46 protein-coding genes and 2 pseudogenes (1 of these 48 running past the window's edge) are annotated in these 57671 nt (G+C 71.6%); 29 read left to right on the forward strand and 19 right to left on the reverse strand.

Annotated features, from left to right (window positions below; all coding sequences use genetic code 11):
* Nucleotides 1-132: 132 nt before the first annotated feature.
* The gene (locus ACZ4M3_RS30280; protein WP_467738020.1) at nt 133-939 is read right to left on the reverse strand and encodes a GNAT family N-acetyltransferase; all 807 of its coding nucleotides are present in this window, start codon (nt 937-939) and stop codon (nt 133-135) included.
* Between the two features lie 135 nt (nt 940-1074).
* Here ACZ4M3_RS30280 and ACZ4M3_RS30285 point away from each other — a divergent pair, with 135 nt between their 5' ends.
* The 6 genes and pseudogenes from ACZ4M3_RS30285 to ACZ4M3_RS30310 all read left to right on the forward strand — a co-directional run bounded on the left by ACZ4M3_RS30285 (nt 1075) and on the right by ACZ4M3_RS30310 (nt 7212).
* Nucleotides 1075-1464 carry a cupin domain-containing protein gene (locus ACZ4M3_RS30285; protein ID WP_467738318.1) on the forward strand — a complete coding sequence of 130 codons (390 nt, stop codon included), beginning with the start codon at nt 1075-1077 and terminating at the stop codon, nt 1462-1464.
* Between the two features lie 50 nt (nt 1465-1514).
* A pseudogene (locus ACZ4M3_RS30290) lies at nt 1515-2072 on the forward strand (MMPL family transporter); the annotation flags it as partial.
* Between the two features lie 272 nt (nt 2073-2344).
* On the forward strand, nt 2345-2899 hold the full coding sequence (locus ACZ4M3_RS30295; protein ID WP_467738022.1) for a GNAT family N-acetyltransferase: 555 nt from the start codon (nt 2345-2347) through the stop codon (nt 2897-2899).
* Nucleotides 2900-2999: 100 nt separating this feature from the next.
* On the forward strand, nt 3000-3707 hold the full coding sequence (locus ACZ4M3_RS30300; protein ID WP_467738024.1) for a hypothetical protein: 708 nt from the start codon (nt 3000-3002) through the stop codon (nt 3705-3707).
* 188 nt (nt 3708-3895) lie between these two features.
* Entirely contained in the window at nt 3896-4069 is a 174-nt protein-coding gene (locus ACZ4M3_RS30305) for a hypothetical protein (RefSeq protein ID WP_467738026.1), read from the forward strand.
* Nucleotides 4070-4149: 80 nt separating this feature from the next.
* Nucleotides 4150-7212 carry a helix-turn-helix transcriptional regulator gene (locus ACZ4M3_RS30310; RefSeq protein WP_467738028.1) on the forward strand — a complete coding sequence of 1021 codons (3063 nt, stop codon included), beginning with the start codon at nt 4150-4152 and terminating at the stop codon, nt 7210-7212.
* 199 nt (nt 7213-7411) lie between these two features.
* On the opposite strand, the gene ACZ4M3_RS30315 is transcribed toward ACZ4M3_RS30310, so the two are convergent.
* Nucleotides 7412-8752, reverse strand: a complete 1341-nt coding sequence (locus ACZ4M3_RS30315) for a PQQ-dependent sugar dehydrogenase (RefSeq protein WP_467738030.1) — start codon at nt 8750-8752, stop codon at nt 7412-7414.
* 139 nt (nt 8753-8891) lie between these two features.
* Complete coding sequence (locus ACZ4M3_RS30320; RefSeq protein ID WP_467738032.1) at nt 8892-9899, reverse strand: aldo/keto reductase; 1008 nt, start codon at nt 9897-9899, stop codon at nt 8892-8894.
* 73 nt (nt 9900-9972) lie between these two features.
* Here ACZ4M3_RS30320 and ACZ4M3_RS30325 point away from each other — a divergent pair, with 73 nt between their 5' ends.
* The 6 genes from ACZ4M3_RS30325 (at nt 9973) to serA (ending at nt 19792) form a co-directional block, all read left to right on the forward strand.
* The gene (locus tag ACZ4M3_RS30325) at nt 9973-10920 is read left to right on the forward strand and encodes a 2-hydroxyacid dehydrogenase (protein WP_467738034.1); all 948 of its coding nucleotides are present in this window, start codon (nt 9973-9975) and stop codon (nt 10918-10920) included.
* A gap of 273 nt (nt 10921-11193) precedes the next feature.
* Complete coding sequence (locus ACZ4M3_RS30330) at nt 11194-14097, forward strand: putative bifunctional diguanylate cyclase/phosphodiesterase (RefSeq protein WP_467738036.1); 2904 nt, start codon at nt 11194-11196, stop codon at nt 14095-14097.
* A 228-nt stretch (nt 14098-14325) separates the two neighbouring features.
* Entirely contained in the window at nt 14326-16212 is a 1887-nt protein-coding gene (locus ACZ4M3_RS30335) for an acetolactate synthase large subunit (protein ID WP_467738038.1), read from the forward strand.
* A 32-nt stretch (nt 16213-16244) separates the two neighbouring features.
* Entirely contained in the window at nt 16245-16769 is a 525-nt protein-coding gene (gene ilvN, locus ACZ4M3_RS30340; protein WP_030027475.1) for an acetolactate synthase small subunit, read from the forward strand.
* Between the two features lie 148 nt (nt 16770-16917).
* The gene (ilvC, locus tag ACZ4M3_RS30345) at nt 16918-17919 is read left to right on the forward strand and encodes a ketol-acid reductoisomerase (RefSeq protein ID WP_136214557.1); all 1002 of its coding nucleotides are present in this window, start codon (nt 16918-16920) and stop codon (nt 17917-17919) included.
* A gap of 283 nt (nt 17920-18202) precedes the next feature.
* A complete protein-coding gene (gene serA, locus ACZ4M3_RS30350) occupies nt 18203-19792 on the forward strand; it encodes a phosphoglycerate dehydrogenase (protein WP_467738041.1) in 1590 nt (529 codons plus the stop codon).
* An 83-nt stretch (nt 19793-19875) separates the two neighbouring features.
* Here the strand turns inward: serA and ACZ4M3_RS30355 are convergent, their stop codons facing one another.
* Nucleotides 19876-21417 carry an MFS transporter gene (locus ACZ4M3_RS30355; RefSeq protein WP_467738042.1) on the reverse strand — a complete coding sequence of 514 codons (1542 nt, stop codon included), beginning with the start codon at nt 21415-21417 and terminating at the stop codon, nt 19876-19878.
* A gap of 102 nt (nt 21418-21519) precedes the next feature.
* Here ACZ4M3_RS30355 and ACZ4M3_RS30360 point away from each other — a divergent pair, with 102 nt between their 5' ends.
* Nucleotides 21520-22119, forward strand: coding sequence for a TetR/AcrR family transcriptional regulator (locus tag ACZ4M3_RS30360; protein ID WP_467738044.1), 600 nt, complete (start codon nt 21520-21522; stop codon nt 22117-22119).
* A gap of 43 nt (nt 22120-22162) precedes the next feature.
* Nucleotides 22163-22924 (forward strand): annotated as a pseudogene (locus tag ACZ4M3_RS30365) (SGNH/GDSL hydrolase family protein); the annotation flags it as partial.
* A 753-nt stretch (nt 22925-23677) separates the two neighbouring features.
* Here the strand turns inward: ACZ4M3_RS30365 and ACZ4M3_RS30370 are convergent.
* The 3 genes from ACZ4M3_RS30370 to ACZ4M3_RS30380 form a co-directional block, all read right to left on the reverse strand.
* The gene (locus tag ACZ4M3_RS30370; RefSeq protein WP_467738046.1) at nt 23678-24700 is read right to left on the reverse strand and encodes an alcohol dehydrogenase; all 1023 of its coding nucleotides are present in this window, start codon (nt 24698-24700) and stop codon (nt 23678-23680) included.
* A 329-nt stretch (nt 24701-25029) separates the two neighbouring features.
* Nucleotides 25030-25569 (reverse strand): TnsA-like heteromeric transposase endonuclease subunit, encoded by a 540-nt coding sequence (locus ACZ4M3_RS30375; RefSeq protein WP_467738048.1) that lies wholly within the window; start codon nt 25567-25569, stop codon nt 25030-25032.
* Between the two features lie 177 nt (nt 25570-25746).
* Nucleotides 25747-26988, reverse strand: coding sequence for a PucR family transcriptional regulator (locus ACZ4M3_RS30380; protein ID WP_467738050.1), 1242 nt, complete (start codon nt 26986-26988; stop codon nt 25747-25749).
* A gap of 199 nt (nt 26989-27187) precedes the next feature.
* On the opposite strand from ACZ4M3_RS30380, the gene ACZ4M3_RS30385 reads away from it, so the two are divergent.
* On the forward strand, nt 27188-28114 hold the full coding sequence (locus tag ACZ4M3_RS30385) for a proline dehydrogenase family protein (protein ID WP_467738052.1): 927 nt from the start codon (nt 27188-27190) through the stop codon (nt 28112-28114).
* 33 nt (nt 28115-28147) lie between these two features.
* Nucleotides 28148-29779, forward strand: a complete 1632-nt coding sequence (gene pruA, locus ACZ4M3_RS30390) for an L-glutamate gamma-semialdehyde dehydrogenase (protein WP_467738054.1) — start codon at nt 28148-28150, stop codon at nt 29777-29779.
* A 66-nt stretch (nt 29780-29845) separates the two neighbouring features.
* Here the strand turns inward: pruA and ACZ4M3_RS30395 are convergent, their stop codons facing one another.
* Nucleotides 29846-30769, reverse strand: a complete 924-nt coding sequence (locus tag ACZ4M3_RS30395) for a quinone oxidoreductase family protein (RefSeq protein WP_467738056.1) — start codon at nt 30767-30769, stop codon at nt 29846-29848.
* A gap of 86 nt (nt 30770-30855) precedes the next feature.
* Here ACZ4M3_RS30395 and ACZ4M3_RS30400 point away from each other — a divergent pair, with 86 nt between their 5' ends.
* Nucleotides 30856-31290: a MarR family winged helix-turn-helix transcriptional regulator gene (locus ACZ4M3_RS30400; RefSeq protein WP_467738058.1), complete on the forward strand. Its 435-nt coding sequence runs from the start codon at nt 30856-30858 to the stop codon at nt 31288-31290.
* A gap of 6 nt (nt 31291-31296) precedes the next feature.
* Here ACZ4M3_RS30400 and ACZ4M3_RS30405 read toward each other — a convergent pair whose 3' ends face one another.
* The 3 genes from ACZ4M3_RS30405 to ACZ4M3_RS30415 form a co-directional block, all read right to left on the reverse strand.
* Complete coding sequence (locus ACZ4M3_RS30405) at nt 31297-31998, reverse strand: nitroreductase family protein (RefSeq protein ID WP_467738060.1); 702 nt, start codon at nt 31996-31998, stop codon at nt 31297-31299.
* A gap of 512 nt (nt 31999-32510) precedes the next feature.
* Nucleotides 32511-34541: a phosphocholine-specific phospholipase C gene (locus tag ACZ4M3_RS30410; RefSeq protein ID WP_467738061.1), complete on the reverse strand. Its 2031-nt coding sequence runs from the start codon at nt 34539-34541 to the stop codon at nt 32511-32513.
* Nucleotides 34542-34660: 119 nt separating this feature from the next.
* On the reverse strand, nt 34661-35674 hold the full coding sequence (locus ACZ4M3_RS30415) for an NADP-dependent oxidoreductase (protein WP_467738062.1): 1014 nt from the start codon (nt 35672-35674) through the stop codon (nt 34661-34663).
* 101 nt (nt 35675-35775) lie between these two features.
* On the opposite strand from ACZ4M3_RS30415, the gene ACZ4M3_RS30420 reads away from it, so the two are divergent.
* From ACZ4M3_RS30420 to ACZ4M3_RS30435, 4 genes are all read left to right on the forward strand, one after another.
* On the forward strand, nt 35776-36654 hold the full coding sequence (locus tag ACZ4M3_RS30420; RefSeq protein WP_467738063.1) for a LysR family transcriptional regulator: 879 nt from the start codon (nt 35776-35778) through the stop codon (nt 36652-36654).
* Between the two features lie 272 nt (nt 36655-36926).
* Nucleotides 36927-37055, forward strand: coding sequence for a hypothetical protein (locus tag ACZ4M3_RS30425; RefSeq protein ID WP_467738064.1), 129 nt, complete (start codon nt 36927-36929; stop codon nt 37053-37055).
* Between the two features lie 131 nt (nt 37056-37186).
* Nucleotides 37187-38227 carry a 3-isopropylmalate dehydrogenase gene (locus ACZ4M3_RS30430; RefSeq protein ID WP_467738066.1) on the forward strand — a complete coding sequence of 347 codons (1041 nt, stop codon included), beginning with the start codon at nt 37187-37189 and terminating at the stop codon, nt 38225-38227.
* A gap of 231 nt (nt 38228-38458) precedes the next feature.
* Nucleotides 38459-39559, forward strand: a complete 1101-nt coding sequence (locus tag ACZ4M3_RS30435) for a branched-chain amino acid aminotransferase (protein ID WP_467738068.1) — start codon at nt 38459-38461, stop codon at nt 39557-39559.
* 65 nt (nt 39560-39624) lie between these two features.
* On the opposite strand, the gene ACZ4M3_RS30440 is transcribed toward ACZ4M3_RS30435, so the two are convergent.
* Nucleotides 39625-41058 (reverse strand): cytosine permease, encoded by a 1434-nt coding sequence (locus ACZ4M3_RS30440; protein WP_467738070.1) that lies wholly within the window; start codon nt 41056-41058, stop codon nt 39625-39627.
* Between the two features lie 155 nt (nt 41059-41213).
* Here ACZ4M3_RS30440 and ureA point away from each other — a divergent pair, with 155 nt between their 5' ends.
* From ureA to ACZ4M3_RS30470, 6 genes are all read left to right on the forward strand, one after another.
* The gene (gene ureA / locus ACZ4M3_RS30445; RefSeq protein ID WP_467738072.1) at nt 41214-41957 is read left to right on the forward strand and encodes an urease subunit gamma; all 744 of its coding nucleotides are present in this window, start codon (nt 41214-41216) and stop codon (nt 41955-41957) included.
* Nucleotides 41958-42007: 50 nt separating this feature from the next.
* The gene (locus tag ACZ4M3_RS30450; protein ID WP_467738320.1) at nt 42008-43690 is read left to right on the forward strand and encodes an urease subunit alpha; all 1683 of its coding nucleotides are present in this window, start codon (nt 42008-42010) and stop codon (nt 43688-43690) included.
* A gap of 24 nt (nt 43691-43714) precedes the next feature.
* Nucleotides 43715-44749 (forward strand): agmatine deiminase family protein, encoded by a 1035-nt coding sequence (locus ACZ4M3_RS30455; protein WP_467738074.1) that lies wholly within the window; start codon nt 43715-43717, stop codon nt 44747-44749.
* Nucleotides 44750-44783: 34 nt separating this feature from the next.
* On the forward strand, nt 44784-45401 hold the full coding sequence (locus tag ACZ4M3_RS30460; protein WP_467738076.1) for a TetR/AcrR family transcriptional regulator: 618 nt from the start codon (nt 44784-44786) through the stop codon (nt 45399-45401).
* A 307-nt stretch (nt 45402-45708) separates the two neighbouring features.
* Nucleotides 45709-47331, forward strand: a complete 1623-nt coding sequence (cimA, locus tag ACZ4M3_RS30465) for a citramalate synthase (RefSeq protein WP_467738078.1) — start codon at nt 45709-45711, stop codon at nt 47329-47331.
* A gap of 80 nt (nt 47332-47411) precedes the next feature.
* The gene (locus ACZ4M3_RS30470) at nt 47412-48758 is read left to right on the forward strand and encodes a hypothetical protein (RefSeq protein WP_467738080.1); all 1347 of its coding nucleotides are present in this window, start codon (nt 47412-47414) and stop codon (nt 48756-48758) included.
* Nucleotides 48759-48786: 28 nt separating this feature from the next.
* Here the strand turns inward: ACZ4M3_RS30470 and ACZ4M3_RS30475 are convergent, their stop codons facing one another.
* Nucleotides 48787-49404 carry a YceI family protein gene (locus ACZ4M3_RS30475; protein ID WP_467738081.1) on the reverse strand — a complete coding sequence of 206 codons (618 nt, stop codon included), beginning with the start codon at nt 49402-49404 and terminating at the stop codon, nt 48787-48789.
* A gap of 253 nt (nt 49405-49657) precedes the next feature.
* Between ACZ4M3_RS30475 and ACZ4M3_RS30480 the strand changes: the two genes are divergently transcribed.
* Both ACZ4M3_RS30480 and ACZ4M3_RS30485 read left to right on the forward strand, forming a co-directional pair.
* Nucleotides 49658-51241: an acyl-CoA carboxylase subunit beta gene (locus ACZ4M3_RS30480; protein ID WP_467738083.1), complete on the forward strand. Its 1584-nt coding sequence runs from the start codon at nt 49658-49660 to the stop codon at nt 51239-51241.
* Nucleotides 51242-51263: 22 nt separating this feature from the next.
* A complete protein-coding gene (locus ACZ4M3_RS30485) occupies nt 51264-51464 on the forward strand; it encodes an acyl-CoA carboxylase subunit epsilon (RefSeq protein ID WP_453357174.1) in 201 nt (66 codons plus the stop codon).
* Nucleotides 51465-51555: 91 nt separating this feature from the next.
* On the opposite strand, the gene ACZ4M3_RS30490 is transcribed toward ACZ4M3_RS30485, so the two are convergent.
* The 6 genes from ACZ4M3_RS30490 to ACZ4M3_RS30515 form a co-directional block, all read right to left on the reverse strand.
* The gene (locus tag ACZ4M3_RS30490; RefSeq protein ID WP_079429940.1) at nt 51556-52137 is read right to left on the reverse strand and encodes a GTP-binding protein; all 582 of its coding nucleotides are present in this window, start codon (nt 52135-52137) and stop codon (nt 51556-51558) included.
* The gene (locus ACZ4M3_RS30495; RefSeq protein ID WP_467738085.1) at nt 52118-52696 is read right to left on the reverse strand and encodes a DUF742 domain-containing protein; all 579 of its coding nucleotides are present in this window, start codon (nt 52694-52696) and stop codon (nt 52118-52120) included. Before ACZ4M3_RS30495 ends, ACZ4M3_RS30490 begins: the two co-directional genes overlap by 20 nt.
* A 93-nt stretch (nt 52697-52789) precedes the next feature.
* Nucleotides 52790-53203: a roadblock/LC7 domain-containing protein gene (locus ACZ4M3_RS30500; protein WP_008739857.1), complete on the reverse strand. Its 414-nt coding sequence runs from the start codon at nt 53201-53203 to the stop codon at nt 52790-52792.
* Between the two features lie 10 nt (nt 53204-53213).
* Nucleotides 53214-56423 carry a nitrate- and nitrite sensing domain-containing protein gene (locus tag ACZ4M3_RS30505; RefSeq protein ID WP_467738087.1) on the reverse strand — a complete coding sequence of 1070 codons (3210 nt, stop codon included), beginning with the start codon at nt 56421-56423 and terminating at the stop codon, nt 53214-53216.
* Nucleotides 56424-56717: 294 nt separating this feature from the next.
* Complete coding sequence (locus ACZ4M3_RS30510) at nt 56718-57302, reverse strand: GTP-binding protein (RefSeq protein WP_136214586.1); 585 nt, start codon at nt 57300-57302, stop codon at nt 56718-56720.
* Nucleotides 57283-57671: the 3' portion of a DUF742 domain-containing protein gene (locus ACZ4M3_RS30515; RefSeq protein ID WP_467738089.1), read on the reverse strand. Its footprint extends 4 nt past the window's final position; 389 of the gene's 393 nt are visible here — the last part of the coding sequence; its start codon lies off the right edge, out of view; its stop codon occupies nt 57283-57285. The genes ACZ4M3_RS30510 and ACZ4M3_RS30515 overlap by 20 nt, the downstream gene beginning before the upstream one ends.

The raw sequence follows: 57671 nt of genomic DNA on the forward strand, positions 1-57671 counted from the left end.
GAGGAACGAGGAGGAGCGCCCTTGACGGGCCGGCACGACACGAAAGGACAGTGGACTGACGGGAAACCCCCAGCACCTCCCTCATGCCGGGCAAGGGGACCCCGGCCCCCCCGAAGCCCCCGCCTCGCCCCCTCACCCCTCCCACACGTACGGCACCGTCACCCCCAGCACCTGGAACCCCAGCCGCTCCAGAATGGGCCGGCTGTCGGACGAGGCGTCCACCTGGAGGTACGGGATGCCGCGTTCCGCCGCCAGGCGGGCGCGGTGGGCGACCAGGAGGCGGTAGATGCCGCGGCCGCGCCACTCCGGGGCCGTGCCGCCGCCCCACAGGCCCGCGAAGGAGCAGCCCGGGGGCATCTCCATCCGGGCCGCGCTGACCGGGGTTTCGCCCGCCAGCGCGAGTACGGCTTCGATGGTCTCCGGTCGCTCCCGCAGCAGGCTGAGGATCTGCTCACGTACGCGGGGGCGCTCGGTGCCGAAGGCCCGGGCATGGGCCTCCATCATCAGATCCACCCCCGCCTCGTCCCGCACCACCCGCAGGGTGATCCCCTCCGGGGGTTCCACCGGCAGCGCTGCGAGCTCGGCCGTCCGGGCCACCAGCAGGGTCTCGGGCGGTTCCGGCACGAAGCCCGCCGCGCGCAGTCGCTCCGCCAGATCCGCCGGGCGGTCATGGCCGTACAGCTTCCACTCGAATTCCGTCGGCCCACCGGCCTGCCCCTGCCGCCCGAAGTACGCGATCTGCGCCGCGATCTCGGCGTCCGCGTTCTCCTCATCCAGCTCCGACCAGAGGACGCCGTTCCAGCCCCGCAGCCCGGGCGCCGTATGCCGGACGACCGCACCCACCCGCTCCACCCGGGCCCCGGCCGAGTCGGGCCGTGCGTCACGGCGCATCTCCGCGTCGTAGAGGGCGCGTACCTTTACCAGTTCGTCAAGATCCATCGCTGTAGCCATCCGTGCAGCTGACCACCCGGCCCCTCGCCCGCACAACTGCATTACCCTCACCCCGTGACCGACCACTCCACGACGACCACGCCCACTGCCACTGCCACTGCCACTGCTACGGCCACCCCTGCCATCTACACCGGCAAGGCCGCCCCCGATGCCGCCGCCGACCGCGGCTGGCTGCTCGGGCACTTCAAGGCCGCCGGCGATCCCCGTCACAGCGAGGACGTGGAGATCAAGTGGGGCGTCCACCCCAAGGGCGACGAGCGGACGCAGTGGGTCACCGGAGAAGAGCGCACGGCGCTCCAGGTGCTGATCAGCGGGCGTTTCCGGCTGGAGTTCCCCGGCCGCACCGTCGTCCTCGCCGAGCAGGGCGACTACGTCGTCTGGGGTCGCGGCGTCGACCACTCCTGGTACGCGGAAGAGGACACGGTGGTCCTCACGGTCCGCTGGCCCTCGGTCCCCGGATACCGTGCGGACGCGCCTTCTGACGCAGCACCCGCAGCACCCGCAGCACAGTAGCGGCGGGCCTTCACACGTTCAGGCGTTCCCCGCGACGGGCCGTCTCCCGTGCAGATCGGAACCGCGCGGGCTTCCACGGCCAGGGCGGCGATACCGACACGATCGTCTGGCGGACCCCGGCCCACCAGACGGCCCGTACCCCCGCCGTCGAGCAGCGGATGACGGCAGCGCTGCAGGCGGTGTCCCGGCTGCCCGGCGTCGGCTCGGTGAGCAGCCCGTACGGTTCCCACCCCGGCCAGGCCACGCAGATCAGCCCCGACGGCCGCACCGCCTACGCCACCGTCACCTTCGACGGGCAGGCCGACTCCGTACCCACGGCCCAGGCCCGGGAGGTCGTCGCGGGGGCCAAGAACCCGGCCACCGAGACGGACAGCCTCCAGGTGGAGCTCGGCGGCCGTGCGATCGGGCTGACCGAGACACCCCGTGGCCACTACGCCGAGGTCGTCGGCCTGGTCATCGCGGCCGTCGTCCTCTTTCTCGCCTTCGGCTCGCCCGCCGCGAGCCTGCTGCCCATCGCCACCGCCCTGGTCGCCGTGGGCACCGCTTGGCCCGGCCTCACCCTCCTCGGGCACGCCATGCCCGTCGCCGACTTCGCCCCGATGCAGGGCCCTCGACGCCTTCGTACTGCGGACGCTGCTGGTCCCCGCGATCATGTACATGCTCGGCGGCGCCAACTGGTGGCTCCCCGCGTGGCTGGACCGCCGGCTGCCGCGGATCAGCATCGAGCCGCCCGAGTGCCACGGCCGTGCGACACTGCCCGCGCAGTGGGCCGGCGCCGAACCCGCCACGGCGTCCCGCTGACCCGGCGCCCCGGCGACCAGCCGACCCCGCCGTGAAACACCAGGCCACCCACCCACCCACCCACCGAAGGAACAGCCGCATGTTCTCGATAGACCTCGCCGACGACGCCCAGCTGTTCCCGCTGGAGGTCTGGCACGCCGAGGAGTTCCTGGCCCACATGGACCGCGGCCGCGAGTACATCGGCGAACACATCCAGCTGCCCGACTTCGTCACCGACCTCGACTCGGCCCGCGCCTTCCTCTCCGGCTACGCGCAGAAGACGGCCGCCGACGGCGGCCGGCTCTACGGGATCCGGGTCGACGGGACGCTCGTCGGCGGTGTCCTCTTCCGGATCTTCGAGGCGGAGACCGGCAACTGCGAGGTCGGCTGCTGGCTGGAGCCGGCCGCGGCCGGCCGGGGCCTGGTCACGGCGGCCTGCCGGATCCTCATCGACTGGGCCTTCCGGGTGCGCGGCATGCACCGCGCGGAATGGCGCGCCTCCTCCGCCAACGGCAAGAGCCTCGCGGTCGCCGAGCGGCTCGGCATGAGGCGGGAGGCCGTGCTGCGGGAGAGCTACCCGCACCGGGGCGTCCGCCAGGACACCGAAGTCTGGGCGGTGCTGGCCTCCGAGTGGCCGGAACGCGCCGCGCGCTAGCCGAGACCGGCGGCGGCGTCCTCCCTCCCCTGCGGCCCACCTGGGCGAACGGGCGGAGGTTCTCAGGAACCTCTCAGAAACGCCGCCTACGGTGCCCCGCATGGAGACCACCAAGACCCCCGCCCCCGCCGACGCCAATGCCGACACCCCCGAGGACGTGACGGCGGCAGACACCACGGCCGGCTCGGCGGAGGCCGCACCGGCCGGCCGGTCCGCCGACCTCACCAAGGACGCCGCGGCCGAGACGGAAGCGGTCACCGAGGCCGACGCGACGGACGAGGCCGATGCGACGGACGCAACCGCCGAGGCCGACGAGCTGGACGAGCACGACGCGACCGACGAGCTCAACGAATTCAACGAGCTCGACGAGGCCGACGAGCTCCGCGGGACCGACGAGCGCGCCAGTGGCGTCGGGGCCGCCGCCTGCGCGATCGTCGCCGCCGCGCTCGGCACCGTGGCCCTCAGCGGCAGCTGGGTCTCCCGCGTCGCCGCCGAGCGCGAGAACCTCGCGAACCAGCTCGACCTGAGCGCCACCGCCGACAACAACGAGAAGATCGCCGCGCTCTACAGCGCGCCGTGGCACGCGACCGCGCTCGTCAACGGCGTCCTCGCCACCATCGCGCTCCTGATCGCCGTCTTCGTCCTGGCCCGTCCGGCGTTCGGTACCCCCGGCCGCACCCTTCCCACCTGGATCCGGTCCGTCGCCTGGGCTGCCGTCGCCCTCGCGGTCGTGGGGATCCTGCTCTTCGGGCTCATGTACTTCGACGTCCTCCTCCCCGTCCCGACCGCCCCCGCCCAGCCCGCCTAAGCCCCCCGGCTAAGCCCCCCTCACCCCGCCTAAGCCCCCCTCACCCCGCCTCAGGCGGCCACAGCCCCCGCCTAAGGCCCCCGGCACGCGTAGATGCGGCATGCGCCCGATGTGGCGGTACCCCCTGGGACGCGAATCTTGGACCACACCGAACGAGGTGCCCGAGAAACGCAACCAGGGAGTACGAGATGTTCGCTTACGAGATCACCACCGCCCGCCACGCCGACCTGATCCGCCGCGCCGACCGGTACCGGCTGGTCCAGGAGGCCAAGAAGGCGCGCCGCGCCGCCTCAGTACGGAGCCAGGAAACCGAAGGGGCACCGGTGAGGGGCCAACGCGGCCGCTTCACCCGGGCGGCGTGAACCGCCCGGCACCGCGGCCCACCTGACACGTGATGGGAAGCGCACCGATAACGAGTGCCGCCGGGCAGGGTCCCTGTGCGATGCTCGACGCCGTGGAGACCAGATCTGTCAGCCCGGTGTTCATCGGCCGAGCCGACGAACTGGCCGTACTCGTCGACGCTTTGACGCGCGCCGCCGGACAGGAGCCGCAAGCCCTCCTCATCGGCGGTGAGGCGGGGGTCGGCAAGACCCGGCTCACGGAGGAGTTCCTGGAGGCGGCGCACCGCCGGGGCGCGGTCGTGGCCGTCGGAGGCTGTGTGGAGATCGGGGCGGAGGGGCTGCCCTTCGCCCCCTTCTCGACCGCCCTGCGCAGCCTGCACCGCCGGCTCCCCGACGAGCTGGCGGCCGCGGCCGCCGGCCAGGAGGACGAACTGGCCCGGATCCTCCCCGAACTCGGCGACACCCCCCGCGGGCCGCACGACGAGGAGAGCACCGCCAGGCTGTTCGAGCTGACGGCCCGGATGCTGGAGCGGCTCGCCGCCGAGCGCACCATCGTGCTCGTCCTGGAGGACCTGCACTGGGCCGACGCCTCCACCCGGCACCTCCTCGCCTACCTCTTCCGGACACTGGCCAGCGGCCGGCTCGTCGTCGTCGCCACCTACCGGGCGGACGACGTCCACCGGCGCCACCCGCTGCGGCCCCTCCTCGCCGAACTGGACCGGCTCCGCACCGTCCAGCGGATCGAGCTGCCCCGCTTCAACCGGGCGGAAGTACGCCGCCAGCTCGCCGGGATCCTCGCCGCCCGGCCCGACGAGGACTTCGTCGACTCCGTCTTCGAGCGCTCGGACGGCAACGCCTTCTTCGTCGAGGAACTCGTCGCCTCCCGGGCGAGCGGCTGCCGCACCGGCCTCACCGAATCGCTGCGCGACCTGCTGCTGGTGCGGGTCGAAGTGCTGCCCGACGCGGCCCAGCGCGTGGTGCGCATCGTCGCCGAGGGCGGCTCCACCGTCGAGTACCCGCTGCTGCGGGCGGTCGCCGGACTCACCGAGGACGAGCTGATCGAGGCGCTGCGGGCCGCCGTCGGAGCCAACATCCTGCTCGCCAGCGCGGACGGGGACGGCTACCGGTTCCGCCACTCGCTGGTGCGCGAGGCCGTCAGCGACGACCTGCTGCCGGGGGAGCGGGCCCGCGTCAACCGGCGCTACGCCGAGGCGATGGAGGCCGACGACTCGTTGGTCCGCGCCGAGGAGCGGGTCATCCGGATGGCCGCCTACTGGTACCACGCCAACGATCCCGCGAAGGCGCTGCCCGCCGTGCTCGCCGCCTCGGTGGCCGCCCGGCGCAGGCACGCCTACTCCGAACAGCTCCGGCTGCTGGAGCGGGCCCTGGACCTGTGGGAGAGCGCCCCCGCCGAGGTCCGCGAGGCCCTGCGCCCGGTGGACTACACCGACGTGTACCCCCCGTGCGGCTGTGACCCGGCCACCACCCCGCTGGCCCGCCTCGACCTGCTCGCGGAGGCGACCGTCGCGGCCCGCTTCGGCGGCGAACGGGAGCGCGCCCTGAAGCTCACCAAAACGGCGCTGCGGATCCTCGAAGAGGACCCGGATCCCCTGCGGGCCGCCTGGTTCTGGACCGAGCGCTCCTCCCTGGTCGCCAGCCTCGGCCGGGGCGACGGGTGGGAGGAACTGGCGAAGGCGCAGGAACTCGTCCAGGGGCTGCCGCCGTCGCAGGTCCACGCGCAGGTCCTGGTCCGGGCCGCGGGCTGGGGCATGCTCCACGACCCCGGCCCCGGCAACCTGGCGGCCGCCGAACGGGCCGTCGAATACGCGCACATGGTCGGCGCCGAGGAGATCGAGCTCAACGCCCGGATCACGATGGGCTCCCTGCTCGCCGATGCCGGGGAGCGCGAGCGGGGCCTGGCAGTGATGACCGAGGTGAAGGACCGGGCCACCGCGCTCGGGTACGTCATGCTCGCGGGCCGCGCCCACATCAACCTCAGCTCCCAGCTGGAAAGTCTGGGAAAGTCCCGGGAGGCCGTGGAACTCGCCCAGCAGGGCGTGGAACTCGTCGGCAAGGCCCGGCTCCTGGACATCCAGGCCTGGATCTGGGGCAACATGGCGGAAAGCCTGTACAGCCTGGGCCGCTGGGACGAGGCCGCCGAGGCGGCCCGGCGCACGCTGCGGGTCGGCCAGGGCGCCGCCCCGCGCGGCTCCGGCTCGGCGCGGCTGGCCTACCTGGCGCTGGCGCGCGGGGAGCTGACGGAGGCCGCGACGCAGCTCGCCGCCGCCCACGCCCACTTCGGCACGCACGACACCCAGCCGCAGCACCGGATACCGCTGTACCGCCTGGCAGTCGGGCTGGCCGCGGCGGAGGGCCGGATCGCGGACGTCCGCGCCGAGGTCGCCGACGCGACGGCCGTCGGCTTCCCGCTCGGCCACCACCGCTACGCCTGGCCGCTGCTCCTCGCCGCCGCCACCGCGGAAGCCGACGCCCGCGGCCTGCCGGTCGCGGAGGCCGGCCGCGAAGCCGCCGTGGCCCTCCTGCGCGACGCCGCCCGGAACCTGGCGACCCCGGTGCCGGTGTGGGCCGCGCACGCCGAGTACCTCCGGGCCGAGCTGCGCCGGGCCGAGGGCCGGGACACCGTCCGCGACTGGACCGCGGTGGTGGAGGCGGTCTCCCCGCTGGACCGCCCGTACCTGCTGGCCCGCGCCCGCCACCGGCTCGCCGAGGCCGGCCTGGCGGCCGGCTGCGACCGGGAGCGGGCCGCGGCCCTGCTCCGCGACGCCTACGCCACCGCCGACCGGCTGGGCGCCCGCCGGCTCCGCGAGGACCTGGCCCTCCTGGCACAGCGGGCCCGGCTGCCCCTCACCGCCGCCGAACCCGCCCACCGGCCGGCCGCTCCGCAGGCGGACCCGGTCGAGGCGCTCGGCCTGACCAGCCGCGAGCGGGACGTGCTCCGCCTGGTCGCGACGGGCAGCACCAACCGGCAGATCGCCGAGGAGCTGTTCATCTCCCCGAAGACGGCGAGCGTGCACGTCTCGAACATCCTGGCCAAGCTGGGCGTCTCCGGCCGCGGTGAGGCGGCCGCGCTCGCCCACCGGCTGCGGCTGTTCGGCCCGGTCGTCCACCTGCCCCCACCCGCCCCGGCGGCCCAGGGCCGCTAGCGCGGGCAGACCGCCGGGGCGGTGGGGCATTGGACGCCCGCCGGGCCCCGTCCGGCCCCGCCCGTACGAGCCGAACCGTGTCGCGCCGGCCCGCGGCGTCGTCGGCGGCGAGACCTTCGGGACGAGGGCTTCGGGGCGAGGCCTTCGGTGACAGCGAGCCGCACACTCCCGGGCGAGGTCGCCTCCCGGGGCATGCCGGTCACCGCACGGTCAGGGTCAGGATCCTGTCGTCCCCGGGCTTCGGCGACCCCCGGCCGTCCGTCTCGCTGGTGACCAGTAGCAATCTGTCTCCGCCCAGCGCCACCACCGTCCGCAGCCGGCCGTACGTGCCCTGGAGGAACGCCTCCGGCTGCGCCACCGGGCTCGCCCCCGACAAGGGGATCCGCCACAGTCGCTCGCCCTTCAAGGCCGCCATCCAGATCGAGCCCTGCGCCCACGCGATCCCGCTCGGCGAGGCTTCGTCGGTCTTCCACACCGCCACCGGGTCCCGAAGGCCGGGCTTGCCCGCCTTCCCCTCGGCCTCGGGCCAGCCGTAGTTCCCGCCCGGCTCGATGAGGTTGAGCTCGTCCCAGGTGTGCTGGCCGAACTCGGACGCCCACAGCCGTTTGTCCTTGTCCCAGGCCAGACCCTGCACGTTGCGGTGGCCGTAGGAGTAGACGACGGAATCGGGCTCCGGATTGCCGTGCACCGGCTGCCCGTCGGGGGTCATCCGAAGGATCTTGCCGCCGAGCGATTTCTTGTCCTGAGCCAGCCCCGTGTCACCCGTCTCCCCGGTCCCGGCGTAGAGCATCTTGTCCGGACCGAAGGCGATCCGGCCGCCGTTGTGTATCAGGCCCTTGGGGATGCCCCGGAGAATGGTGTCGGGAGCGCCCAGTTGCTGCCCCTGCGGCCGGTCGGGGTCATAACGCATCCGGGCGATGCGGTTGTCCGACTCGGTCGTGAAGTACGCGTACACCAGGTGGTCCGAAGCGAAGGCGGGGGAGAGGGCCAGGCCCAGCAGCCCGCCCTCACCGCCCGGCGCCACCCCCGGAACCTTGCCGATCTGGGTCACCGTGCCCCCGCCCGACCCCGATCCCACCTGCACCCTGCTGATGGTCCCCTTGTCCCGCGAGGCGACCAGCAGATCGCCCTCCGGCAGCGGTGCCACGCCCCACGGCGACTCCAGGTCCGTGGCGACCTCGCCCGTCACGGTCACCGACCCCTTGGCGGGCGGCGCCGAAGCCTCCGGGGAGCCGGACGGCCCGCCCGAGGCGGCGGTCGCCGTCGCGGCGGCCGCCGCGTCCGGTGGTGAGCCGCCCGGCCCGGGGGACGCGCCGCCCGGCGGTGAACATCCCGCCGCCAGCAAAGCCCCGCACCCCGCCAGGGCGAAAGCCGCCAGCACTCCCCGGGGCCGGGCGTGCGGGCCCTCGTACGACAGGTGTGGTTCCCGGCCGCCTCCGGATCCCCGCGCGCCACCCCGCGCCCGAGCCTGCCCCTGCCCCTGCCCCTGCCTCTGCGCCCGCCCCTGCGCCGCGGCCGCCGGTCCCCGTCCGTATCGCATCGCCCTGCTCCCCTCCGGTCCTCCGACTGTGCCCTTCCATCTGACTCAACAGCCACGGCCGCACCCGAAGTTCCACCGCTCGTACACTCGATCGAGTGGTGTGCGAGCGGCCCCGGAACAGGCCCGGGAACAGGCCCGCTCAGTCCCAGGCTCCCACCGCCGCCGGCAGCCCCGCGATCTCCGCCAGATCGGCGGCCGTCAGCCGGACCTCCGCCGCCCGCGCGTTCTCCGCCGCCCAGTGCGGGCGGTCCGCACCCGGCACCGGCACCACGTGCGGCCCCTGCGCCAGTACCCACGCCAGCGCCACCTGCGCCGCCGTCACCTCCGGCCCGTGCCGCGCGGCCACCCGGCGCAGCCCCGCCACCAGCACCTGGTTCGACGCCATCGCGTCCGCCGTGAACATCGGGTGCCGGGCCCGCACGTCCTCCGGCTCGAAGCCCGCCCCCGGCCGCAGCGTCCCCGTCAGGAACCCGCTGCCCAGCGGCATCGCCGCCAGCACCCCCACCCCCCGCGCCGCGCACCACGGCAGCAGCTGCCACGCCGCCTCAGGCGACCACACCGACAGCTCCGCCTGCACCGCGCTCACCGGGAACACCTGCTGCGCCCGCTCCAGGTGGCGCACGGTCGCCCGGTACCCCCGGTCCCCGCGCCGCCCCGCCCCCGGACCGGCCGCCGCCCCCAGCGCGCAGAATCCGAGCGCCCGCACCTTCCCCGCCCCCACCAGCTCGGCCATGGCGCCCCACGTCTCCTCCACCGGGACGTCCGGATCCACCCGGTGCAACTGGTACAGGTCTATGACGTCGGTCCGCAGCCGCCGCAGCGATGCGTCACAGGCCCGCCGCACGTACCCCGGCCGGCCGTCGGCCACCACGTGCTGCTCGCCCGCCCGCAACCCCACCTTGGCGGACACGAAGGCGTCGGAGCGCCGCTCGCGCAGCACCCGCCCCAGCACGAGCTCATTGGTGAACGGCCCGTACACATCGGCCGTGTCCAGTAGGTTCGCCCCCAGGTCCAGCGCCGTGTGCAGGGTCCGCAGCGACTCCTCGCCGCGGCGGTGCGAGGGCGCGTACCCCCAGCTCATCGGCATGCAGCCGAGCCCGATGGCGCCCACCGTCAGCGGTCCCGCCCCGATCGACCTGCGCTCCACCCCTGAGTCCCCCTCCCGGTCCGGCCCTCAAACTAACGGCTTGATCCTCTTGCCTTCACATAGCCTCGTGATCATGACTGCAACGACCGGGGACGTGTGGCTCCCCTTCCCCGCCGAAGAGGTCGACGGCCTCCCCGACTGCTTCCGCTACCGGCGCTGGGACGGTGAGGAGCGGTTCCCGGCGGACCCCGGGGCGTGCGTCTTCTACGTCACGCCCTACATGAAGTCCTCGGCGGTGACCCTGCGCCCGCTGGCCGCCATGCCCGCCATCCGGGTCGTCCAGACCCTGACGGCCGGCATCGACCACGTCCTGCCCGGCCTCGTCGACCTGCCCGCGGGCGTACGGCTGTGCAACGCGCGCGGCGTCCACGAGGCGAGCACCGCCGAACTGGCCCTCACCCTGGTCCTCGCCTCCCTGCGCGGCATCCCGGGCATGGTGCGCGGCCAGGACCGCGAGGAGTGGCGCTCCGGCTTCTACGAGGCGCTGGCCGACAAGTCGGTCCTGATCGTGGGCTACGGCTCCATCGGCGCGGCCGTGGAGGACCGGCTGGAGCCGTTCGAATGCGGGCGGATCACCCGCGTCGCCCGCTCGGCCCGCTCCGTACCGCGCGGTGCGGTGCACGCCCTCGCCGAACTGCCCCGGCTCCTGCCGGACGCGGACGTGGTGCTCCTCTGCACGCCGCTGACCGAGGAGAGCCGGGGCCTGGCGGACGCCGGGTTCCTCGGCCGCATGAAGGACGGCGCCCTGCTGGTGAACGTCGCCCGCGGCCCCGTGGTCGATACCGGCGCCCTGCTGGCGGAACTGCGGACGGGGCGGCTGCGGGCGGCGCTCGACGTCACCGACCCGGAACCACTGCCGGCCGGGCACCCGCTCTGGCACGCCCCGAACCTGCTGATCACCCCTCATGTGGGGGGCAGCAGCAGCGCGTTCGAGCCACGGGCGAAGCGCCTGGTCGCCCGCCAGCTCACCCGGTTCGCCGCCGGGGAACCCGTGGAGAACACGGTGTTGATCACGGACTGAGGGCAGGATGGTCACCATGTGCATTCGTGCGGGTGCATGCAGTTTCCACCCACCTTCGCCGGTCACTGAGCGTAGAGACTCTATGTCCCTGAGTAACGAAAGTGGTGTATCGTCCGGAAGAAGGGGCTGCGCCACGAACGTCTGGCGCTGGGGAGTGATCGGACCATTTGGGGGGCGACGGGCGATGCACGGCCAATGGACGAAGGATCCGGTGCGGCACAGCCGCCGGAAGCGACGACGGGGTGCCCCCGAACCAGCCGGCGAGGGGGAGCGGTGAGCGCCCCGGGGGCGGCGCTCCTGACCCGGCCGCCGAGCCGCGGCGGGGGCCGGAGCCTGGCGATGCAGCTGCTCCTCGCCGCCATCTGCGCCGGGTACGCCGTCGGTTCGGCCCTCGGCTGGGGCTCCAAGCCGGTAGCCGCCTTCATGGGCGACTTCGGGCTCAGCGGGGCCGCACTGCTCGCCGCCGTCTCCTGCTACGGCTACGCGCGCACCATCGACCGGCGCGAGCGCCCCGCATGGCTGCTGTTCGCCTTCTCCTCCCTGATGGGCGCCTGCGGCAACGCCATCTGGGGCTGGTACGAGGTGATCCTCGGCGGGGAAGTGCCCAAGCACTCACTCGCCGACTTCGCCTTCCTCTGCTTCGCGCCGCCGGCGATCGTGGGCCTGCTGGTGCTCGCCAAACGCCCCGTGACCCGGGCCGGATGGGTGTGCCTCGGGCTCGACTCCTGGCTCATCGGCGGCTCCCTGCTGACCCTGTCCTGGAGCCTGGCCCTCGCCAACGCGGCGCGCACCGCCCAGTCCGGAGCACCCAGCAGCGTGCTGAGCGCCGCGCTGACCCTCGCCTACCCGATCCTGGACATCGCGCTCGTCTCGATAGTCCTGGTCCTGCACTTCCGGCGCTCCGAGACCAACCGGTCCGCCGTCAACACCGCCATCGCGGCGCTGGCCCTGACCGTGCTCAGCGACGCCCTGTTCACCTCGCCGCTGCTCAGCGCCGAGTACAAGTCCGGGCAGCTGCTGGATGCCGGCTGGTTCGCCGGCTCGCTGCTCCTGGCCTACGCGCCCTGGGGCGCCCGGCGCAGCCTCCCGAGCCCCGTCGTCGCGCGGCACCCCCGGGGTGACCGCCCGGTCAGCCGCCCGATCACCGGGTCGCTGACCGCCCTCACCCCGTACCTGGCGGCCGCCGTCTGCACGCTGGGCATCCTGTACAACGTGGTGGACGGCCGCAAGGTCGACCGCGTGGTCGTCTTCACCGGCTGCACGGTCGTGCTCGCCCTCGTCATCCGCCAGGGCATCATGCTCCTCGACAACATCGCGCTCACCCAGGAACTGGCCCAGAAGGAGAACCACTTCCGCTCCCTGGTCCAGGGTTCGAGCGACGTCATCATGATCGCCGCGCCCACGGGGACCCTGCGCTACGTCAGCCCCGCCGCGGCCGGGGTGTACGGCCGCGAGGCGGAGGAGCTGGTCGGGACCGAACTCGCGACGCTGATCCACCCCGACGACCTGGGCCGGGTGGTCCACGAGGTGCGCCGCTTCCTCGCCGCGCCGCCCACCGAGGAACCCACCACCCGGATCGAGTGCCGGTTCAAGTCGGGCGGCGGCGAATGGCTCAACGTCGAGTCCACCGTCAACCGCCACCAGGGCGGCCTCATCCTCAACAGCCGGGACGTCACCGAGCGGGTCCGGCTCCAGGCCCAGCTCCAGCACAGCGCCGAGCACGACGCCCTGACCGACCTGCCCAACCGCGCCCTGTTCACCCGCCGCGTCCGCCAGGCCCTGACCGGCCGCCGGGCCGGCGACCACAGCACCGCCGTCCTCTTCATCGACCTCGACGGCTTCAAGGCGGTCAACGACACCATCGGGCACCAGGCCGGTGACGAACTGCTGGTCGAGGCCGCGCGCCGGCTCCAGGACTCCGTCCGGGCCGGGGACACGGCGGCCCGCCTCGGCGGGGACGAGTTCGCCGCGCTGATCCTCGGTGACGGCAGCCGCGACCGCAGCGCCCGCGAGTACCAGGTGCGCGAGATCGCCGACCGGCTGCGCGCCACGCTCTCCCAGCCGTACCGGATCTCCGGGAGCGAGGTACGCGTCGCCGCCAGCATCGGGGTGGCCTTCGCGGACCCCGGCATCACCCCCTCGGACCTGATGCGCAACGCGGATCTGGCCATGTACCGGGCCAAGGCGGCCGGCAAGGACCGTGTCGAGCTGTACGCGCCGCAGATGCAGGCGGAAGTCGTACGCAAGGCGGAGCTGGCGGGCCGGCTGCGCACCGCCCTGCACGAGGGGGAGTTCGCCCTGCTGCACCAGCCCGTGGTGTCGCTGGCCGACGGGGAGGTCACCGCGGTGGCCGCGCAGGCCCGCTGGCGGTCCGCCCAGGGCATCCTCTTCACCCCGGCCGAGTTCCTGCGCGTCGCCGAGTCCGGCGAGGGCGGGCGCGCCGCTTCGCCGGGCGCCCCGGCGGCCTTCGCCGCGGCCGCGTCCGGGCGCGCCGCCGAGCTGGGGCGCTGGCTGCTGGAGTCGGCCGTGGAGCAGGCCGCGGAGCGGCACCGGGCCGGGCACGGCGTCCCGGTGGCCGTACGGATGACCGCCGAGCGGCTGCTGGACCGGGCGGCGCCCGCGGCTTCGGTGGAGGCCCTGCTGACCCGGCACGGGCTGCCGTCCGGGGCGCTGGTGATCGAGCTCGCCGACAACGACCCCAGAGTGCCCTTCGACGAGCTGGAGCGGCGCCTGGCGGCCTTGCGCCGGCTCGGCGTCCTGATCGCGCTCGACGGCTTCGGCAGCGGCTACGCGGCCATCAGCGCCCTGCGCCGCCTCCCGGTGGACATGCTCAAGCTGGACCGCGGCCTGGTGGAGGGCGTGGTCGAGTCCGCCCGCCTGCACAAGATCACCGCAGGGCTCTTGCGGATCGCAAATGACCTCGGCATGCAGTCCGTGGCCGACGGGGTGGACCTGCCCGAGCAGGTCATGGCGCTGCGCTCGATGGGATGCACCCACGGCCAGGGCATGGCCTTCTCCGGACCACTCGACGAATACAGGCTGCGGCGCGCCCTGGTGCGCGGTACGTTCCCAGTACCGGGCGCGATGGCCCAGCCCGCCTTGGCCGGAGGCGCGCCCAGTGGCTCGATGGTCACCCGTAGAGGCTCACATAATGAGACGCCCGTCCCACCTACTTGACATCGGCCTCCCGCCAGAGGGAGGGTCAATGCCATGCGCACCCGAATTCTCGTACTTGGAAAGCGCGTCGGCTGAAGCTGGGGCCAGTATGTCCCCGCTCCACAACGCCCGACGCGCTCCCCTCGCTTGCCTCCCGGCACGAGGGGTTTTTTGTTGCACTGGCACACGCCCCCGGCCACGGTCCGGGGGATCCCCGCTCCTCGTTAAACCCTCAGCTTCGAGAAGAGAATGCCGATGACCGACCAGGCCACCGGGGCCCACCATCCGCAGCCGCGGCCCCGTACGGGTGGACAGCAGTCCGCCGCAGTTGAGCACGTCACGGGTGCGCAGTCCCTCATCCGCTCTCTCGAAGAGGTGGGGTGCGACACCGTCTTCGGCATCCCGGGCGGCGCCATCCTCCCCGCCTACGACCCGATGATGGACAGCAAGAAGGTCCGTCACATCCTGGTCCGCCACGAGCAGGGGGCCGGCCACGCCGCCACCGGCTACGCCCAGGCGACCGGCAAGGTCGGCGTCTGCATGGCCACCTCCGGCCCCGGCGCCACCAACCTGGTCACCCCGATCGCCGACGCCCACATGGACTCCGTCCCGCTCGTCGCGATCACCGGCCAGGTCTCCTCCAAGGCGATCGGCACCGACGCCTTCCAGGAGGCGGACATCGTCGGCATCACCATGCCGATCACCAAGCACAACTTCCTGGTCACCAAGGCCGAGGACATCCCGCGGACGATCTCCGAGGCCTTCCACATCGCCTCCACCGGCCGTCCGGGCCCGGTCCTGGTCGACATCGCCAAGGACGCGCTGCAGGCGAAGACGACCTTCTCCTGGCCGCCCACCCACGACCTCCCCGGCTACCGGCCGGTCACCAAGCCGCACGCCAAGCAGATCCGCGAGGCCGCCAAGCTGATCTGCCAGGCCAAGCGCCCGGTCCTGTACGTCGGCGGCGGCATCATGAAGTCCGGCGCGACCGCCGAGCTGAAGGTCCTCGCCGAGCTGACCGGCGCCCCGGTCGCCACCACGCTGATGGCGCTCGGCTCGTTCCCCGACAGCCACCCCCTGCACGTCGGCATGCCCGGCATGCACGGCTCGGTCACCGGCGTCACGGCACTGCAGAAGTCGGACCTGCTGATCGCGCTCGGCACCCGCTTCGACGACCGCGTCACCGGCAAGCTGGACAGCTTCGCCCCCTTCGCCAAGGTCATCCACGCGGACATCGACCCCGCGGAGATCGGCAAGAACCGCGAGGTGGACGTCCCGATCGTCGGCGACGCCCGCGAGGTCATCGCCGACCTGATCCAGGCGGTCCAGGCCGAGCACACCGAGGGCAACGCCGGCGACTACAGCGCCTGGTGGAAGGACCTCAACCGCTGGCGCGAGACGTACCCGCTGGGCTACGACCTGCCGCAGGACGGCATGCTCTCGCCGCAGCAGGTCATCCAGCGCATCGGCGAACTCGCCCCCGAGCACACGATCTACGCGGCCGGCGTCGGCCAGCACCAGATGTGGGCCTCGCACTTCGTCAACTACGAGGAGCCCCGGACCTGGCTGAACTCCGGCGGCGCCGGAACCATGGGCTACGCGGTCCCGGCCGCCATGGGCGCCAAGGTCGGCATGCCCGAGCGCACCGTCTGGGCGATCGACGGCGACGGCTGCTTCCAGATGACCAACCAGGAACTGGTCACCTGCGCGCTGAACAACATCCCGATCAAGGTCGCGATCATCAACAACGGCGCGCTGGGCATGGTCCGCCAGTGGCAGACCCTGTTCTACAACCAGCGGTACTCCAACACCGTCCTGCACGCGGACGAGACCGGCCACGACACCGTCGGCTCCCAGCTCGGCGAGTCCGTCGCCCCCCGCAAGGGCACCCGCGTCCCGGACTTCGTCAAGCTGTCCGAGGCCATGGGCTGCGTCGCCCTGCGCTGCGAGGACCCGGCCGACCTGGACCGCGTCATCGCCGAGGCCAACGCGATCAACGACCGTACGGTGGTCGTCGACTTCATCGTCCACGAGGACGCCATGGTGTGGCCGATGGTCGCCGCCGGCACCTCGAACGACGAGGTCATGGCAGCCCGGGGCGTCCGTCCCGACTTCGGCGACAACGAAGACGACTGAGCCGAGAGAGCCTGAGAGAGAGAACGCCTCACATGTCCAAGCACACGCTCTCCGTCCTGGTCGAGAACACGCCCGGCATCCTCGCCCGGATCGCCGCGCTGTTCTCCCGCCGCGGGTTCAACATCGACTCCCTCGCGGTCGGCGTCACCGAGCACCCCGACATCTCCCGCATCACCATCGTCGTGAACGTCGAGGACCTCCCGCTGGAGCAGGTGACCAAGCAGCTGAACAAGCTGGTCAACGTGCTCAAGATCGTCGAGCTGGAGCCGCACAACGCCATCGAGCGCGAACTCGTTCTGGTGAAGGTCCGCGCCGACAACGAGACCCGCTCCCAGATCGTCGAGATCGTCCAGCTGTTCCGCGCCAAGACGGTCGACGTCTCCCCGGAGGCCGTCACCATCGAGGCCACCGGCGGCAGCGACAAGCTCGGTGCCATGCTCAAGATGCTGGAGCCCTTCGGCATCAAGGAACTGGTGCAGTCCGGCACGATCGCCATAGGGCGTGGCGGTCGGTCCATCACCGACCGCAGCCTGCGCGCCCTCGACCGCAGCGCCTGACCGAACGCCCCGCGGAGCGGCCTTGCGCGGGACTCGCCGGAGACCCGGCGACGACACGCAAGCCGCCCGCATGGCGAGACCGACAAACTCACATTCCGTTCCCCGCCGTACGGTGGGAGCAACACCTGCGCACCAAGGAGATATCCCAGTGGCCGAGCTGTTCTACGAGAACGACGCCGACCTGTCCATCATCGCGGGCCGCAAGGTCGCGGTCATCGGCTACGGCAGCCAGGGCCACGCCCACGCGCTGTCGCTGCGTGACTCCGGCGTCCCTGTCGTGGTCGGTCTGAAGGAAGGCTCCAAGTCCAAGGCCAAGGCCGAGGAGCAGGGCCTGAAGGTCCTCCCCGTCGCCGAGGCCGCCGAGTGGGCCGACGTCATCATGATCCTGACCCCGGACCCGCTCCAGGCCGAGATCTACGAGGAGTCCGTCAAGGACCACCTCAAGGACGGCGACGCGCTCTTCTTCGGTCACGGTTTCAACGTCCGCTACGGCTTCATCAAGCCCCCGGCCAACGTGGACGTCGCGCTCGTCGCCCCGAAGGGCCCGGGCCACCTGGTCCGCCGCCAGTACGAGGAAGGCCGCGGCGTGCCCTGCATCGCCGCCGTCGAGCAGGACTACACCGGCAACGCCTTCGCGCTCGCGCTCTCCTACGCGGCCGGTATCGGCGGCACCCGCGCCGGCGTCATCAAGACGACCTTCACCGAGGAGACCGAGACCGACCTGTTCGGTGAGCAGGCCGTCCTCTGCGGTGGCGCGTCCGCGCTGGTCAAGGCCGGTTTCGAGACCCTGACCGAGGCCGGCTACCAGCCGGAGATCGCGTACTTCGAGTGCCTGCACGAGCTGAAGCTCATCGTGGACCTCATGTACGAGGGCGGCCTGGAGAAGATGCGCTGGTCGGTCTCCGAGACCGCCGAGTGGGGCGACTACATCACCGGCCCCCGCATCATCACCGACGCCACCAAGGCCGAGATGAAGAAGGTCCTCGCGGAGATCCAGAGCGGCGAGTTCGCCAACACCTGGATGGCCGAGTACAAGGCCGGTCTGCCGAAGTACAACGAGTACAAGAAGGCCGACGAGGCGCACCTGCTGGAGACCACCGGCAAGAAGCTGCGCAAGCTGATGAGCTGGGTCGACAACGACGAGAGCTGATCTCGGGCAGCGGCGGGGCCGGGGCCGTGTCCCGGCCCCGCCGCACACCACCGGCCGGGTCCGATCCGGCCGGATCGGCACCCTCCGGAACCGCCGATTGTCCACCCCGGCCAATCACGGACGGGTGATCCTTCCGCACAGGCGGAGTTCCGGCCCGGAACCGCTACTACACTGCTCAACACAACGCGTCAGGCCCACAGTGTCGTGCGTCTTCCACGCGGCTACCCCCTCCACGCCTGCGGCCGTCGGGACGGCCGTCCGCACTGGACTTGTGAGGACCCACGTGAGCTCGAAACCTGTCGTACTCATCGCCGAAGAGCTGTCGCCCGCCACCGTGGACGCGCTCGGCCCGGACTTCGAGATCCGGCACGTCAACGGAGCCGACCGCGCGGAGCTGCTGCCCGCGATCGTCGACGTCGACGCGATCCTGGTCCGCTCGGCCACCAAGGTCGACGCCGAGGCGATCGCCGCCGCCAAGAAGCTCAAGGTCGTCGCCCGCGCCGGTGTCGGCCTCGACAACGTCGACGTCTCCGCCGCCACCAAGGCCGGCGTGATGGTCGTCAACGCCCCGACCTCCAACATCGTCACCGCCGCCGAGCTGGCCTGCGGCCTGCTCGTCGCCACCGCCCGCAACATCCCGCAGGCCAACGCCGCGCTCAAGAACGGCGAGTGGAAGCGGAACAAGTACACCGGCGTCGAGCTGAGCGAGAAGACCCTCGGTGTCGTCGGCCTCGGCCGCATCGGCGTCCTCGTCGCCCAGCGCATGTCGGCCTTCGGCATGAAGGTCGTCGCGTACGACCCCTACGTACAGCCCGCGCGCGCCGCCCAGATGGGCGTCAAGATGCTGACCCTGGACGAGCTGCTGGAGGTCGCCGACTTCATCACCGTGCACCTGCCCAAGACCCCCGAGACCCTCGGTCTCATCGGGAACGAGGCCCTGCACAAGGTGAAGCCGTCCGTCCGGATCGTCAACGCCGCGCGCGGCGGGATCGTCGACGAGGCCGCGCTGTACTCGGCGATCAAGGAAGGCCGGGTCGCCGGCGCCGGCCTCGACGTGTACGCGAAGGAACCCTGCACGGATTCCCCGCTGTTCGAGCTCGACCAGGTCGTCTGCACCCCGCACCTCGGCGCGTCCACGGACGAGGCCCAGGAGAAGGCCGGTGTCTCGGTCGCCAAGTCGGTGCGCCTCGCCCTCGCCGGTGAGCTCGTGCCCGACGCGGTCAACGTCCAGGGCGGGGTCATCGCCGAGGACGTGCGTCCCGGCCTGCCGCTCGCCGAGAAGCTCGGCCGCATCTTCACCGCCCTCGCGGGCGAGGTCGCGGTCCGCCTCGACGTCGAGGTCTGCGGCGAGATCACCCAGCACGACGTCAAGGTGCTGGAACTCTCCGCCCTCAAGGGCGTGTTCGAGGACGTCGTCGACGAGACGGTCTCATACGTCAACGCGCCGCTGTTCGCGCAGGAACGCGGTGTCGAGGTCCGGCTGACCACCAGCTCGGAGTCCCCGGACCACCGCAACGTGGTGACCGTGCGCGGCACCCTGTCGGACGGTCAGGAGGTCTCGGTCTCCGGCACGCTCGCGGGCCCCAAGCACCTCCAGAAGATCGTCGGCATCGGCGAGTACGACCTCGACCTCGCGCTCGCCGACCAGATGATCGTCCTGCGCTACGCCGACCGCCCGGGCGTCGTCGGCACCGTCGGCCGCATCCTCGGCGAGGCCGGCCTGAACATCGCGGGCATGCAGGTCGCCCGCGCCGAGGTGGGCGGCGAGGCGCTCGGCGTCCTCACGGTCGACGCCGAGGTCCCGGTCAACGTCCTGGCGGACATCGCCGCCGAGATCGGCGCGGTCTCGGCGCGGACGGTCAGCCTCACCTGATCGCCGCTGCCGCTTGAACAACAGCACGGCGGAAGGGCCCGGGGAATCCCCGGGCCCTTCCGCTTTTTCCGGTCGTACGAGGCTCAGTGCACGAGGGCTCCGGGAGCCTCGGCCCCCTCCGCCGCGGCCGGGGCGGGAGCTCCGATGCCCCGCATCGAGACCACCGCGAGCACCGCCGCCGCGAGCAGCAGCGCCGTGCCGCCCCAGGCCGCGTACCGCATCCCGTGCACGAAGGCCTCCCGGGCCAGCGTCAGGACCTGCCCGCCCGCCTCCCCGCCGAGCCGCTGGGCCACCGCGACCGCGCCGCCCAGGGTCTCCCGTACGGCGGGGTCCGCACCGGCCAGGTCACCGCGGTAGACGGCGGTGCCGAGGCTGCCGAGGAGCGCCATTCCGAGGGCCCCGCCGAACTCCTGGCCCGTCTCCAGCAGGGAGGCGGCGGACCCGGCCTTCTCGGCGGGCGCCGAGCCCAGCGCCATGTCGGAGACGAGGGACATCACCGTCACGATGCCGGAGGCGAGGACGCCCGCCCCGACCAGCAGCAGCCACAGCGAGTCGGTGCCGACCAGCCCCATCAGGGCGAAACCGGCGGCGGCGAGGGCGAACCCGCCGGCGATGACGTACGCCCGGTCGGTCTTCTGGGCGACGGCCGCACCGACGGGGGCGGCGGCGCCGATGGCCAGCGAGGGGGCGAGGCTCCACAGGGCCGCTTCGAGGGTGCCCATGCCCAGGACGGACTGGAGGTACTGGGTGGTGAAGTAGGCCGAACCCATCATGGCGAAGGCTGCGATGGTGTTGAGGCCGATGCCGGCCCCGAAGCCGCGGCCCTGGAACAGCGCCCGGCTGATCATGGCGTCCTGCCGGGTGCGCTGGCGGCGGAGGAAGACGTAGCCGAAGACCAGGCCGACGGCCAAGCAGCCGAGGTAGAGCGGTTCGAAGCCCTCGGCGGCGATCTCCTTGAGGCCGTAGACCAGCGGCAGGACGGCGGCCATCGACAGCGGGACGCTCAGCAGGTCGAAGCGGCCGGGGGCCGGGTCCTTGAACTCCGGGACCAGTACGGGGACCAGGAGCAGCAGGAGCAGCATCGCGGGGACGTTGATCAGGAAGACGGAGCCCCACCAGAAGTGGTTCAGCATCAGGCCGCTCATGACGGACCCGAGGGCGATGCCGCCGGTCATGGCGCCGGACCAGATCGCGATGGCCTGGCCGCGCTGCTTGGCGTCCTGGAAGAGGTTGCGGACGAGCGCCAGCGTGGACGGCATCAGGGTCGCGCCGCCGATGCCGAGCAGTACGCGGGCGGCGATGAGCATCTCGGGGCTGGTGGCGTAGGCGGCGCCGACGGAGGCGAGGCCGAAGGCCGTCGCGCCCATCAGCAGCAGCTTGCGGCGGCCGATCCGGTCGCCCAGCGAACCCATGGTGATGAGCAGTCCGGAGAGGGCGAAGGCGTAGCTGTCGAAGATCCACAGCTGCTGGGTCGCGCTCGGGTCCAGCTGCCGGGTGATGGCGGGGATGGCGAAGTAGAGGACGGAGACGTCCATCGAGACCAGGAGCAGGGGCAGCACGAGGACGGTGAAGGCGATCCATTCACGGCGGCCGGCGAGGCGTGCTGTAGCAGCGGGGTTCGTCATGAGGAGCAATGTACAGACGTCATAAACGCTTGTCTAGTACGGCCGTGTTGAACATTCGTCAGAGACGTACGTGTAGGACAGCTGTCTTGTTATGCTGCGGCCATGGGACATCGTGAAGATCTGCTCGTGGGCGCCAAGAAGTGCCTGATGGAGAAGGGTTTCGTGCGGACCACGGCGCGCGACATCGTCAACGCGTCGGGCACCAACCTGGCCTCCATCGGCTACCACTACGGCTCCAAGGACGCGCTGCTGACCCAGGCCTACATCGAGCTCATCCAGGAGTGGGGCGACACCTGGACGGCCGACCGGGTCGGCGAGGACGGCTCGCTGGAACGGTTCCGCTCGGTGTGGGAGGGCGTCGTGGCCGGACACGAGCAGACCGGCCCGCTGTGGGCGGCGAGCATGGAGGTCGCGCTGGGCGGCGAACGGCTGCCCCAGCTGCGTCAACTCCTCGCCGCCTCGCAGGGGGAGGGTCGCAAGGGCATGATCGCGCTGATGACCGGCCGGCCCGAGGAGGAGCTGACGGACCGGGACGTGCGCACGCTCGGGTCCTTCTACCAGGCCCTCCTGAACGGCCTGATGATCCAGTGGCTCTTCGACCCCGAATCCGCGGCCACCGCCGAGGAGTTTACCGAGGGCATGCGCATGGCGGCCGAGGGCATCTTCCGGGCGTCGGGAGGACAGCCGAAGAGCGACGCCTAGGGACGGTCCGGGCGCCCCGGGGGAAAACGCGCGGCACCCGGTCATGCCGTGTGCCTATCGTCACTGGTCACCCCCTAAGGAGGCCAACGTGACGGACTGGACCACCACCCCTGTCGGGCCCCACATCCTGCGCGGTGCGCTCGAACTGGAACGCACCGCGCACGGCCTGCTCCCGCACCGGCTGCCCGGCCGGGCGCGACGGCAGTGCCCCGACCCCTACCTCGCGATGGTCGAGTCCCAGCCGTCCGGCGTCCGGTTCGCCTTCCGCACCCGCGCCACCGCCGTCGAACTGGACGTCCTGCCCACGAAGGTGGTCTACCGGGGCGCCCCGACGCCGCCGGACGGCCTGTACGAGCTGGTCGTCGACGGTGTGGTGACGGCCCGGGCCGTGGCCGCCGGCGGCAACGTGCACACCGTCGACATGACGGACGGGTCCGCGGTGACCGAGCCCGGCCCGGTCGCCACCGTCCGGTTCACCGGCCTGGCCGTCGGGGAGAAGGACGTCGAGATCTGGCTGCCCCAGGCGGAGATCACCGAGCTGGTGGCGCTGCGCACCGACGCCCCCGTCACGGCGGCGGCCGACCGCGGCCGCCGGGTGTGGCTGCACCACGGCAGCTCGATCAGCCACGGTTCGCGGGACTCCGGCCCGACGGGGACGTGGCCCGCCGTCGCCGCCCGCGCGGGCGGGGTGGAGCTGGTCAACCTCGGGTTCGGCGGCAACGCCCTGCTCGACCCGTTCACGGCCCGGGCCATGCGGGACACCCCGGCGGACCTGATCAGCGTCAAGATCGGCATCAACCTGGTCGCCGTCGAAAACTGATCGGGAGCCCTGGCCGCAGCGCCGTCGTCCACGCGCTCACGCGCACCTCCGCAGCACCGAATCTCCCGATAACGGCCGGGTGAGGTCCGTGGTCAGCCGCCCAGACCAGAGCAGTGCCATCAACGCCGGCCGAGCCTCGTGGACGGGACGGCCTGCAGCGAGCCGCCGCTCGGCGATGGCCATCGGGTCGCCGTCCACGATGTACTGCCAGGCTCGCTCGACCTCAGCCCCGGGCACGATGCCAGGTCTCCGATAGGCGGCCAGGAACCGTACGTTCTCCAGCAGCACCCGATCCGTCCTGTAGGGTCCGCGATTCGGTAAGCACTGGTTCCTGCGGAAACGTGCAATCCGGCTCGGTGCGCACTCGTCCTGTCGGCTCGTCGTGAGCAATCGGAGGGACCTTAAGGGTTCTGTTGGTCGCGCTGCGCAGGCAGCGCCGTCGCTTGGCCTGGTCGCTGGCGGGTCGGCTGAAGGCCGCAGGACCCCGGCCGTGTGGGCATCGGCGCAATGGCAACGACCCGTGACGCGCCCCGCACGGACCCGGCCTACGCGCTGTACCCCGATCACGACCTGGTACGCGCGTTCGCCGAGGGGAAACGGCCGACCGACGTCGCGGCCGAACCCCGCGTAGGTGTACGCACACAGGCGCATCCACTCGGCCGACGCTTTGAACACGTGAGACGGGCCGGGTGCTCCGGGCCACACGACTCCGCGGTGAACAGCCGAGGGCCGAGTGCGTCAGCGGGTGGTGAGCACCATCCGGAAGCGGGCGGCGCCGGAGAGCATCTTTTGGTACGCCTCATCGGTCTGCTCCAGCGGCACGACCTCGACCGTCGGGCGGATCCCGTGCAGGGCGCTGAACGCCAGGGTGTCCTGCACGTCCTGCGCGGTGCCGGACGGGTGGCCCCGGACGATCTTGCCGCTCATGATCAGCTGGATCGGGCTGATTCCCAGCGGTTCGGGGCTCGCGCCGATGACCACCAGCTCGCCGCGGGGGGCGAGCCCTTCCACGGTTGCCGTGATGGCGTCGGAGTTGGCGGCGGTGGCCAGGACGACCTTGGCGCCGCCGAGGGATTGCAGCGCGCCTGCGACGGGGGTGTCCGCCGTGCTGTCGATGTAGTGGTGCGCGCCGAGCTGCTTGGCGAAGTCGGCCTTGGTGGCTCCTCGGGCGATGGCCACGGTCTCGAAGCCCATCGCCGCTGCGTACTGGACCCCCAGGTGGCCGAGGCCGCCGATGCCGAGTACGGCGACCAGGTCGCCCGGTCGGGCGGAGCTGCGCCGCAGCCCGTTGTACGTGGTCACGCCCGCGCAGGCCATGGGCGCCGCATCGGTCGCCGCCAGCGCGTCGGGGATCCGGGCCAGGGCGTCTGCCGGCGCGATCACCGCATCGGCGTAACCCCCGTCGTACGCCCATCCGGGGACCTTCAGGTTCTCGCACACGATGAAGTCGCCCTGTCTGCAGGGCGTGCAATGGCCGCAGCTGCCACCGAACCAGCCCACCGCCACCCGGTCGCCCACCTGCCAGCCGCTTTGCGTCCCCTCCCCAAGCTCCTCGATGCGCCCGGCGATCTCATGCCCGGGGACCAGCGGAAACCGTACGCCCGGCAACCCGGCGTTCACGAAATAGGCGTCGCTGTGGCAGATCCCGCAGGCGTCCACGGCTACCCGTACGTGGCCGGGGCCCGGCTGCAGCACCTCACGCTCGACGATCTCGAACGGACCGCCGGCGGCGGCGACCTGCGCGGCTCGATAGGTGCTCATCTGGATCTCTCCCGGGTACTGGCACGACGCCCCCGGAACCAGCAGACCAGCTCCGACCCGATCGCGCACGCCGAAAGAAGCAGGTGAGCCCCCTCGGCATCAGACGCCGGGTGCAGGCCCGTGTGGGCGACGCCGAGGACGACGCCACGGACGATGCCGCGCGGGCGGGCATCCCCGGCGCGTAATCGGGCTCGCCCTCCAAGGCCAGTTCTGACCAGCCGAGCTGATAACCGGTTCGAACTTCCTGGACGTGGCGGAACTTCACCGTCAGCGCGTCGTTCTCGTCCTCCTCCAGGCCGCCCAGCATCGCCGCAGCCTCTCGCTCAGAGTTACGGTCCGGAGTTATTGCGCACCGAAGCCCGGATTTGCGCATTCACTGCGCATCGAGCGCAGACAGTGCGCATCGAAACGCGGACCCTACACGTCCCGGACCAGATCTCGTATCCCCAGCCGTGGCGCTCGATCAGCTCACCTGGCCAGGCGAGAGCCTCCGCGATCTTCGGATCCTGGAGGCGGTCCGCTGGCTTGACGTTGACCACCCGCACCGTGCCCGACCTCATCACCAGCAAGAAATCGGGCACATGGCTGCGTACGTTGCCACTGATCTGGGCCGCCAGTCGGCAAGGCTGGGCGAAGATCCCGCATACAGTCGGATCGAAGTCCGCGAGCAGCAGGCGGGCCAGCTCCAGACGGCTTTCGTAAACTACGTGCCCGCCAGTCGTCGCCGACGCGTAACTGACCGAGTAGTGGGCCTGCCCGTGTACCGACCGGACCCGCCGCCACGGCTTCGACTCAGTGAAGTCGGCCAACCGCAGCCCAGCAAGAGGAACTTCGGGTACCGAGGCGTCCTCGTAACGGATCCACGCCATAGGCGCTCTTTGCGTACCACGGCTCTTGGCCTTGCCTCGTACCGTCATGCGTTGGACCGTACGGAACGGTCTTTACGCCCGCCCCGAAAGATCACAAGAGGTCAATATCGGTGGTTACGGTCCGGAGTCATTGCGCAATTACTCCCGGAATTGCGCATCCATTCGCGGATCCTAGAGTCAGGTCAGGCGGGCCGTCTTGAGGGCCATGTGCAGCAGCAGCCGGTCCTCGCCCTCGTCCAGGTCCAGCCCGGTCAGCTGCTCCACCCGGCCCAGCCGGTAGTACAGGGTCTGGCGGTGGATCCCGAGGGCCGCCGCCGCCCGGCCCGCCTGGCCCGCGCAATCCAGGAACACCTCGGCGGTACGGGCGAGTTCCCGGTGCGCCGGGCCGAGCAGGGTCCGGGTCGCCGGGTCGGCCACGGGGGCCGTCGCCAGTGCGGCCAGCATCCGGTACGGGCCGATCGTCGACCACCGGGCCACCGCTCCGAGCCGGGGCTGGGCGGTCGCCGCCCGGGCCGCCGCCCAGGCCTGCGACCAGGCGTCCGCGAGCCCCGCGGGCCCGCGCCGCGGCTCCGCGATCCCGGCCGTGACCGCACCGGCCGTGACCGCACCGGCTGTGACCGCCCCGGCCGCCGACGCGGGACCGGCGTGCGGGTCCGGCTGCCGGGACGCCGCCCGGGCGGCGTCCCGGGGCAGCAGCCGGGCCGCCACTGTCTCGGCCGGGGTCAGGATGTCCGCCGAGCGGAGCCTGACCAGCAGCGCCAGGCCCTGCGCGGGCCCCCCGGCCGGCCCCGGGCAGGGCGCCACGCACACCGCCGCCGCCCCCGGCACCGAGCCCGGCGCCTCCCCGGCCCAGGGGGTCAGGCAGACCACGGCGTGCAGGCCGTCACCGTCCGATCCCAGGGCGGAGCGCAGCGCGGCCTCCGCCATGTCCCGCTCCCACCCCCGCCCCGCGGTGAGCGCCGTGCGGAACTCCCGCGACAGGTCCGCCCCCGCCCTGGCCTCCTGCGCCAGCAGGACCCCGATCCGCTCGGCGACCTCCATGGCCGAGGCCAGCGCCTGCGGGCCGGGTCCCGCGCCGGACCCGGGTTCCGGATCGAGGAGCCACACGTAGCCCTGCACGACGCCCCGGTAGCGCACCGGGAGGCAGATCCGGCCCCGGAACACCCCGGCGTCCGGCGCGGCGGGGATCCGCACCGGTCCGGTGGCGCGGGCGATGCCGAAGGCCTCGAACCAGGCGCGGACGGCCGCCGTCGACTGCCGGGTGAGGATCGACCGGGTCCGTACCGGGTCCATGGCGAGGTCGTCGTCGCTGTCGTGCGCGCCGAAGGCGATGAGGCGGAAGTCCCGGTTCTCCAGCGTCGCCGGGGCGCCGAGCAGCGCCGAGATCTCGTCCACCAGGTCCTGGTAATCGCCCTTCACCCGGACATTCTCCCACCCTCGGAACCAGCCCTCAGACATGTGTATGAGATAGCTGCCACGGATGCGTGACAGCTGTCGATAGCAGAGGATCGTGGAGATCCTTAGGTTTCACGGTGGTTTTACTTGCGTTTTTCTTACGTCCTCCGCCCATCCGGCGACGGATCGTATGTCCGCTTCTGCCACCCGTTGGAGGTGCCCCGTGCTGGGTCCCGCGATCCTCGCCGCGTCGCGCAGCGACAAGATGCGCCGAATCGTTTCCGCCGCCCCCGTGACCAAGCCCGTGGTGAACCGGTTCATCCCCGGTGAGACGGTCGACCAGGTCATCCCGATCGTCGAGGACCTCACGCGCAAGGGCCTGGAGGTCACCCTCGACGTCGTCGGCGAGGACATCACCACCGTGGCGCAGTCCCACGCCGCGCGGGACGCCTACCTGGAGCTGATCGAGCGGCTCGGCGCCCTGGGCCTGGGCGAGAAGGCCGAGATGTCGGTCAAGCTGTCCATGTTCGGCCAGGCGCTGGAGAACGGCCACGAGCTGGCACTCGCCAACGTCCGCCCCGTCGTCGAGGCCGCGGCCGCCATCGGCACCACGGTCACCCTGGACGCCGAGGACCACACCACCCTCGATTCGATGTTCGCCATCCACGAGGAGCTGCGCCGGGACTTCCCGCAGACCGGCTGCGTGATCCAGGCGTACCTCTTCCGCACCGAGGCCGACGCCCGCCGGCTGGCCGCCGCCGGCAGCCGCGTGCGGATCGTGAAGGGCGCCTACAAGGAGCCCGCCGAGGTCGCGTACCAGGACAAGGCCGAGATCGACAAGGCGTACGTCCGGATCATGAAGACCCTGATGGAGGGCGAGGGGTACCCGATGATCGGGTCCCACGACCCGCGGCTGATCGCCATCGCACAGGAGCTCGCGCGGGCGGCGGGGCGCAAACTGGACGAGTACGAATTCCAGATGCTGTACGGCATCCGCGGCGAGGAGCACCTGCGGCTGGCCGCCGAGGGCCACCGGATGCGCGTCTACACCGCCTACGGGACGGACTGGTACGGCTACTTCATGCGCCGCCTGGCGGAGAAGCCGGCCAACCTCCTCTTCTTCCTCCGCTCGATGATCACCAAGAACTAGGTCCAGAAACTAGCTCAAGGAGTTACCAGCCCCATGGATGCTGTGACCCAGGTCCCCGCGCCGGTCAACGAGCCGGTCCACTCGTACGCCCCCGGCAGCCCGGAGCGCGCACGTCTCGAAATCCAGCTCAAGCAGCTGTCCGAGAACCCGATCGACCTCCCGATGACGATCAACGGCGTCAAGCGGATGGGCGGCGGCGAGCGCTTCGACGTCGTGCAGCCGCACGACCACAAGTCGGTGCTCGGCAGCTACGCCAACGCCACCGAGGCCGACGCCCAGGAGGCCGTCGACGCCGCCCTGGCCGCCGCCCCCGCCTGGCGCGCGATGTCCTTCGACGACCGCGCCGCGATCATCCTGCGCGCCGCGGACCTGCTGGCCGGCCCCTGGCGCGAGAAGCTGGCCGCGTCCACCATGCTCGGCCAGTCGAAGACCGCCCAGCAGGCCGAGATCGACACCCCCTGCGAGCTCGTCGACTTCTGGCGCTTCAACGTCCATTTCGCCCGCCAGATCCTCGCCGAGCAGCCGGCCGCCAACAGCGCCGGCGTGTGGAACCGCAGTGACCACCGCCCGCTCGAAGGCTTCGTCTACGCGATCACCCCGTTCAACTTCACGGCCATCGCCGGCAACCTGCCGACCGCCCCGGCCCTGATGGGCAACGTCGTCGTGTGGAAGCCGTCCCCGACGCAGACGCACTCCGCGGTGCTGCTGATGGAGCTCCTGGAGGCGGCCGGGCTGCCCAAGGGCGTCATCAACCTGGTGACGGGCGACGGCATCGCCGTCTCCGAGGTGGCCCTGAACCACCCCGAGCTGGCGGGCATCCACTTCACCGGCTCGACCAAGACCTTCCAGTACCTGTGGAAGACGGTCGGCAACAACATCGAGAAGTACCGGTCCTACCCGCGACTGGTCGGCGAGACCGGCGGCAAGGACTTCGTCGTCGCGCACCCGTCCGCGGACCGCGACATCCTCAAGACGGCTCTGACCCGCGGCTCGTTCGAGTTCCAGGGCCAGAAGTGCTCGGCCTCCTCCCGCGCCTACGTCCCGGCGTCGATCTGGAACGACGGCTTCAAGGAGGCCTTCGCGGCCGAGGTCGACGGCATCGCCATGGGTGACGTCCGCGATCTGACGAACTTCATCGGCGCCGTCATCGACGAGCGCTCGTTCGCCAAGAACAAGGCCGCCATCGACCGGGCCAAGGCCGACCCGACCTGCACGATCGTCGCGGGCGGCACGTACGACGACTCGGAGGGCTACTTCGTCCGCCCGACCGTCATCGAGTGCACGGATCCGGAGAACGAGGTCTTCACGACCGAGTACTTCGGCCCGATCCTGGCCGTCCACGTCTACGAGGACGAGCAGTTCGACGCGATGCTGGAGCAGATGGAGTCGGTGTCGGCGTACGCCCTGACCGGTGCCGTCATCGCCCAGGACCGCTACGCGGTGGCCGACGCGATGGACAAGCTCCGCTTCGCGGCGGGCAACTTCTACATCAACGACAAGTCGACCGGCGCCGTCGTCGGCCAGCAGCCCTTCGGCGGCGGCCGTGCCTCGGGTACGAACGACAAGGCGGGCGCGGCGTCCAACCTGCTGCGCTGGACCTCGACCCGCTCCATCAAGGAGACGCTGGTCCCGCCCACGGACTACACGTACCCCCACATGGGCTGACCGCCCGCCGCTGAACCCCGCCCCCGTTCCGGTACCCCCAAGCCCGGAGCGGGGGCGGTCTCCATTTCACGGCACCAGCACCACCTTGCCGAGGTTGCGGCGCTGCTCGATCACGGTGTGCGCGCGGGCCGCCTCGGCCAGCGGGATCTCCTCGTGGACGCGGGCGCGCAGGGTGCCCGCGTCCCGCATCTGCCACACCTCGCGCAGCCAGCGGGCGTACAGCGCGGGTTTGCCGAAGGCGATGGTCCGCATCTGGAAGCCGATCACCGACGCGCCGCGCACCAACAGCTCGTACGCCTCCACCGTGCCGCCCCCGGAGCCGAAGGCCACCAGACGGCCGCCGGGCGCGAGGGCGCGTACGGCGGGGGTGAGCAGGTCGCCCCCGACGCCGTCGAGGACGATGTCGTACGGGTCTCCCCAGGTCTCGTCGCCGTACAGGACGACATCGTCGGCGCCGAGGGCGCGGACGAAGTCCGCCTTGCCGGGGTCGCTGACGGCGGCCACCAAGCGGCCGGCACCACCGGCCCTGGCGTACTGGAGCGCGAGGCTGCCCACGGCGCCGGCCGCCGCGGTCACCAGGACCGATTCGCCGGGCTCCGGGCGCGCGGCCTCGTACGCGCCGCGCGCCACCAGGCCGCTGCGCACGAGGGCGATCGCCTCGACGGCGCTCGCACCGTCGGGGACGCGGGAGGCCAGGGCGCCGGCCACGACGGCGAACTCGGCGTAGGCCTCGGCGAAGCAGAGCCCGGTGACGCGGTCGCCGACCGCGAAGCCGGTCACGCCGGCGCCGAGCGCCGCCACGGTGCCGGCGACCTCTCCGCCCAGCGGCATCGGCTCGCTGTTCTCGCGCACCTTGCGGACGGTGGGCAGCGTGACGCCGATCGCCTCCACGCGCACCAGCAGCTCGCCGGCCGCCGGGCGCGGAACCCGTGCCTCCTCGACGAACAGCACGTCGGGACCGCCGTTGAGCTGGTACCGGACACGTCGCAAGGGGCCTCCTCGGTCGAATTCATTGGGTTCCCCAACGATAATCGAGATCGTGGGGATGTCCAACGGTTTTCCGATAGGCTGGGCCCATGACCTCAGCGCTCGCCCACATCCAGACCCTGCCGAGCTGGCTCGTCGGCCGGGTGGCGGCCCGCGGGCGCGCGCTGGTCGCCGACGCGCTCGCCGCGGAGGGGCTCAAGCCCGCGCACCACGCGGTGCTCGCGGCGACCGACGAGTACGGCCCCCTCGCCCAGGCCGATCTGGGCCGGCAGCTGGCCGTCGACCCCAAGGACCTGGTCGGCCTGCTGAATCAGCTCCAGGACGCCGGCCTCGTCCTGCGCGCCCCGGACCCGGCCGACCGCCGCAAGAACGCCATCAGCCTCACTCCGGCCGGCGCGGACACCCTGGCCCGCTGCGGAGCCCTCGCGCAGGCGGCGAACGCGGAGTTCCTCGCCCCGCTGGAACCGGCGGAGCGGCGCACGCTGATGGCCCTCCTCGGCCGCATCCACGACGCCGCTCCCTGAGGGCGGTCAGATCTCGACCAGGACCTGCTCCAGGGACTTGCGGACCAGGTCCGGGACCTCGCAGTCGTCAGCGGGGTAGCCGACCGGGATGACGGCGAACGCCTTCTCGTTCTCCGGGCGGTTCAGGACGTGTCCCAGGAAGCGCATCGGGCTCGGCGTGTGGACGAGCGCGGCCAGGCCGCTGAGGTGGAGGGCGGACAGCAGCATGCCGACCGCGATGCCCACCGACTCGTCGACGTAGTAGTGCTTGCGCTTGATGCCGTTCGGGCCGAGCCAGTAGCGCTGCTGGAAGACCACGATCAGGGCGGGCGCGTCGGTCAGGTGGGTCTTGACGGCGTCCGTGCCGATCGGGCGCAGCGCGGCCAGCCACTCGTCGCCGAGCCGGCCGTCGTAGGAGATCTGCTCCTCCTGCTCCGCCGCGGCGCGGATCTGCTGTCGGATGCCCGGGTCTTTGACCAGGACGAACGTCCACGGCTGCTGGTGCGCGCCGGAGGGGGCGGTGGCCGCGCAGGCGATGGCGTCCCGGACGACCTGGTCGGGCACCGGGTCGGTGGAGAAGTGGCGGACGGTCCGCCGCTGGTCCATCCGCGCCCGCAACTCCGCCGCGCGCGCGAGGGATTCCTGGCTGGGCATGCGCGCCGGGCGGTAGGCGACGGGCCGGTAGGGCTGGCCGTGGGTGGGGGTCCAGTGCTGGGTCTCAGGCGACATGCGCAGATCTTCACGCGGGGGACCCGTCGCCGCCAGGGTTCGGGCACCACCGCCCGGTCCGATGTGTACCGGACCGGGTCGGTATGGGCATGGCGGGCGCCGGTCGATTCCCGCGCTGGGGCGGTTGTTCCGACGGACGCCCCCTGAGCGGCCTGGGGCTGCCGGTGGTGGGCGCCGCCGTCCGCCGCCGGGCCTCCCACCGGGCTGGACCACTGGGCGCGCCCGGACCGCGCCCGCGGTGCCGACCTGCGCCGCAGCGGCGGAGCGCGCGCTGGACCACCTGCGCCGCCCGGCCGGCGCCGCGTCGCGCGGACGGCGCTCGCCGGGCGCCACGCCGGGGAGCGCCGATCGTCCGTCCGGCCGTCCGGATTCCGCGACCGCCGCGCGTTTCCGGCCTTTCCCGGCGCCCGGCGCCTCGGTGGCGTCGCCGGACGGCCGGACGCGTCGCGCACACCGCCGAGCTGCCCGGCGGGGACCGGGTGGACCCCGCCGGCGGCTCGACTTCGACGTGACTACGAGCCCGAGATGCTCGGCGCGCCCGTCTCGATGTGGCCGGTGTAGCGGCGCGACCAAGTGCCGTCGCAGTCCGCCAGGATCGTGAAGTCGTACCAGCCGTTGCTGTAGGCGACCGCGTTGAAGTAGTCCTCGCTGGAGGAGTTCGCCGGGACGGTGTACGTCCACGGCCCGTCCGTGCGGTAGGCGTTCGAGCGGATGGTGAAGGTGACCGGCGCGGCCGAGGCGTTGGTCATCTTGAGGTAGAGCGCAGTCTTGCCCGTGCCCGGCTCCACCGCATAGCGGGCCGCGACCTCGACCGACTTCCCGGCCTTCGACGCGTCGCCGATGAAGCGCCGCAGGAAGCGGTTGGGGCCGTACATCGAGATGTCGTACTTGCCGGAGCCGCTGCCCAGCCCGATGTTGAAGTAGTCCGTCGCGGTGGAGCCGGCGTCGACGGTGTACTGCCAGGCCGCCGTGTCCCGGTACTGGTGCGGGTGGATCGAGAAGTGCGCGGCCTGCTTCGCCTGCGCGCCCTGGTTGGTCATCGAGAACCAGGCCAGGATCTTGCCCGCCGCCCCGAACTCGAAGCGGTCGAGGTTGCCGTTCACCTGGTAGGGCAGGGCCCGCGCCGGACGGGTCCCGGCTTCCTGCGCCGGCAGGGCGTTGTCCTGCGGCGCCGGGTTGGGCAGCGGGCCGCAGGTCGACTGGCCGATGACCTTCGCCGTCGAGGGGAGCCCGGCGGGGACTCCGTAGACGGGGTGGGCGAAGTCGAAGGCGCCGGTCAGGTCGCCGGTCACCTTGCGGCGCCACGCGCTGATGTTGGGGCAGGTGGCCGGGGTGCCCAGGGCCGAGGTCCAGGTCTCCATGAAGCGGAGTACGGACGTGTGGTCGAAGACCTCGGAGCTGACCCAGCCGCCGCGGGTCCACGGGGACATCACGATCATCGGCACGCGGAAGCCGAGGCCGATCGGGGTGTCGTCGATGTACTCGCCGGGCGTGCCGGGCGGGGCGACCGGCGGCGCGACGTGGTCGAAGAACCCGTCGTTCTCGTCGTAGTTGAGGAAGAGGACCGTGGAGTCGAAGACCTCCGGGTTCGCGGCGAGCGCGCGGTAGACCAGGTCCACGAAGTGCGCGCCGTCGCCGGGCGGGGCGTAGGGGTGTTCCGAGAAGGCCTCGCTGGCCACGACCCAGGACACCTGGGGGAGGGTGCCGGCGACCACGTCGGCGCGGATCGCCGCCGCGATGTCGTCCGGGGTGGAACCGGTGATCTTGGGGACGGAGCCCATGCCCCGGTCCCACAGCGGGTTTCCGGGGGCCGCGTCCGTGAACTTCTTGAAGTAGGCCAGGCCGTTGTCGCCGTAGTTGTCCTGGGCGTTCTGGTAGACCTTCCAGCTCATCCCGGCCCGCTGGAGGGCCTCGGCGTACGTCTCCCAGGTCAGCCCGGACTCGTCGCCGCCGTCCTTGCTGCCCGCGTCGACCTTGCCGCTCCACAGGAACGTGCGGTTGGGGCCGGTCGCACTGAGGGTGGAGCAGAAGTAGGCGTCGCAGATCGTGTAGTTGTCGGCGAGCCCGTAGTGGAACGGGATGTCCCCCCGGTCGAGGTGACCGAGGGTGCGGGTGTTGCCGACGCCGGTGACCCAGTTGTCCATCCGGCCCTTGTTCCAGGCGGCGTGCTGCGAGGACCAGCTGTGCGGGAGGTCGCCGTTGCACTGGGCGAGGGTCTCGCCGTCCACGCCGCCGGCGGCCGGGGTGGCGCTCAGTTTCCAGGGGTACTGGCGCCCGCCCCAGTTGGGCTGGTTGAAGGTCCCCCAGCCGCCCGGTATGTTGCCGGCCGCCCGGTCGCCGAAACCGCGGACGCCCTTCAGTCTGCCGAAGTAGTGGTCGAAGCTGCGGTTCTCCTGCATGAGGATGACCACGTGCTTCACATCGGCGATCGTGCCGGTCGCGGCGGCCGCGGCGGCCGCCGTCGGTGTGACCGCGGGCAGGGCGGCTCCCGCCACCAGCCCGGCGCCGATACCCACGAAACCTCTGCGGCTGATCGGTGTCACTGGCTACTCGCCTCCAACTCGGGTGCCCCGCTGGCACATCGTCCGAAAGAGTGGCGGGCGCCGGGCCAAAGGTCTACATCCGTGCGGTAAGTAGTCGGTGAACTTCCGGGTGGCCGGATTCAGCCGTCGACGCGAACGAGCATCTTGCCCAGGTTCTCCCCTCGGAGCATGCCCAGGAAAGCCTCCACGGTGTGGTCGAACCCCTGCACAACGGTGGTATCCGTACCTATCCGGCCACTGCGCAGGTGCGGGACCACGAACTCCTCCAGCTCGTCCTGGAGATTGGTGTGATGGCGAACCAATACCCCTTCCAGCCGCAGTGACTTGTGGACGACCTCGAAGAGGTTGCGCGGAGCGGCGGGGGAGCGGTCGCCGTTGTACATCGAGATCGCGCCGACCCAGGCGATCCGCCCGAACTCGCGCAGCACGTCGATCGCCCCCTCCAGGTGGTCGCCGCCGACGTTGTCCACGTACACGTCGATACCGTCCGGCGCGGCCTGGGCCAGCTGCTCGCCGACCGGCCCGTCGTGGTAGTCGAAGGCGGCGTCGAAGCCCAGCTCGCCGGTCAGGTGGGCGACCTTGGCCGCCGAGCCCGCGCTGCCGATGATCCGGCGGGCGCCCAGCAGGCGGGCGATGTGCCCGGTCGCCGTGCCGACCCCGCCCGCGGCGGCGGAGACGAAGAGGTCCTCGCCCTCCCGCAGGGCCGCCGTCCGGGTGAGGGCGGCGTACGCGGTCAGGCCGGTGCCGCCGAGGATGGAGAGGTACGCGTCGAGGGGGACGCCGGGGTGGTTGCGCAGCTTGCGGGCGCCGTCCACCCCCAGGGTGACCAGCGCGTGGGTGCGCCAGCCCTGCCGGTGGAAGACGAGGTCGCCCTCGGCCAGCCCGGGGTCCCGGGAGGCGATCACCCGGCCGACCGCGCGCCCCTCCAGGGGGGTGTGCAGGTCGAAACCGCCCTCGCCGCCGTCCATCAGGCCGCGGTGGTACGGGTCGACGGAGAGCAGGAGGTTGTGGACCAGGGCGGTCCCGGGGGCGGGTGCGGGGACCGGGGTGCGCACGTAGGCGAAGTCGGTGGCTTCGGGGAAGCCGGAGGGGCGGGCGGTCTGATGGACGGCGTAGCCGGTCTGCGTGGTCATGGCAGTGACCGTAGGAAGGAATCCCGGGCCCGGGCAGGGGGTTGGGCTCATGGAAGCCGCACACCCATGAATCCCGCTCATAGAACGAGGTGAGAGCCCCCATGGCCGAGCTCGCTCCGCAGGAACTGCGCATCTTGGTGGCCGTCGCCGAGACCGGCGGCTTCTCCGCCGCGGGCGCCGCGCTGGGCATCGGCCAGTCCGCCGTCTCGCACTCCGTGCGCGGCAGCGAAGCCAAGGTCGGCGCGGTGCTCTTCGAGCGCGGGCGCGCCGGGTCCGTACCCACCCCGGCGGGCGAGCGGGCCGTCGCCCTGGCCCGGCGCATCCTGCGGCTGTACGAGGTCCTGGGCGCCGAGGCCCGGGGTGCCGCCCGGGCCCCGGCCGAGGCGGTGGCGGGCGTGCTGCGCATCGCGGCGTTCCGCAGCGCGGCCCTGCACCTGCTGCCGCCCGCCCTGGAGCGCCTCACCGCCCGCCACCCGGGGCTGCGCCCGGAGGTCCGGGTCGTGCGCGAGCTCGGCGCCGGTACCGCCGGGGAGGTGCTGGCCGGCCGGGCCGACCTGGGCATCGCCACCCTCGGCGGCCCGGCGGGGCTGCCCTCCGGCCTGCTGAGCGGGGTCATCGCCGAGGAGGCGTACGCACTGGTCCACCCGGTGGGACACCCCGACCCCAGGGCGCTGCCGCTGCTGGACTGGGACGAGAACTGCGGCTCCTACACCCGGGCCTGGTGGCAGGCGCAGGAGTGGATCCCGCGGGCCACGGTCAAGGCGGAGGACGACGGCATGGTGCTGACCATGGTCGGCCGGGGGCTGGGAATGGCGATCCTGCCCGAGCTGTCCCTGCGCGAGGCGGGCGGCACCGTCGAGATCGCCGACCTGGGCCCGGAGAGGCCGGTGAGACAGGTGGGATACGTCACCACTCCGGAATCGGCGTCCAGCCTCGCCGTACGGGCTCTGATCAGGGAACTCCGCTCGGACAACGGCTGAAAACGGAACCGGCTCGGGGTGGCGGGGGTGCCCCGGCCGGGTCATTCCCGTCTCAGATACTAGGAAGTCCGAGTAATTGCGGAGACAGGCAGCGGGACCTGCCCTAGCTTTGTAGGAGCCGAACGTCTCGCCGATCCGGCGAATGGCGGTCGAGAGCGCGCGCCCTTTGGCAGGCAACCCCTGCGGCGCACCGCTCCCCGCCTCTTCCGGCGCCTTGAAGGAACCCCTCATCCGTGGCCCCGCCACGCCGTGATCTCAAGGAGTCGATCACCATGACCCGTACCAACGCCGTCCGCCGCGTCCGCCACTCCTCCACCGCCGACGCCGACCGCAAGAACGCCGCCGCCGCCCTCCAGCGGGCGCTGGACCGCCGCGACAACGGCGGCTCGACCGGCCACTGAGCCGGATCGCGGGCCGTCGGCTCCCGCTCCCAGCCCCCGCCCGGGCCGCAACCCGGACGTCTCCCGTTCCCGCGCGTCCACATGGTGGACGGAAGATGTCTGAGGGCTGGGACAGGGAGTACGGTTCCGACATGTCGACCAGCATCAATCTCGCAGTGATCCCCGGTGATGGCATCGGCCAGGAAGTCGTGGCTCAGGGCCTCAAGGTCCTTACCGCGGTCCTGCCCCAGGATGTGAAGCTGGAGACCAAGGAATACGACCTCGGCGCCCAGCGCTGGCACCGCACCGGTGAGACCCTCCCGGAAGCGGAGCTCGACGCCCTCAAGCACCACGACGCGATCCTGCTGGGCGCCATCGGCGACCCCTCGGTCCCCTCGGGGGTCCTGGAGCGCGGTCTGCTGCTGAAGCTCCGCTTCGCCTTCGACCACTTCATCAACCTGCGCCCCTCGAAGCTCTTCCCCAACACGGCCACCCCGCTGGCCGGCCGTCCGGAGATCGACTTCGTCGTCGTGCGCGAGGGCACCGAGGGCCCGTACACCGGCAACGGCGGCAGCCTGCGCACGGGGACGCCCGCCGAGGTGGCCACCGAGGTCAGCATCAACACCGCGTACGGTGTGGAGCGCGTCGTCCGCGACGCGTACGAGCGGGCCAACGCCCGCCCCCGCAAGAAGCTGACGCTGGTCCACAAGAACAACGTCCTCGTGTACGCGGGCCACATGTGGAAGAACATCTTCGACAAGGTCGGCCGGGAGTACCCCGAGGTCACCACCGACTACCTGCACGTCGACGCCGCGACCATCTTCTTCGTCACGCAGCCCGAGCGCTTCGACGTCATCGTCACGGACAACCTCTTCGGTGACATCCTCACCGACCTGGCCGCGGCCGTCACCGGCGGCATCGGCCTGGCCGCCTCCGGGAACATCAACCCGACCGGCGCCTTCCCGTCCATGTTCGAGCCCGTCCACGGCTCGGCCCCGGACATCGCCGGCACCGGCAAGGCCGACCCGACCGCGACGATCCTCTCCGTCGCCCTCCTGCTGCGCCATCTGGGCTACGAGGCCCAGGCCGTCCGCATCGAGGAAGCGGTCTCCGCCGACCTGGCCGAGCGCGACGGAATCTTCCGCTCCACCGACGCGATCGGCGACGCCCTCGCCGCGCGCGTAGCCGGCTGACCCGGCAGAGCTCCACACCCAGGAAGCCGCCGGGCCGCGATCACCGCACCCGGCGGCTTCTCCTGCGCGGCCCCGGGTGCCACCATCTCCCCTGGGCCGCATCACCCCGTTTCTCCGCGGACACCGCGCGCGCGATAATCGAACGCGAGGCCGCGGAATACGGGGAAGCTCGGACGTCCTAGTACGCGTGAGCGCGGTCCGCCATACACAAACGGTGAAGGACAAGCACTCATGACGACGCCCACCATCGAGCTGAAGCCCTCCTCGAACCCCCTGTCCGACGCGGAGCGCGAGGCGATCCTGGCCAGCCCCGGTTTCGGCCGCCACTTCACCGATCACATGGTGACGATCAAGTGGACCGAGGGCCGCGGCTGGCACGACGCCGAGCTGGTCCCGTACGCGCCGCTGTCGATCGACCCGGCGAACATGACCCTGCACTACGCGCAGACCATCTTCGAGGGTCTCAAGGCCTACAAGCAGCCCGATGGCACGGTCGCCACGTTCCGCCCCGAGGCCAACGCCGAGCGGTTCCAGGCCTCCGCGCGCCGCATGGCGATGCCGGAACTCCCCGCCGACCTGTTCATCGCCGCCTGCGACGCCCTCATCGCGCAGGACCGCGCCTGGGTGCCGGACTCGGGCGAGGCCTCGCTGTATCTGCGTCCGTTCATGTTCGCGTCCGAGGTCGGCCTGGGTGTCCGTCCGGCCAACGAGTTCCTGTTCATGGTCATCGCCTCCCCGGCCGGCGCGTACTTCCCCGGTGGCGTCAAGCCCGTCTCGGTCTGGCTCTCGGAGGAGTACGTCCGCGCCGTCAAGGGCGGTACGGGCGCGGCCAAGACCGGCGGCAACTACGCGGCCTCCCTCGTCGCCCAGGCCCAGGCCGCCTCGCACGGCTGCGACCAGGTGGTGTGGCTCGACGCCGTCGAGCACCGCTGGATCGAGGAGATGGGCGGCATGAACCTGTACTTCGTGTACGGCGAAGCGGACGGCACGCAGCGCATCGTCACCCCCGAGCTCACCGGTTCGCTCCTCCCGGGCATCACCCGCGACTCCCTCCTCACCATCGCCCGCGACCTCGGCTACACCGCCGAGGAGGGCCGGATCAGCACCGAGGACTGGAAGCGCGACAACGAGAACGGCACCCTGACCGAGGTGTTCGCCTGCGGCACCGCCGCCGTCATCACCCCGGTCGGCTCGGTCAAGTCGGAGCGCGCCAACTGGACGCAGGGCACCGGCGAGCCGGGCGAGGTGACCATGAAGCTCCGCAAGGCGCTGCTGGACCTCCAGACCGGCCACGCCGCCGACACCCACGGCTGGATGCACCCGCTCGGCTAGGGCGTGTACGCGCGAAGGCCCGCCCCTTCCGGGGCGGGCCTTTCGTGTGCGCGGCGCGGGGGGCCTTACGCCGCCACGGGCTCCTCGGCGGGGTTCTCGGCCGCCGGGGCGGGGGCCGAGCGGCCGGTCAGGGCGGTCAGGGCCGTGTAGGCGAGCCCGCCGGCCAGGCCGGAGAGGACGAAGGAGCAGTCCACCCCGCGGGTCAGGGCCAGCAGCGGGCCCTCGTAGAACGGGGTGGTCACGGCGAGCAGGCCGACGCCCGCGCCGATCGCCCAGGCGGCGGTGGCCTGGACGTTCCAGCCCGCGCGGTACCAGTAGATCCCGCCCACCGAGCGGCGGTTGAAGACCTGGAGCGCGTCGGCGTCGTACTGCCCGCGGCAGCGGACGTAGCCGATGAGGGTGATGACGGCCCACGGGGTGCCGATCGCGGTCAGCAGCAGGACGAACGATGTCATCGCGGACTGGACGTCCCACTCGAAGGAGCCGAAGAAGACGAACGTGGTGGCGACGGCGGCGGCGATCACGGTGGCCTTGGTGCGGGTGGCCTTCGGGACGATCGCGTCCAGGTCGAGGCCCATGGAGTAGAGCATCAGCCCGGCGTTGCCCACCGAACCGGCCGCGGCCGCCGCGAGCAGCGGTACGAGGTACCAGAAGGGCGCGGCCTCGACGAGCGGCCCGGCGTAGTCGGCGCCGGCCTTGGCGGCGAGCGCGGTGTACGTGCCGAACAGCTGCGGGATCAGGAGCCCGATCGCCAGCCCCAGACAGGTGCCCCAGAAGACCTTGCGGGAGCTGTGCCGGGTCGGGGAGATGTAGCGGGTGTAGTCGCCCAGCAGCGTGATGAACGCGACGGGACCGCTCAGACCGGCCGCGACGGCGGCCAGCAGCCAGGTCGGCCAGAACGAGCCGAGCAGGTAGGAGGTCTCCGGCGGCGCGGCGGTGGTGAAGCCGGGCGCGTAGGCGTAGATGCCGATGGCCAGCAGGATCACCATGCCGATGGAGAGCACCTTGCTCATGCGCAGCAGCAGCCGGTAGCCGAACACGGCTCCCACGACGGTGAAGGCGGCCAGTACGCCGTACATCACCGCGTGGGTGGCGCCGGTGTCCGGCAGGCCCACGAGCCGTGCCAGGGTGCCGACCATCACGTCGCCGCCGATCCACAGGGTCAAGGCGGTGTAACCGAGCGCGAGGAGCAGGCCCACGACGGAGCCGACGAGCCGTCCCCGGACGCCGAACTGGGCGCCGCTGGAGGTCGACAGGTTGGTGGCCGTCCGCAGGGAGACCAGCGCCAGTGGCGCGGTGAAGGCGATGCCGACGAGCGTGCCGGTCACGATGGCCGTCAGTGAGGGCCACAGGCCCAGTCCGAAGGACGGGGGCAGCCAGCCGAACACGATCACGCCGAGGCAGAGGTTGGAGCCGAGCAGGATCGATATCAGGTCACGGGGACCGCTCGTCCGCTCCTCCTCCGGGATCGTGTCGACTCCGCGCTGTTCGATGGGCATGGGGGAGCTCCCTTGGCAGGGCGGGGGTGAGTGCGCTTCGTTTGAGCGACATTCAATGTGACCTAAGCCCAGGTCTCAGGTCAATGCTTCATTGCGGAGAAATGAAGAGTTAGAGTGATGCTCTAACCCATCGAACCAAAAGGTGGTGGATCGGCGTGCGGCTGACCCCTACGGAGCGCGACCGGCTGCTGCTGCGCGGCGCCGCGGAACTGGCCAGGGCCCGGCGGGCCCGGGGCCTCAAGCTCAACGTCCCGGAGGCCACCGCGCTCATCGCGGACACGGTCTGCGAGGCGGCCCGCGACGGCAAGCGGCTCGCCGAGGCCATCGAGGAGGCCAGCAGCGTGCTGGGCCCCGACGACGTGCTGCCCGGCGTGTCCGACGTGGTCACCGAGGTGCACGTCGAGGCCGTCTTCGACGACGGATCCCGCCTCGCGGTGGTGTCCTCGCCGATCCGGGGCGCCGCGGGCCTGGGCGACGACGCGCCCGGCGCGGTGGTGCCCGGCCCGGGCGCGCCCCAGCCGGAGCCGGTCCTGCACCTGCGGGTGCGCAACACCGCCTCCGTACCGGTGAGCGTCACCTCCCACTTCCACTTCTTCGAGGCGAACCCGCGCCTGGACTTCGACCGCGCCGCGGCCTACGGGATGCGGCTGTGCGTGCTCGCCGGCTCCTCCGTACGGTTCGACCCGCACGGCGAGGCCGAGGTCGGGCTGGTCCCGATCGGCGGCGCGCGCGTGGCCATCGGCTTCGCCGGGCTGGTCGACGGGCCGCTGGACGCTCCCGGCGCCAAGGAGGAGGCCCTGCGCCGCGCGGCCGCGTGCGGCTACCTGGGCACCGGCAGCCCTCACGACGGGCCCGCGGACGCCCCCACAGACGAGGCCACGGACGGAGACCAGGCGTGAGCAGGCAGACCAAACACAGCGACCACTGCGCGCCGGGCGCGAGCCGGCACATCGACCCGCACGAGTACGCCTCCGTCTTCGGCCCCCGGGCCGGGGACCGGGTCCGGCTCGGCGACTCGGGCCTGACGGTCCGCGTCGAGCACGACGCGCAGCAGCCGGGCGACGAGTTCCTGGCCGGCTTCGGCAAGACCGCCCGCGACGGTCTGCACCTCAAGGCCGCCGCCGTCCGCGAGACCTGTGACGTGGTGATCAGCAACGTGCTGGTCATCGACGCCGTCCTCGGCATCCGCAAGGTCTCCGTCGGCATCCGTGAGGGCCGTATCCACGCGATCGGCCGGGCCGGTAACCCGGACACCCTCGACGGCGTGGACGTCGTCGTCGGCACCGGTACCTCGATCGTCTCCGGCGAGGGCCTCATCGCCACCGCCGGAGCCGTGGACACCCACGTCCACCTGCTCTCCCCGCGCATCATGGAGGCCTCGCTCGCCGCCGGTGTCACCACCGTCATCGGCCAGGAGTTCGGCCCGGTCTGGGGCGTGGGCGTCAACTCCCCGTGGGCGCTGAAGCACGCCTTCAACGCCTTCGACGCCTGGCCCGTGAACATCGGCTTCCTCGCCCGCGGCTCCTCCTCGGACGCCGCCCCGCTGGTGGAGGCCCTGGCCGAGGGCGGCGCGAGCGGGTTCAAGGTCCACGAGGACATGGGCGCCCACACCCGCGCCCTGGACACCGCGCTGCGGGTGGCCGAGGAACACGACGTACAGGTCGCCCTGCACAGCGACGGCCTCAACGAGTGCCTCTCCGTCGAGGACACCCTGCGGGTACTGGACGGCCGCACCATCCACGCCTTCCACATCGAGGGCTGCGGCGGCGGCCACGTCCCCAACGTGCTGAAGATGGCGGGCGTACCGAACGTCATCGGCTCCTCCACCAACCCCACCCTGCCCTTCGGCCGGGACGCGGTCGCCGAGCACTACGGCATGATCGTCTCGGTCCACGACCTCAAGCCGGACCTCCCGGGCGACGCGGCCATGGCCCGCGACCGGATCCGCGCCGGGACGATGGGCGCCGAAGACGTCCTGCACGACCTGGGCGCGATCGGCATCACCTCCTCCGACGCCCAGGGCATGGGCCGGGCCGGCGAGACCATCCGGCGCACCTTCGCCATGGCCGCCAAGATGAAGGGCGAGCTGGGGCCGCTGGCCGGCGACGGTGAGGGCGACGACAACGCCCGCGTCCTGCGCTACATGGCCAAGCTGACCATCAACCCCGCCATCGCCCACGGCCTGGCCCACGAGATCGGCTCCATCGAGGTCGGCAAGCTCGCCGACATCGTGCTGTGGCGCCCGCAGTTCTTCGGTGCCAAGCCCCAGCTCGTGCTGAAGTCCGGCTTCCCGGCGTACGGGGTCACCGGTGACCCCAACGCCGCCACCGACACCTGCGAACCGCTCGTCCTGGGGCCGCAGTTCGGTGCCTACGGGGCCACCGCCGCCGACATCTCCGTCGCGTTCGTCTCCGCCGCGGCCGCCGCCCTCGGCTCCGACCAGATGCCCACGCGCAGGCGCCGGGTGGCCGTCCGCGGCACCCGCGGCATCGGTCCCGCGGACCTCCTCCTCAACTCCCGGGTGGGCGCGGTCGACGTGGACGCGCAGAGCGGTCTCGTCACCCTCGACGGGGACCCGCTGCGCTCCGAAGCGGCCGATTCGGTCTCCCTCAACCGCCTGTACTTCCTGTAACAGACAGCCTCTAAGGACCCCTCCATGACCAAGCCCGCCGCCGACGGCTTCCGGATGCCCGCCGAGTGGACGCCCCACGAGCGCACCTGGATGGCCTGGCCCAGCCCCAACCCCACCTTCACCAACGACCAGGAGCTGGCCGAGGCCCGTCAGGCGTGGGGCGCAGTCGCCCGCGCGGTGCGCGGCTACGAGCCGGTGACGCTCGTCGTCTCGCCCGGTGACGCGGACAGCGCCCGCGCCATCGTGGGCGAGGAGGTCGACCTCGTGGAGCGGGAGCTCGACGACGCCTGGATGCGCGACATCGGCCCCACCTTCGTCACCAACGAGGCGGGCGAGCTGGCCGCCGTCGACTGGACCTTCAACGGCTGGGGCGCCCAGGAGTGGGCCCGCTGGGACCACGACGAGAAGATCGCCCGGCACGTCTCGGACCTGGCCGGCACCCGGACGTACAGCACCCCGCTGGTCAACGAGGGCGGCGCCATCCACGTCGACGGGGAGGGCACCGTGCTCCTCACCGACACCGTGCAGCTCGGCGAGGGCCGCAACCCCGGCTGGAGCCGCCAGCAGGTCGAGGAGGAGATCCACGCCCACCTCGGCACCACCAAGGCCATCTGGCTGCCGTACGGCCTGGCCGGGGACTACGGCACCTACGGCACCCAGGGCCACGTGGACATCGTCGCGGCCTTCGCCCGCCCCGGCGTCGTCATGGTCCACAGCCAGCCGGACCCGGCCCACCCGGACCACGAGCGCTGCAAGACCATCGCCGCCCTCCTGCGGGCCTCCACCGACGCCCGGGGCCGGCTGCTGGAGGTCGTGGAGATCCCGGCGCCGACCGTGCTGGAGGAGGACGGCGAGTGGGTCGACTACTCGTACATCAACCACTACCTGTGCAACGACGGCGTCGTCCTGTGCTCCTTCGACGACCCGCGGGACGAGGAGGCGGCGGAAATCTTCCGCGGTCTGTTCCCGGAGCGGACCGTGACCCTCGTTGACGCACGTACGATTTTCGCCGGGGGTGGCGGTATCCACTGCATCACCCAGCAGCAGCCGAAGGTCTGATCCAGGCGGACGGACCCGATGTGAGGAGAGGCCCATGGCGGCGGGTGGAGTACGGCCGGCGCGGAAGAACGCCCCGCCGCGCGAGGACGTACTCGTCGCCGCCATGGCCACGATCGCCGAACGCGGCCTCGACGGCCTGACCATGGCCGGCCTGGGCCGCCAGGTCGGCATGAGCAGCGGCCACCTCCTCTACTACTTCGGCAGCAAGGACGAACTGCTGCTGCGGACGCTGGAGTGGAGCGAGGCCGCGCTCGGCACCGAGCGGCGGGCCCTGCTCTCCCGCAGCGGCACGGCGCGCGAACGGCTGGCCGCCTACGTGGACCTCTACGTCCCCGACGGCGCCCGCGACCCGCACTGGACCCTCTGGCTGGAGGTCTGGAACCGTTCGCAGAACGCCGGCCCCGCGGAACGCGACCGGCAGGCCGCCATCGAGGGAGCCTGGCACCGCGACCTGGTGGCCCTGCTCGCAGAGGGCATCTCGCGCGGGGAGTTCCGGCCGGTGGACGCCGACCGCTTCGCGGCCCGGCTGCGCGCCCTGCTCGACGGGTTCAGCATCCAGGTCGCCGTCGGCCTGCCCGGAATAGGGCGGGACGACATCCTCGGCCACGTGCGGGAATTCGTGGACGGGACGCTGGTGGCGCCGCCGGGCTGATCCCGGCGGCCGCCGCTCGCATAGTGAGACGTCGGTCCGCGCGCGCGGACCCGTGTGACACACTGCGGACGTGCCTGCTCAGCTCATGATTATGGACAGCAGCGCGCCGGTCCGCAGTGACCGCTGAGCCCTGGAACAACCAGGGGAAAGCGGCCACCGTGCCCCAGACCCGCGCGCAGACCTCTCGCACCCGCGAGGGGTCTTTTCGTTTCCCGGCCCATTCCTGCCGGGGCCCGGCAGCGCGCGATGATGGGGGCAGTGGATCCCCGGTCTCCGGAACCACTCATCCGACAGGAGTCTGACCAGCATGACGACGACAGAGGCGACGGAGCCGCACGCAGGCCCTGACGACGGCTTCCACGTCTTCGACACCACCCTGCGCGACGGCGCCCAGCGCGAGGGCATCAACCTCACGGTCGCGGACAAGCTGACGATCGCCCGGCACTTGGACGACTTCGGCGTGGGGTTCATCGAGGGCGGCTGGCCCGGCGCCAACCCGCGCGACACCGAGTTCTTCGCCCGCGCCCGCGCCGAGATCGACTTCAAGCACGCGCAGCTCGTCGCCTTCGGCGCCACCCGCCGGGCCGGCGGCTCCGCCGCCGCGGACCCACAGGTCCGCGCCCTGCTGGAGTCCGGCGCACCCGTGATCACCCTGGTCGCGAAGTCCCACGACCGGCACGTCGAACTCGCGCTGCGCACCACCTTGGACGAGAACCTTGAGATGGTCCGCGACACCGTCTCCCACCTGGTGGCGCAGGGCCGCCGGGTGTTCGTCGACTGCGAGCACTTCTTCGACGGCTACCGGGCCAACGCGGAGTACGCGAAGTCCGTCGTACGCACCGCCTACGAGGCGGGCGCCGACGTCGTCGTCCTCTGCGACACCAACGGCGGCATGCTCCCCGCCCAGATCAGCGCCACCGTCGCCACCGTCCTCGCCGACACCGGAGCCCGCCTCGGCATCCACGCCCAGGACGACACCGGTTGCGCCGTGGCCAACACGCTGGCCGCCGTCGACGCGGGCGCCACCCACGTCCAGTGCACCGCCAACGGTTACGGCGAACGCGTCGGCAACGCCAACCTGTTCCCCGTCGTCGCCGCGCTGGAGATCAAGTACGGGCGCCGGGTGCTGCCCGAGGGCGCGCTCGCCGAGATGACCCGGATCTCGCACGCCATCGCCGAGGTCGTCAACCTCACGCCGTCCACGCACCAGCCGTACGTGGGTGTCTCCGCCTTCGCGCACAAGGCGGGCCTGCACGCCTCCGCGATCAAGGTCGACCCGGACCTCTACCAGCACATCGACCCCGAGCGCGTCGGCAACACCATGCGGATGCTGGTCTCCGACATGGCCGGCCGGGCCTCCATCGAGCTCAAGGGCAAGGAACTCGGCGTCGACCTCGGCGGCGACCGCGCGCTGATCTCCCGGGTCGTCGAGCGGGTCAAGGAACGCGAGCTGCGGGGTTACACGTACGAGGCCGCCGACGCCTCCTTCGAACTGCTGCTGCGCGCCGAGGCCGAGGGCCGGGCCCGCAAGTACTTCCGGGTCGAGTCCTGGCGGGCGATCGTCGAGGACCGCCCGGACGGCACCCACGCCAACGAGGCCACGGTCAAGCTGTGGGCCAAGGGCGAGCGGATCGTGGCGACGGCCGAGGGCAACGGCCCCGTCAACGCGCTGGACCGCGCGCTGCGGGTGGCCCTGGAGCGGTTCTACCCGCAGCTGGCCAAATTCGAGCTGGTGGACTACAAGGTCCGCATCCTGGAGGGCAAGCACGGCACGGAGTCCACGACCCGGGTGCTGATCTCCACGACGGACGGCGCCCGCGAGTGGTCCACGGTCGGCGTCGCCGAGAACGTGATCGCGGCTTCCTGGCAGGCACTGGAGGACGCCTTCACCTTCGGACTGCTGCACGCGGGCGTCGAACCGGCCGAGTAGCGGCGCGGGCCCCGGCGGGACCGGGCCGCGCTTATGTCCCGTTCACCCGGGAGAGGGGCGGTTCGGGTAGCGTCGTAGGCATGAGGACCAGGCTTATGTCCGTGCTGTCCGGCCTGCTGCTGGGGCTCTTCGCGTTCGCCTTCGTGGGCGTTCCGCAGGCGTCCGCCGCCACGGGAACCGCAGCCGTCGCGCAGGCGCTCAAGCAGGGCCCGGTCTACGTCGACCCGCGCGCCGCGGCGCAGCTGTCCCCGGCGCAGGCCGACGCACTGGCCCAGAAGATCGAGAAGGCCGGCAAGCCGGTCTTCGTGGCGGTGCTCCCGGCCACGGACGAGTTCCCGCCCAAGGGGCTGCTGAGCGCCGTCCGGGCCCAGACGGGCATCACGGGGCTGTACGCGATCCGCCTCGGCACCGCCTTCGACGCCGGGGCCGACGCCTCCGTCATGCCGCGGGTCGCCGTACGCAACCTCACCGACGCGGTGAAGGCGGGCGGGCCGGTGGACGCGGCCACCGAGCTGAACAACTTCGTCGACCAGGCCCTCACCCAGGCCAAGGGCCACGCCCCGGCCTCCTGGGGCGGCGCCGCCGCGGACAACACCGGCAGCCCGGTCGGCGGCCTGGTGACGCTCGGCGCGGTCGCGGTGCTCGGCGGCGGTGGCGCCTACGCGCTGGTCCGGCGCAACCGGAAGCGGAAGGAAGAGGCGCGGCGCGACGCGATCGCCCGGCTCGGCGTGGTCGTGGACGAGGACATCACCGCCTTCGGCGAAGAACTCGACCGGCTGGACTTCCAGCCCGGTGAGCCCGGCGCCGACGACGCCATGCGCGCCGACTACGGGCAGGCCCTGGACTCGTACGAGAAGGCCAAGCAGATCATGGCCCGGGTCCGGTACCCGGAAGAGGTGCAGGGCGTCACCCAGGCGCTGGAGGACGGGCGCTACGCCCTGGCCCGCCTGGACGCGCGCCGTCGGGGGGAGCCGGTTCCGGAGCGCCGGGCCCCCTGCTTCTTCGACCCGCGCCACGGGCCGAGCACCGAGGACGCCCCCTGGGCCCCGGCGGGCGGGGCGGCCCGTACGGTCCCGGTCTGCACGGCGGACGCGGTGCGGCTGCGCGACGGCCTGGACCCGGCGGTGCGCACGGTCGACACCGACTACGGGCCGCGGCCCTACTACGACGCCGGTCCGGCCTACGGCCCCTGGGCCGGCGGGTACTTCGGCGGCGGCATCCTGCCCGGTCTGCTCGTGGGCACGCTGCTCGGTTCGATGATGTCCGGCCCCGCGTACGCCGCGGACTTCGGCGGCACGGGCGGCGGGTTCGACGGCGGCGACGTGTCGGGGGCCGACTTCAACCCCGCCGACTTCGGCGGCGGGGACTTCGGCGGCGGTGGCGGCTTCGACGGTGGCGGCGGCTTCGACGGCGGGGGAGGCTTCTAGCCGCCCCCGGGCGTTCCGTCGTTCCGGGTCAGGCCTGCTTGATGGCAGAGATGTCGAAGGTCAGCTTCACCTTGTCGCTGACCATCACGCCGCCGGCCTCCAGTGCCGCGTTCCAGGTCAGGCCCCAGTCGGAGCGCAGGATCTGGGTGGAGCCCTCGAAGCCGACGCGCTGGTTGCCGTAGACGTCGGTGGCGGAGCCGTTGAACTCCAGGTCGATCGAGAGCGGGCGGGTGACGTCCTTGATGGTGAGGTCGCCCGAGATGCGGTAGGTGTCGCCGCCGAGCGCGGCCGCCCCCGTGGAGCGGAAGCTCATCAGCGGGAAGGTCTCGGCGTCGAAGAAGTCGGCGCTGCGCAGGTGGCCGTCGCGGTCGGCGATGCCGGTGTCCACGGAGGCCGTCTTCACGTCGAGGGAGGCCGTCGAGCGGGCCGGGTCGGCGCCGTCGAGGTGCAGCGTGCCCTCGTGTTCGGTGAAGGCGCCGCGGACGTTGGTGACCATGGCGTGCCGGACGGTGAAGCCGATGCTGCTGTGCGCCGGGTCGATGACGTAGTCACCGGTCAGGGCGGCGAGCGCCGGGTCCACGGCGGGCGCGGCGACGTCGGCGGTGGCGGGGTTCTGGTCGTTGTTGCGGCGGGTGAAGATGCCCATGATTACTCCTCGGTCGGCGATGCCAAGCCTTGTTCAAGCCTGAACAACAACGACGCTAGCCCCATTCCGTTGAAAGTTCAACTTCCCTGCCTCTGGAAGGGTGATTTATAGGATCTCCACAACGGTCGGCCGTCCTGGCTGGTGGAGTCAGCGCCTCCCGGAGCGGTTCTGTCCGGGCCACACAGCGGATCGGTTCGGAGACTGTGCGGAACCAACGGAGGGTTTTCGCCCCGTCACTTCGTAAGGTCGGTACATGACCGTTGTGGACCAGACTCCGAGCGAGCCGACGGACGCCCGCGGGCGCGTGGCCGAACTGCACTCCCTCAGGGAGCAGGCGCGGCGCGGGCCCAGTGACCGGGCGACCGAGGCGCAGCACGCCAAGGGCAAGCTCACCGCGCGCGAGCGCATCGCGCTGCTGCTCGACGAGGGTTCCTTCAAGGAGGTCGAGCAGCTGCGCCGGCACCGGGCCACCGGCTTCGGCCTGGAGGGCAAGAAGCCCTACACCGACGGTGTCATCACCGGCTGGGGCACGGTCGAGGGCCGCACGGTCTTCGTCTACGCCCACGACTTCCGCATCTTCGGCGGCGCGCTGGGCGAGGCCCACGCCACGAAGATCCACAAGATCATGGACATGGCCATCGCGGCCGGTGCCCCGCTGGTCTCCCTCAACGACGGCGCCGGCGCCCGGATCCAGGAGGGCGTCTCCGCCCTCGCCGGCTACGGCGGCATCTTCCAGCGCAACACCAAGGCCTCGGGCGTCATCCCGCAGATCTCGGTCATGCTGGGCCCCTGCGCCGGCGGCGCCGCGTACTCCCCGGCCCTCACCGACTTCGTGTTCATGGTCCGCGAGACCTCGCAGATGTTCATCACCGGTCCGGACGTCGTCCGCGCGGTGACCGGCGAGGAGATCACCCAGAACGGGCTCGGCGGGGCCGACGTGCACGCGGAGACCTCCGGCGTCGCGCACTTCGCGTACGACGACGAGGAGACCTGCATCTCCGAGGTGCGCTACCTCATCACGATGCTGCCCTCCAACAACCGGGAGAACCCGCCGCTGCACCCGACCTCGGACCCGGCGGACCGCCGCTCCGACGTGCTGCTGGACCTGGTGCCCGCCGACGGCAACCGCCCGTACGACATGCTCAAGGTCATCGAGGAGCTCGTCGACGACGGCGACGTCCTGGAGGTCCACGAGCGCTGGGCCCGCAACATCATCTGCGCGCTCGCCCGGTTGGACGGCCAGGTCGTCGGCATCGTCGCCAACCAGCCCGGCCACCTGGCCGGCGTGCTGGACATCGAGGCCTCCGAGAAGGCGGCCCGCTTCGTCCAGATGTGCGACGCCTTCAACATCCCGATCGTCACCCTGCTCGACGTCCCCGGCTTCCTGCCGGGCGTCGACCAGGAGCACGGCGGCATCATCCGGCACGGCGCCAAGCTGCTGTACGCCTACTGCAACGCCACCGTGCCGCGGATCTCGCTGATCCTGCGCAAGGCGTACGGCGGCGCGTACATCGTCATGGACTCCCAGTCCATCGGCGCCGACCTCACCTACGCCTGGCCCACCAACGAGATCGCCGTCATGGGCGCCGAGGGCGCGGCCAACGTCATCTTCCGCAAGCAGATCGCGGACGCCGAGGACCCCGAGGCCATGCGCGCCCGCATGGTCAAGGAGTACAAGGCCGAACTGATGCACCCGTACTACGCGGCCGAACGCGGCCTCGTGGACGACGTCATCGACCCCTCGGAGACCCGCGAAGTCCTCATCAGCGCCCTCGCGATGCTCCGCACCAAGCACGCCGATCTGCCGTCCCGCAAGCACGGCAACCCGCCGCAGTAAGAGCGAAGGAGACCTGCCACCCATGAGCGTCACCGCAGATACGCTGCTCAAGGTCGAGAAGGGCCACGCCGAGCCCGAGGAGCTGGCCGCGATCACCGCGATCCTGCTCGCCCGCGCCGCCGCCCCGGCGGCCGCCCCGGTGCACACCATCGGCTCCCAGGCCCGCTGGCGCCGCCTGGAGCGCAGCCCCGGCTTCCGCTCCGCCCACAGCTGGCGCGGCTGACCGGCCGCTGCTTCCGGCGCAGCCACAACGGCGAAAGGCCCCCCGCACTCCTCGGAGTGCGGGGGGCCTTTCGTGCGGGCCGGGCCGGCCGCTACCGCAGGCGGGCCATCAGGGCGTGCTCGACCAGGGTGATGAGCGCGCTCTTGGCGTCCCCGCGGTGGCGGGCGTCGGTGGTGATGATGGGGGCGTCCGGGCCGATCTGCAGGGCCTCGCGGACCTCCTCCGGGGTGTACGGCTGGTGGCCGTCGAAGCCGTTGAGGGCGATGACGAACGGCAGGCCGCTGTTCTCGAAGTAGTCCACGGCGGGGAAGCAGTCGGCGAGACGGCGCGTGTCGACCAGCACCACGGCGCCGATGGCGCCGCGCACGAGGTCGTCCCACATGAACCAGAAGCGGTCCTGACCCGGGGTACCGAAGAGGTACAGGATGAGGTCCTGGTCCAGGGTGATGCGGCCGAAGTCCATGGCGACCGTGGTGGTCGTCTTGTCCCCGGTGTGGGTGAGGTCGTCGATACCGGCGGAAGCGCTGGTCATGACGGCTTCGGTACGCAGCGGATTGATCTCGGAGACCGCGCCGACGAACGTGGTCTTGCCCACGCCGAAGCCGCCCGCCACCACGATCTTCGCGGAGGTGGTGGAGCGAGCCGCTCCGCCGTTAGAGCTTGCGAAGTCCACTGAGCACCCTTTCGAGCAGTGTCACATCTGGCTGGCCGCCGGCAGACTCGTCGCCGCCGGGCTGATGAATGGCGACAAGGCCCGCCTCCGCCAGGTCGGCGACGAGGATGCGGGCGACACCAAGAGGAATGGAGAGGAGTGCCGAGATCTCCGCGACGGATTTGATCTCTTGGCACAGACGGCAGATGCGCTGGTGCTCGGGCAACTGCCCTTGCAGCCGGGCGGGATCCGCCGTGGTACTGACCAGCGCCTCGATGGCGAGCTGGTAGCGCGGCCGGGTACGGCCGCCGGTCATCGCGTACGGACGCACCAGCGGGTTGTGCGCCTTGGGCGCCTGCGGACGCGAGGCCCGCGGCGGCTGCTGCGGGAGCCGGTGTGGCGCCTGCGGCTGCTGCGGCTGCTGGGGCTGACCGTACTGGGGCTGACCGTACTGCTGCTGGTACGGGTCCTGCTCCGGCACCGGCCGGCTGGGAGCGGAGGGAAAGTTGAAGCGGTTCTGGTCGTGCCCACCCTGCGGCTGCTGCGCGCCGCCATAAGGATGTCCTCCGGGTGTTGTCACGTTTCCTCCTCCTGCTCCAAGAACGCAGTACTCCCTGTAGAACCGCGCCACCGCACCCTATGGTGCGATGACGCGAAACGCACTGCCTGTTTGCTAGTTGAGAAGACTTCCCTGCAGCTCCGAACGCAGTTCCGGGGTGAGGACACTGCCGGCTCGGTCCACGAGGAGGGCCATCTCGTAGCCCACGAGGCCGATGTCGCACTCGGGGTGCGCGAGCACCGCGAGCGAGGAACCGTCGGAGACGGACATGAGGAACAGGAATCCCCGGTCCATCTCCACCACGGTCTGGTTGACGGCGCCGCCCTCGAAGATGCGGGAGGCTCCGGCGGTCAGCGAGGTCAGTCCGGAGGCCACGGCCGCCAGCTGATCGGCGCGGTCGCGCGGGAATCCGTCGGACATCGCCAGAAGAAGGCCGTCGGCGGAGACCACCACCGTGTGGGACACCCCGGGGGTGTTGTCCACGAAGTTGGTGATCAACCAGTTCAGGTTCTGTGCCGCCTGGCTCATCGGGCTCACACTAACGCTCCTGGTCATAGCTGTTACTTGACTGCTCGGAACCCGCGCTGCGTCCCTGCTGGACACCGCGCCGCAGGTTGCTCAACCTGCCGCGGACGTCCTCCGGGGCGCGGGAGACCTGGGGGCCGCCCTGCGGGGTCGTCTCCGCAGCACCCTCGACCAGGTTGGCCTTGGGCACCCGCCGAGGGAGACCGGACGGGGTGACCCCGCCCGCCTTCGGCTCACGGAGCTTGGCGGCCTGCTGCCAGCGCTCGTCGTTGTTCGAACGCCACGCCGCGCTGCCTTCCGTCTCCTCCGGGGCACTCTCCGCCTCAGCGGACTGCCGCTGACGCTGCGGCCGCTGCTCGAAGAGGGACCCGGTGGACTCCGCTTTCTGCTGTCCCGACTGCCCCTGCTGCTGGCTGCCACGACGCGGCAGGCCCGCTCCGGTCATCTGGTGACCGGTGTCGGCAGCGGCACCCGGACGGTCGAAGCCTACGCGGTCCGGAGCCGCTTCGGGAGCGGCCTGGGATTCCGATTCGGTCCCGTAGCCCTGCTGGTAGGAGCCCGAATAGGTGTTCTGCTCGGGCCACCCGGCCTGCTGGGACTGGGATGCGTAGCCGTCCTCGTAGGACTGGGCGTTGTGGCCCTGGTCCTGGTACTCGGCTTCCGGATAAGAGTAGTTCTGCTGCGGGTATGCCTCGTACGCCTGCTCGGCGGCCGAAGTCTCGTACGAGCTCTCGTAGCCCTGCGCGGACTGCTGCTCGTAGCCCTGGTACTCCTGGTACCCGTGCTCCGGCTGCGGTTCCGGATACTCCTGCGCGGGATACCCGGACTGCTCGTGCTCCTGGTCCTGCTGGTGCTCCTGGTCCTGCGGGAAGCCGACCTGGGCCGCCAGCGCGGCCCGGCGCTCCTGCTGGGTCAGGGACCGGCCGACCGGGTCGAGCGAGCGCTCCTCGCCGCCCTGGGCGTCGTAGCGCGAGTCGTCGAAGCCGAGCTCGGCGGCCGTGCGCAGCGGCGGGGCCAGCTGGGCCTGCTGCTCCGGGATGATCGAGGAGACCGTGAAGTCGTCGTCCGGGATGCCCTCGCCGCCACCACCGTGCGTGATGGCGTCCGGGAGCATGACCAGCGAGGTGGTGCCGGCCGCTTCGCCGGAGGGGCGCAGCTGGACGCGGATGCCGTGGCGGTCCGCCAGCCGGCCGACCACGAACAGACCCATGCGCTGCGAGATCGCGGCGTCCACGGTCGGCGGGTTGGCCAGCTTGTGGTTGATGTCCGCGAAGTCCTCGGCGGTGAGGCCGATGCCCTTGTCGTGGATCTCCACCATGACGCGGCCGTCGGGCAGCCTGGTGGCGTTGACGCGGACCTTGGTCTGCGGGGAGGAGAACGTGGTCGCGTTCTCCAGCAGCTCGGCGAGCAGGTGCACGAGGTCGGTCACGGCCTGGCCGTGGATCTCCGCTTCCGAGACGCCCGAGAGCTCGATGCGCTCGTACTGCTCCACCTCGGAGGAGGCGGCGCGCAGCACGTCCACGAGGGGCACCGGCTGGTCCCAGCGGCGGCCCGGCTCCTCACCCGCGAGGATGAGGAGGTTCTCGCCGTTGCGGCGCATACGGGTGGCCAGGTGGTCCAGCCGGAAGAGGTTCTCCAGCTGGTCGGGGTCGGCCTCGTTGTTCTCCAGGTCGGTGATGAGGGTCAGCTGGCCCTCGATCAGCGACTGGTTGCGCATGGAGAGGTTCGTGAAGATCGCGTTGACGTTCCCTCGCAGGAGGGCCTGCTCGGCGGCGAGCCGGACCGCTTCGCGGTGGACCTGGTCGAAGGCGCGGGCGACCTCGCCGATCTCGTCCTGGGAGTCGATCGGGATCGGCGTCACGCGGGTGTCGACCTTGCCGGGGTCGGTGCGCGAGAGCTGGTCGACGAGCATCGGCAGGCGCTGCTCGGCGACGTCGAAGGCGGCGGCGCGCAGGCGGCGCATGGAGCGGCTCATCTGGCGCGCCATCATGCCGGCCAGGATGAAGGCGGCGAGCAGGGCCACGACCACGGCGGCACCGGTGACGATGGCGTCGGTGCGGGCCGAGTCGGAGACCGCGACGGAGTCGTTGACGGCCTTGTCGAGGAGTTCCTTCTCGATCTCGGCGTAGCCGTCGAACTTGGCGGTGGCCGCCGCCTGCCAGGCGGGGGCGGTGGTACCGGCGGCGGCGAGCTTGTCCTTGCCGACGCCGCTGGCTATCGCCTCGGTCATGCCGGTGAGGGCGGAGCCGTTGACGACCGGCGGGGCCTTGAAGGTGGTGCCGGCCTGGTCGGCCGCCAGCTTGGCGGCGGTCAGCTTGGCGGCGCCGTCCTTGGCCTTGTCGGCCATGACCTCCTTGAGGCGGTTGGTGTCCGCGTCGGTGCCGGCCGCGACGTACTCGCCGATCGCGATCTCTTCGAGGTAGGCGTAGGAGGAGAACGCGACGAGCTGGCCCCTGCGGGTCTCCTCGTTCTCGTTCGGGCGGACCAGGAGGTGCGTACCGACCGACCGCTGGAGCGAGTTGGCGGCCTTGGCCAGCTCGACCGCGTAGACCATGCGGCCGTAGCTGGTGACGTTGCCGGTGCCCAGGCCCAGTTCGTTGGAGAACGTCATGAGGTAGTGCTGGACCAGCACGTAGCCCTCTTCGGTCGGGATGGGACCCGCCTGGTTGGGAAGTGCCTTCTTCGGCGTCTCCGGCGCCACGTACGCCGTCTTGCGGACCTGCTCCAGCTTCGGCTCCTCCTGGCGGAAGAGCGCGAGGCGGTGCTCCAGGCTCTGGTTGTCCGGGAGGTCCTTGGCGGCTTCGGCGAACTTCGCCTTGGCCGCGTCCGTGGCCGCGTAGGCCTTCGCCACGACCGGGCTGTTGCGCTCGCCCTTGAGGAGCGGTTCGGCGGTGAGGTCACGCTCGTTGAGGAGGGCCTGGCCGTATTCGGCCGCCGCCTGGACGATGCGGGCGGTCTTCTCGGCGTCCTTGGCCTCGTTCCAGCTGTCGATCGAGCCCTTCACCTGGAACCCGCCCATGACCAGTCCGACGAGGACGGGTACCAGGAGGATGGCGTTCAGCTTGGTCGGCACGCGCCAGTTGCGCGGGGCGAACTTGCTGCTGCTGCCCTTGGCGGCAGGTGGCTCCACGGGCGCGTCGACGGGCGACGCGGCCGCTCGCGGCGGCGGGGTGAAGTTGCCCCGCGCGGGTTCGACCCCGGGGCTCGCGTTGCTTCGCCTCACTCGACCAACAACCTCTCGGCGGTACTACTAGCTAGTTCGTTGAATTCCAGCACGGTTGACGGCCCTGTTCCAAACAGTTGGAATCAGCCATTCCAACAACCTTATGTCCCGCATAAATCGGACATAAAGAGCGACCTGCGGCAAAAACCGGGCCAGTTGTGAGCACAGGGGTACCGCATGAACGCACCCTGTGCCCAACTGGCTTCAATTCTCTGTCGAAACGTTATGAACGAGGAGGGCGGGCCGTGTTCTATGACACAGCCCGCCCTTCGCCGCTCACGATATGAGAGCCCGTTACTTGAGCCGCGCCATCAGTGCGTGCTCCACGAGCGTGATGAGCGCGCTCTTGGCGTCCGCGCGGTGGCGGGCGTCGGTGGTGATGATGGGGGCGTCCGGGCCGATCTGCAGGGCCTCGCGGACTTCCTCCGGGGTGTACGGCTGGTGCCCCTCGAAACCGTTGAGCGCCACCACGAACGGCAGGCCGCTGTTCTCGAAGTAGTCGACCGCGGGGAAGCAGTCGGCCAGGCGGCGGGTGTCGACCAGGACGATCGCGCCGATGGCGCCGCGGACCAGGTCGTCCCACATGAACCAGAAGCGGTCCTGACCCGGGGTGCCGAACAGGTACAGGATGAGGTCCTGGTCCAGGGTGATGCGGCCGAAGTCCATGGCGACCGTGGTGGTCGTCTTGTCCCCGGTGTGGGTGAGGTCGTCGATGCCCGCGCTCGCGGACGTCATCACGGCCTCGGTACGCAGCGGATTGATCTCGGAGACCGCGCCGACGAACGTGGTCTTGCCCACGCCGAAGCCGCCCGCCACCACGATCTTCGCGGAGGTGGTGGAGCGAGGAGCCGCTCCGCCGTCAGATCTTGCGAAGTCCACTGAGAACCCTCTCGAGCAGCGTTACATCCGGCGTTCCGCCGGCCTCTCCATTGCCCGGCTGGTGGATGGCCACCATTCCGGCCTCGGCCAGGTCGGCGACGAGGATCCGGGCGACACCGAGCGGCATCGACAGCAGTGCGGAGACCTCCGCGACCGACTTCACCTCACGGCACAGGGTGCAGATGCGCTGGTGCTCCGGCAGCAGGCCGGACAGGTGCATCGGATCGGCCGTGGTGCTGACCAGCGCCTCTATGGCGAGCTGGTAGCGGGGCCGGGTCCGGCCGCCGGTCATCGCGTACGGACGTACCAGCGGCTGGTCGCCTTCCGAGTACGAGTCCTCGTACGAATCCGGGTAGGCGGGGGGCGGGG

It is taken from the genome of Streptomyces sp. NPDC026522, from assembly GCF_055567555.1.

Coding starts and splice junctions, on each gene's coding strand:
- ACZ4M3_RS30280 (WP_467738020.1), bottom strand. CDS start 939: ATGGATCTTGACGAACTGGTAAAGGTACGCGCCCTCTACGACGCGGAG.
- ACZ4M3_RS30295 (WP_467738022.1), top strand. CDS start 2,345: ATGTTCTCGATAGACCTCGCCGACGACGCCCAGCTGTTCCCGCTGGAG.
- ACZ4M3_RS30300 (WP_467738024.1), top strand. CDS start 3,000: ATGGAGACCACCAAGACCCCCGCCCCCGCCGACGCCAATGCCGACACC.
- ACZ4M3_RS30305 (WP_467738026.1), top strand. CDS start 3,896: ATGTTCGCTTACGAGATCACCACCGCCCGCCACGCCGACCTGATCCGC.
- ACZ4M3_RS30310 (WP_467738028.1), top strand. CDS start 4,150: ATGCTCGACGCCGTGGAGACCAGATCTGTCAGCCCGGTGTTCATCGGC.
- ACZ4M3_RS30315 (WP_467738030.1), bottom strand. CDS start 8,752: ATGCGATACGGACGGGGACCGGCGGCCGCGGCGCAGGGGCGGGCGCAG.
- ACZ4M3_RS30325 (WP_467738034.1), top strand. CDS start 9,973: ATGACTGCAACGACCGGGGACGTGTGGCTCCCCTTCCCCGCCGAAGAG.
- ACZ4M3_RS30335 (WP_467738038.1), top strand. CDS start 14,326: ATGCCGATGACCGACCAGGCCACCGGGGCCCACCATCCGCAGCCGCGG.
- ilvN (WP_030027475.1), top strand. CDS start 16,245: ATGTCCAAGCACACGCTCTCCGTCCTGGTCGAGAACACGCCCGGCATC.
- ACZ4M3_RS30355 (WP_467738042.1), bottom strand. CDS start 21,417: ATGACGAACCCCGCTGCTACAGCACGCCTCGCCGGCCGCCGTGAATGG.
- ACZ4M3_RS30360 (WP_467738044.1), top strand. CDS start 21,520: ATGGGACATCGTGAAGATCTGCTCGTGGGCGCCAAGAAGTGCCTGATG.
- ACZ4M3_RS30370 (WP_467738046.1), bottom strand. CDS start 24,700: ATGAGCACCTATCGAGCCGCGCAGGTCGCCGCCGCCGGCGGTCCGTTC.
- ACZ4M3_RS30375 (WP_467738048.1), bottom strand. CDS start 25,569: ATGGCGTGGATCCGTTACGAGGACGCCTCGGTACCCGAAGTTCCTCTT.
- pruA (WP_467738054.1), top strand. CDS start 28,148: ATGGATGCTGTGACCCAGGTCCCCGCGCCGGTCAACGAGCCGGTCCAC.
- ACZ4M3_RS30400 (WP_467738058.1), top strand. CDS start 30,856: ATGACCTCAGCGCTCGCCCACATCCAGACCCTGCCGAGCTGGCTCGTC.
- ACZ4M3_RS30405 (WP_467738060.1), bottom strand. CDS start 31,998: ATGTCGCCTGAGACCCAGCACTGGACCCCCACCCACGGCCAGCCCTAC.
- ACZ4M3_RS30415 (WP_467738062.1), bottom strand. CDS start 35,674: ATGACCACGCAGACCGGCTACGCCGTCCATCAGACCGCCCGCCCCTCC.
- ACZ4M3_RS30420 (WP_467738063.1), top strand. CDS start 35,776: ATGGCCGAGCTCGCTCCGCAGGAACTGCGCATCTTGGTGGCCGTCGCC.
- ACZ4M3_RS30425 (WP_467738064.1), top strand. CDS start 36,927: ATGACCCGTACCAACGCCGTCCGCCGCGTCCGCCACTCCTCCACCGCC.
- ACZ4M3_RS30430 (WP_467738066.1), top strand. CDS start 37,187: ATGTCGACCAGCATCAATCTCGCAGTGATCCCCGGTGATGGCATCGGC.
- ACZ4M3_RS30435 (WP_467738068.1), top strand. CDS start 38,459: ATGACGACGCCCACCATCGAGCTGAAGCCCTCCTCGAACCCCCTGTCC.
- ACZ4M3_RS30440 (WP_467738070.1), bottom strand. CDS start 41,058: ATGCCCATCGAACAGCGCGGAGTCGACACGATCCCGGAGGAGGAGCGG.
- ACZ4M3_RS30455 (WP_467738074.1), top strand. CDS start 43,715: ATGACCAAGCCCGCCGCCGACGGCTTCCGGATGCCCGCCGAGTGGACG.
- ACZ4M3_RS30460 (WP_467738076.1), top strand. CDS start 44,784: ATGGCGGCGGGTGGAGTACGGCCGGCGCGGAAGAACGCCCCGCCGCGC.
- cimA (WP_467738078.1), top strand. CDS start 45,709: ATGACGACGACAGAGGCGACGGAGCCGCACGCAGGCCCTGACGACGGC.
- ACZ4M3_RS30470 (WP_467738080.1), top strand. CDS start 47,412: ATGAGGACCAGGCTTATGTCCGTGCTGTCCGGCCTGCTGCTGGGGCTC.
- ACZ4M3_RS30475 (WP_467738081.1), bottom strand. CDS start 49,404: ATGGGCATCTTCACCCGCCGCAACAACGACCAGAACCCCGCCACCGCC.
- ACZ4M3_RS30480 (WP_467738083.1), top strand. CDS start 49,658: ATGACCGTTGTGGACCAGACTCCGAGCGAGCCGACGGACGCCCGCGGG.
- ACZ4M3_RS30485 (WP_453357174.1), top strand. CDS start 51,264: ATGAGCGTCACCGCAGATACGCTGCTCAAGGTCGAGAAGGGCCACGCC.
- ACZ4M3_RS30500 (WP_008739857.1), bottom strand. CDS start 53,203: ATGAGCCAGGCGGCACAGAACCTGAACTGGTTGATCACCAACTTCGTG.